Origin of the sequence: Ruegeria sp. EL01 (assembly GCF_900313035.1) — a bacterium.
In the GTDB taxonomy this organism is placed as follows: Bacteria; Pseudomonadota; Alphaproteobacteria; order Rhodobacterales; family Rhodobacteraceae; genus Ruegeria.
The window spans coordinates 224922-270213 of the sequence record NZ_OMPS01000044.1; the positions used below are offsets into that span (position 1 = coordinate 224922).

Below are 45292 nucleotides of genomic sequence, written 5' to 3' on the forward strand. Positions count from 1 at the left end.
GCAAAAGAGCTGGGTTATGTGCCCAACAAGATCGCCGGAGCCTTGGCTTCGAGCCGTGTGAATCTGGTGGCGGTCATTATTCCGTCGCTGTCGAACATGGTGTTCCCCGAGGTTCTGACCGGCATCAATCAGGTTTTGGAAGATACCGAGTTGCAACCTGTGGTCGGCGTTACGGATTATCTGCCCGAGAAAGAAGAAAAAGTGTTGTATGAGATGCTCTCGTGGCGGCCATCGGGCGTTATAATCGCTGGGCTGGAACACACTGATGCGGCACGGGCAATGCTGGATTCCGCTGGGATTCCGGTGGTCGAGATTATGGATGCCGACGGCAAACCTGTGGACGCAATGGTGGGTATTTCTCACCGCCGCGCCGGGCGCGAAATGGCGCAGGCGATCCTGAAAGCCGGGTATCAGCATATCGGGTTCATGGGCACCAAGATGCCGCTGGATCACCGCGCGCGCAAACGGTTCGAAGGCTTCACCGAAGTGCTGGGTAAGCATGGGATTGAGATTGAGGATCGCGAGTTCTACTCTGGCGGCTCCGCGCTGGCCAAGGGTCGCGAGATGACGCAAACTATGCTGGAACGCTCACCCGAATTGGATTTTCTGTATTATTCCAATGATATGATTGGCGCTGGCGGGTTGCTGTACCTGCTGGAACAAGGCATCGACATTCCCGGTCAGATCGGATTGGCCGGGTTCAACAACGTGGAATTGCTGCAAGGCCTGCCGCGCAAACTGGCCACAATGGATGCCTGCCGTCTGGAGATCGGGCGCAAGGCCGCCGAAATCATCTCGGCCCGGCTGGATGACCCGGAGTCCGAGATTGAAACGCGTGTCACCCTCACGCCCAAGATCAGCTTTGGTGAAACGCTAAAACGGCGTTGGTGACTTTGGCCCTACAACAGATCGACAACCAAACGGCCCGTGCCGTTTTTATGGATCGTCATGCGCTGGCTGAACCCCCTTCGGGGAATGCCAAGGGCGCAGACCTGCTTGAACTGATCCGGCGGCTTGGCTTTGTTCAGTTGGACAGTATCAACACCGTTGCCCGCGCCCATGACATGATCCTGTTTTCGCGCAGGCCGAGTTATCGCAGCAAGAATCTCAAACACCTGTACGAACGTGACAAGGCGTTGTTCGAACATTGGACGCACGACGCTGCCGTCATCCCAATGGACTACTATTTGCATTGGCATTTGCGCTTTCAGCGCGACGCAGATCTGTTGAAATCACGGTGGAAAAACTGGCGGCGCGACGGGTTTGAACAACAATTCGAAACCGTACTGCAGCATATCCGCGATCACGGGCCCGTCTCCTCGTCCGACGTGGGCAAGGATGAAAAGAAAGGGTCGGGCGGATGGTGGGACTGGCATCCATCAAAAACTGCATTGGAGTTCCTGTGGCGCTCAGGTGCGCTGACCGTCGTTGGGCGCGAAGGATTTCAGAAACGCTATGACCTGACCGAGCGTGTGATCGAGGCGCATCTTCGTCCGGGCCACACGCCCTGCGACGCTGACGAAACCGTGGACTGGCTTTGCAATGCTGCGCTGGACCGGCTTGGGTTTGCCACATCTGGCGAGCTGGCGGCGTTTTGGGACACGGTCAGTTCCGCCGAAGCCAAAGCGTGGTGCGAGAAGGCTTTGCAGGACGGCATCGTTGAAGAGATCGAAGTCGCCTGCACGGATGGACGGTTGCGCAAGGTCATGGCCCGTCCGGGCTTGCTTGACGAGACGACGTCGCTGCCACCGCCTTCTGGTCGGATCAGGGTTCTCAGCCCCTTTGATCCAATGTTGCGCGATCGCAAACGGGCCGAACGACTGTTTGGGTTCCACTACCGGATCGAGGTCTTCGTCCCCGAACCCAAACGGACCTATGGCTACTACGTCTTCCCGCTGCTGGAAGGTGACAAACTGATCGGGCGGATCGACATGAAGGCGCATCGGGATTGCGGTGAGCTGCGTGTACGGGCCGTCTGGCCGGAACGCCGCGTGCGTTGGTCAGAAGCGCGCAGCCGAAGATTGCACGCTGAATTGGAGCGGGTTCGATGCTTTGCCAATCTGGACCGGGTCGAGTTTACCACAGACTGGCTGAAAGACCCTAAATAGGGTCTATTCGGCGGCAGACAGGGTCAGACGGATATTCTCCAACCCGTCGATTCCGCCTTCAATCACATCCCCGGCCACAACCGGACCTACACCAGCTGGCGTACCGGTCAGGATCAAATCTCCCGGCCGTAGATGATAAAAGCCCGAGAGATGGCTGATGATTTCGTCGATTTTCCAGATCAACTCGGCCAGAGTCGCATCCTGCCGGATCTCTCCGTTGACGCTCAGATGGATGCGTTTGTCATCATCCGGCGACCAGGCAGTTGACCGGGTCAACGGGGCAAAAACAGCGCTGTTTTCGACATCCTTGCCCAAATCCCAGGGCCGTTGCTTGTTACGCTCACGAATTTGCAGATCGCGCCGGGTCATATCCAACGCGCAGCCATATGCATAGATCGCATCCCAGGCCTCGGTGCTGGTGGCGCGAAACACCGGTTTTCCGATCGCCACGGCCAGTTCCATCTCATGGTGGAAATTCTCGGTTCCGGGCGGGAAAGGAACTGTTATTCCAGACAAAACCGCATTGGCGGCAGATTTCGTAAAGTAAAACGGGACCTCTCGATCAACCTCATGTCCCATCTCGGCCGCATGGGCTGCGTAGTTTCGCCCGACACAGAAAATTCGCCCAATCGGATACGCGCCAACCTCACCGTCAACAGGGATGGTTATCAGCTCCGGCAGAGAGAACAGGTTATCTTGCATTGGGTTCCCTTTTGATCGCGAAACACGCAGCGTGATAGGCGCATTTGCACTGGCAAGTCGTTGGAACACGCCAGTTTCTGCCAACACCCATAGATTGTTTCGGCATGAAATTGCTCAATTTTCTTCAACAGCCCGGCGACCGTTCCCAGCCGCATTCCGTTGCGCCTTTATAGTTGCGATAAACCGATAAGCCCAATTGGATTCGGAAAAAGGGTCGCCGGACACGTGAGGTAGCAAAAAGAAGAGTGTCCCAGCCGCACAGAATCCTTGGGTTCTGCAACTTGGTTTGCGCATAAATTGCGCGGAACTAATGTTCGTTGAAGTGATTGAAGACGCATTGTGCCTATTGCCAAAGCGGAAAGGCACAACACCACGGTAACACCAACCGCCTTGGAAAATTACCAGGGCAAAACAGCACTATGAACCTGACTCGAAGATACCTCTTGCTGGCACCAACAGAAGTCGGCAATAGGCTACGACCGCTTCGAAGCGCATAGGCACAAGGTCCATCCCCCTGGATCCTTCGGGCCGTTCGGTGAACCGTATTTTCGGTTCTGCAAATGCTTCGGAGCGTGGACCTGGATTAAAATCCAGTCCGGGTCTGGCCGCCCCGCCGGAGAGTTCCCCCTACCATCTCCGGCGGGGTGCCAAAATCGGGTCATCGACCTAAGGGCCGCATCAGGTCTCCAGATCTTTCAACTCACTCAAAAGATCCAGCAGCAATTCATGCTTTTCAGGACCCAGTTGAGTGCGAATACGCTCGGCCTGTGCAACGCTGACGGCAAGGTTAGCGCGAATAATTTCTACACCCTTCTTGCTGATCTCGACGATCTGGCGACGCCGGTCGACCGGGTGGCTGCGGCGGACGATCAGGTCTTTTTGTTCAAGGTTTTGCAGGATGCGCGTCAGGCTGGGCAACAACAAACAGGCCCTTTCTGCGATATGGGTCGGTTCCTGCGGCCCTTCTTCGTTGAGAACACGCAAGACGCGCCACTGCTGTTCGGTGACACCTGCATCAACCAGCAATGTGCGAATGGGACCCATGACCTTTTCCCGTGCCCGCAGCAAAGCAATAGGCAAAGATCTCGACGTAAGTGGAAGTTCGTCAGCCATACGGAATCTTGGCCGAAATCCAGAAGGTTCGCAAGCAATCCAGCGGAATTGAAAGTTTTGGGAAACGGAATTGACCTGGCCTGTTGAATACCTATCACTGATCTCAAAGACATACGCACCCCGGGCCCGCCCGTCTGGTGCCGCACGGGAGGATCAGAATGAAATGGGATGAGTTCGCCGGATGGGGCAAAAAAGTCGCGGATTGGACGCAAGACTACCATCAGAATGTTGGCGACAAACCGGTGCGGGCGCGAACCGAACCGGGGGATGTTCTGAATGCGCTGCCAGCTACGCCGCCGGAAAACGCGCAGCCCATGGAAGACATCTTTCGTGACTTTGAACAAATTGTGATGCCGGGGATCACCCATTGGCAGCACCCCCGGTTCTTTGCCTATTTCAACGCAAACGCATCGGCCCCGTCCGTCTTGGCCGAGTTCCTGACCAGCGCAATCGCGCCGCAATGCATGTTGTGGCAGACCTCGCCCGCCGCAACGGAAATGGAAACCCGCATGATGGACTGGCTGCGTCAGGCGCTGGATCTGCCGGAAGGGTTTGCCGGTGTCATTCAGGATTCAGCCTCATCAGCCACATTGACCGCCGTACTGACAATGCGGGAAAAGGCGCTGGACTGGCAGGGCAATCAACAAGGCCTGTTCGGGAAAAAGCCGCTGAGGGTCTATTGCTCATCCGAGGTCCATACGTCGATCGACCGGGCCATTTGGGTTGCCGGGATTGGTCAGGACAACCTTGTACGCGTTCCAATCAAAGGGGATTGGCGCGGTATGGATCCGGAAGCATTGGACAACGCGATTCAGTCCGATTTGGACTCTGGTTTTCATCCTGCAGGTGTCATCCTGTGCGTTGGCGGCACCGGGACAGGGGCGACAGACCCGGTGGATCGCTGTCTGGAAATTGCGCAAAAACACGGGCTGTATACGCATGTGGATGCGGCATGGGCGGGATCTGCGATGATCTGCCCTGAGTATCGGCACTATTGGCCCGGCATCGATCAGGCGGACAGCATCGTCTTCAATCCTCATAAATGGTTGGGCGTGCAATTCGATTGCTGCGCGCATTTCCTAAAAAACCCCGATGATCTGGTGCAAACACTGGCGATCAGCCCCGAATACCTGAAAACGCACGGCAAGGATGGGATCATCAACTACTCGGAGTGGACTGTGGCCCTGGGTCGTCGGTTCCGCGCACTGAAACTGTGGTTTGTGATCCGTGCCTATGGCCTTGAAGGTCTGCGGGATCGGCTGCGAAATCACGTCAACTGGTCCAGGGATCTGCATGACCGGCTGGCCGCCGAGCCGGATTTCGAAATCGTCACCCCTCCGATGTGGTCCTTGTGGACCTTTCGTTTTGTGCCGACAGAAAACCCCCATTTGTACAACTTGGAAGATCTGAACCTGCGCCTGGTGAACGCCATCAATGATGATGGGCGCATTTATCTGACGCAAACGCGCGTGGGTGGCACGTTTGTCATTCGTTTTCAGGCGGGACAGTTCGAAACCACCGAAGAGGACGTGAAGATGGCGTTTGATGTCATCACCGAAATCGCCCGATCTCTGACAGATTAAGACCGGAAAAACAGAATGGCTGCCCAGACAAACACGTTCAAGCAGGCTCTAACACAGGGAAAAAGGCAGATCGGCTGCTGGATGAGTTTTGCCGAACCCGTCACTGCCGAGATTATGGGAACTGCGGGTTTCGACTGGTTGGTGATCGATGGTGAGCATGCACCGAATGACATCCGATCGATCCGAGATCAACTAATGGCGCTGGCCAACAGCGCATCACACCCGGTTGTGCGCATACCCGTGGGTGAACCCTGGTTGATAAAAATGGTTCTGGATGCTGGCGCGCAGACCATTTTGGTACCTATTGTGGAAAGCGGCGAACAGGCGCAGGAATTGGTGCGCGCCTGTCGCTATCCGCCAGACGGGGTGCGCGGTGTTGGGGCATCGGCGTCACGGGCGACGATGTATGGGACCGCAAGTGACTATATCCAAACGGCGGATCAGGAAATTTGCTTGCTGGTTCAGGTCGAAAACCGCGCCGGAATGGCGGCGCTGGACGAAATCCTGCAGGTGGAGGGCGTCGATGGCGTGTTTATCGGGCCCGCCGATCTGTCCACGGACATGGGATTTCAGGGCGACAGTAAGGCCCCTGCAGTGCGCGAAGTGATTGCCGACGCTCTGTCCCGTATCAAAGCCGCAGGCAAGGCGCCCGGGATTCTGGGCACCACCGAGGAAGCAACGCAGGTCTATTTGGAAATGGGCGCGCAGTTTCTGGCTGTGGGGATCGACGTCATGCTGCTGACACAGGGATCACGGGCACTGGCTGCACAATGGAAGGAAAAATAGCGCGTCAGCCACGCATAACCGCAGCGGCCTGCGCATAACCGCCCGAGGCCCCGTCAACGAAATGCACATGATCGTCGCGCGTGGCCGCCGGGACAAAGCAGGTCATCATCGCTTCGTCCTGTGCGTGCAGGCCATAGCGGATCTTGCCGCGCCCGCGCGCCTCTTCCAGCAGATGTTCAATCTGCGAGAGCGTGCCCTGGTCGCAATCCAAGGTCATCTTCAACCCGTCATCGAATTTTCGGAAATCAGCGTTGCTGCTGACCATACGCTTGTAATGTTCGGGCTCGAACTGCCCCAATCGCTTTCCGGTTTTGAACAGAAGCCCGATCAGCAGGTTTTGCATCAACAGAAGCGACTTTTGCAGAAACATATTCCGCCCATTGCGGGACACGTGCGCATCAATGTCCACACCCGGAGGCGGCCAGTTGATTGGCGGGCCATTGACAGGGACCGGATGCCCGCCACGCTCTAACCCTTCGGATGCTGACAACACAGATTTCACCAAATCCGAAAAATCGCTTTCGGTGGCAGCCGGTGTGGGCTGCACAACAACCGAGACGATCCTACCATGTTGCGCCGGGCTGTTGGACCATCGGCACGACAATCCCGTCAAGTCAGGCATTGCGCCCGGATCAGCCGGAGGAACCTCATGACTGCCTGCTTTCATCTGCGCGTCGGCCCAGGCCAAACCTCCGCCAGAAAACATGGCATAATCCACACCTGTCGACGGCGCATAGCGCGCCACGCGCAGATCTTTTCCCACCTGCCGGATTTCGGCCACGGACACCAAAGCGGCGCGCAGGGGCATCGAAAACTCTTCCTCCGACCAGCGCCGCAAGGCCGCCAGAGTGGTACGCGCAGTTTCAGCAGCGCTGGGCGGAATCGCAAAACCTGCACCATCACCGCCAAAGACATAAGGAAATAGCTTACCGCCCATCGCGTTGATCATCGCCGAGATCACTGCCGCCCCAACCATGTTCACCGTCTTGTATCGGCCCCGTTCAATTTCACCTGTTGAATCAACGATGTCCGCCACCCCAAGCACCCAGTCATCAGGTGCCGGAGTAAACTGCGCCGGGTCCGCCAATCGGGTGAAATCGCGCAGCAAGGGCAGGTTTTCGTAAAACGCAGAATGAAGGTCTTTCATTGTCCCCTCAGGTTCGGGTGTAGGCAAAGGATAGCTCGAATGTGATCGCTGTCCGCCCTCTGCAACATTGTACACGTGCTTGTGCGTTTTGCCATGGCGTGCCAAGCATTCCTTTCAGAACCTTAGGAAGGGGTTGTTCATGCAGGCAGGGTTGGTGGTTTTGTGCCTGGCCTACGTCCTCAGCCAGTTCTTTCGCGCTTTTCTGGCGGTTCTCAGTCTGGATCTGGAACACGATATTGGTGCCTCGCCGGAAGATCTGGCCTTTGCCTCGGGCCTTTGGTTTCTGGTCTTCGCAGCAATGCAGATCCCGGTGGGCTGGGCGCTGGATCGCGTTGGGCCGCGACTGACAGCCGCTGTATTGTTGCTGGTTGGCGGCGCAGGTGGCGCGGGGTTATTCGCCATTGCCACATCGCCGCTGCATATCAGTGTCGCCATGGGATTGATTGGCGTCGGCTGCTCTCCGGTTTTGATGGCGTCGTATTTTATCTTCGCACGCGAATATCCACCGGCAAGGTTCGCTACGCTGGCGGCCGTTATGCTGGGCGTTGGATCGGTAGGCAATCTGGTGGCGTCCTATCCAACAGCGTTGGCGGTCGAGCTGATGGGCTGGCGCGCGACGATGGCCGGGCTGGCCGTGGTGTCCGCCGCCATCGCCGCCGGTATCTGGCTGAGCGTACACGACCCCGCCAAGGTTGAGACGGACCACAAGGGATCGCTGCTGGATCTGCTGAAAGAGCCCGCCCTTTGGCTGATCCTACCGCTGATGTTGGTCGCTTACGCACCCTCAGCCGCGTTGCGCGGCCTATGGGCGGGGCCATATCTGAGCGATGTATTTGGGCTTGGCACAACCCAGATCGGGACAGCGACATTGGTGATGGGGGCGGCAATGATTGCTGGCACCTTTGTCTACGGACCACTGGATCGGATGTTTGGCACGCGAAAATGGGTGTTGCTTGGGGGCAATGCGCTGTGTGCCGCCGCTTTGGGTCTGCTGTGCCTGTGGATTGACAGTGGCATTTGGATTTCGGTTCTGCTGTTGGCCTTGATCGGATTCTTGGGGGCCAGCTTTCCGCTGATCATGGCCCATGGTCGTGCCTTTGTGCCACCGCATCTTGTGGGGCGCGGGGTCACTTTGTTGAACCTTTTTGGTATTGGGGGTGTAGGCATATCACAGTTCGTCACCGGGCGCATTCATGCTGCCACTGTCGAAACGGGCTCAACCGCACCTTACACGGCTATTTTTGGCTTTTTTGCTGTAACCCTTGCCATCGGTTGCGTGATCTATCTATTCAGCCAGGACAGCGTGGACTGAATTTGACCGGATCTTTCGAAAAGGAGAGTGCTGTGCAGGAAATCGAGGTCATTGCACCCAACCTGAAGCACAGCCTTTCAGGGGTGACCACAACAGTTATTCGTCTGCTGCCGATCCAGAAAAAGATGATCGGGATTGTGGCAACGGGCCCCGGTCTACCGGAAGATCTGCCGCACATTCGGCTGCTCAAGGTTCCGTTCCTGTCGAACCGCACAACGCGGGTTTGGCATGCGCGTCGCAACACCGAAATGCTGATGGGTCTATTCCTGAGAACGGTTCTGCGACGAAACCTGAAACTTTTGTTCACCTCTGCCGCGCAACGTGATCATTCCGGATTTACCAAATGGCTGATCTCAAAAATGGACGCGCTGATTGCCACAACCCCTCAGGCGGCCTCTTTCCTGAAACATCCGTCGACGGTCATCATGCATGGCGTGAACACGGAACTGTTTCATCCAGCCGATGACAAGCAGGCGTTGCGGCAGAAGCTTGGTCTGCCTGATGGGGTTTTGATTGGGTGTTTCGGGCGTGTCCGGCCGCAAAAGGGGGTCGATCTTCTGGTTGACGCGGCGATCGATGTGCTGCCGTCGTTCCGCGATGCCAGTATCGTATTCACTGGCCGCGCCACCAAAGAATTCGAAGCCTTTCAGCAAGAACAAGAACAAAAGCTAAAAGACGCAGGCCTTGCCGATCGTGTGCGGTTTCTGGGCGAGCGGCCCTGGGAAGAGATCGTCGAAACATACCGGGCGCTGGATGTGTTTGTCGCCCCTGCCCGCCACGAGGGGTTTGGTCTGACCCCGCTTGAGGCGATGGCATCCGGTGTTCCTGCAATTGCCTGCCACGGGGTTGGTGCCTTCAGCGCGCAGATCGAAGATGGCGTCACCGGGCGTTTGGTTGAAAAAGACAACGCCCCGGAATTGGCCGCAGCGCTCAGGCAAATGCTGGATGATCCGGCGAAATTGGCTGCTGCCGGACAGGCCGCGCGGGCGGGGGTTGAGCAGAAATTTAGAATCGAAGGCGAGGCCGAAGCCATCGTTGGGGTCTACAGATCACTGCTGGGCACTGGTTAAGGCTGATCCAACCGTATCAATTCGACGTCAAACGTCGAATTCGGCCTCGAAAGCCCTTTTTTCTTTTCTGCATCGCGGCTATGAACGCGCGTCCTTAACACTGGAGACATGAAATGGGCTATCGCGTCGTCGTCGTCGGCGCCACGGGTAACGTGGGCCGCGAAATGCTGAACATTCTGGCTGAACGCCAGTTCCCTGTTGACGAACTTGCCGTGCTGGCAAGCCGCCGTTCGCTGGGCACAGAGGTCAGCTTTGGCGATAAGACACTCACCACACAGGATCTGGATACGTTCGATTTCACCGGTTGGGATATCGCGCTATTTGCTGTTGGATCTGCTGCGACCAAAGACTATGCGCCGAAAGCGGCGGCTGCGGGCTGCGTGGTGATCGATAACTCGTCGCTCTATCGCTATGATCCAGACATCCCGCTGATCGTGCCCGAGTGTAACCCGCAGGCGATCCACGATTACGCCAAGAAGAACATCATCGCCAACCCCAACTGCTCGACCGCGCAGATGGTGGTGGCGCTGAAGCCTTTGCATGACCGCGCCAAGATCAAACGCGTTGTCGTCTCGACCTATCAATCCGTTTCGGGTGCTGGCAAAGACGGTATGGATGAGCTGTGGGATCAGACCAAAGCAGTTTACAACCCCACGACCGAAGTTCCGCCGAAAAAATTCCAAAAACAAATCGCTTTCAACGTCATTCCGCAGATCGACGTCTTCATGGAAGACGGCACGACCAAGGAAGAGTGGAAGATGGTGGTCGAGACCAAAAAGATTGTCGATCCATCGATCAAGGTCACCGCAACATGTGTCCGCGTCCCGGTTTTTGTCGGCCACTCTGAGGCCGTGAACATCGAGTTCGAAGAGTTCCTGGACGAAGACGAAGCCCGCGACATCCTGCGCGAGGCACCGGGTGTCATGGTGATCGACAAGCGCGAAGACGGTGGCTACGTCTCACCCATCGAATGCGTTGGCGATTTCGCCACGTTCATCAGCCGCATCCGTCAGGATTCAACGATTGAGAACGGCCTGAATCTTTGGTGCGTCAGCGACAACCTACGCAAGGGCGCCGCACTGAACGCAGTACAAATCGCCGAGCTGCTGGGCCGTGAGGTCTTAAAAAAGGGCTGATCGGTGGCCTAAGTAGTATACAGAGAACCCTGCCGTTCCATCGGCAGGGTTAGATGGCTATAGGTCCGCTATGCAGGACAAGTTTGACTTGCACCGCAAATGCGCCGATGTCCACTTCAGGGTAGCCACTCAACAAAGGTTGTTATCGCTCTGACCTGGGCCAGGTCGTTCTGAAACTTACATTTCTTTGATTTCAGCTTTCGGAATGTATCCTTTTTTCGCCACATTCAGGGTCTAGAAAACTTTCAAAATTCGTAGTGTCGCCTTGATGAAGGCCCCAATTGTGCTTCTGAACAGCACCATTGTTTATTGGACAACGGGGATGAGACGCTTTGAGCAACGGGAAAATGTGGTAATTGCCAGCCTTCAGTATCAGTGATGGTAACTCAACAATATTCACCGATACGACACCCGGTGGTGGTCTCGTAATTGATTTCGCGACGTTGGATAACAGCTTTAGCGTTCAAATCAATGGTGTCGAATTGTTCGTTGGTGGCCCCCCGGGGGCACCAAATGAGCTTGAGTTTCAGGCACCTGCAACTGCTGGTCAAACAGTTCGATTTGCCGATGGTGACCGGTACGAATTCAATACACCTGCCATCTGGCAGCTTGGCAACACGAACGGTGAACCCGTGGTCCGTTTGGTGATAAATCCAGACGGGACGATCACGTTGTCCGGCGTGAAAACGAGTAATGGATCGCTCGAACCATTGGAGCTTTTTAACGGGCTATCCGTAAACACAGCAGCGATTGATGCCGCTTGGAATGAGAATGGTACAAATACGATCGTCGTGGATCAGATTGCGACTGGACCCACGAACGCGAGCGGTGATTTTGTTGACGTGCCGTGCTTTTCATCGGGAACTCTGATTGAGACCTTGCAGGGACCCGTACCCGTTGAGCATCTGAAAGCGACGGATCAGGTTCTTACATATGACTGTGGCTATAAACCAATTCGTTGGATTGGGTCGCGCAGTTTAGATCATTCCCAACTTCAAGCTAATCCAAAACTCAAGCCTATTTTGATACGGGCAAAGTCATTGGGAGTGGGATACCCAAAGCACGATTTGATTGTATCGCCACAGCACCGTGTTCTGGTGTCTTCACGGATTGCCATGCGGATGTTTGGGTCCAGTGACGTATTGATTCCAGCGCACAAACTGCTTCCGGTGGCTGGTATTGATGTACTTTATAATACGACGGATGGAGTGGTTTATTGGCATATACTGTTTGATGGTCACCAGATCATCTGGTCCAATGGAGCTCCATCAGAAAGCTTGTTTACCGGGCCAGAAGCACTGAAAGCGGTTTCTGCCGAAATGCGTGAAGAAATACAAACGTTGTTCCCAGAGATGTGCGAACCTGATTTCAAGCCAATATCGGCCCGTCACATACCGCAAAAGGGCAAGTGGATGAAAAAGCTGGTTCAGCGACACCAGGCGAATAACATGCCGTTGTATTGCGAAACTGTAAGCGCGTCTTCGCGTGCCAGAGCCTTGTAATAAAGCACTTTGGTTTCGTTATGGATTTGGCAGAGTCGAAGAAGCAGTCATTCATTTGAAATGCAGCGTTGGTTAGTTTGGGGTCATACCTGACATTCCACACTTCGCAGAAAGCCGCCTCCGATCACCCTTGCCCTTCAACCAGCGTCTTGAGGTTCGTCAAACCGCGCTCATAGTCGCCGCCAACCCAGTTATCCATCATCAGTCCCATCCAGCGGGACATCGGATTTAGGCCCAGATCGGAATCAAATCCCCAGGTGATCTGCGTCTGATCACCTTCGGGCTGCAGCGCGAAAGTTGCAGTGGCAGTGCCCATGGGACCGAAATCCAGCGCTGTTTTGACGGACTGGTTTTCCACGCTCTCAGTAATGACCTGCGTTCCGGTGCCGACCTGAGGGTTTTCCGAGCTCCAGCTAAGCGCATTGCCAACCCCGGTTTCCGGCCCCGAATAGGACAGCTTGGTTTCCGGATCGCGGGTCAGCCAGGGGGACCATTTCTCGGTCTCCTGCATGGAGTTCACGTACGGAAAGATCACCTCGGGCGGTGCATCGATGGTGATGTTGCGCGAAACCTCGGCCTTGCCAGGTAGCAGATAGGACACCCCGACCAGCACCAGAACAATAACAAGCAGAGAGATGAAAAGTCGTTTTATCAATCTCATAACAGGATCCGATTCTACTACAGCTCGCGGGATCATAACAAAAAATGACGCGAAATCAGAGGTCTGATCCGCGTCATTCGAGCCCGGGCATGTTTGCGCCTAATCAGACAACAACAAACTTCTTGTCCTGCGGGTCATAGCATTGCAACCCGCCCTCGCCGATATCGGTCCAGAGCCCGTGCAGGCTAAGCGCACCGTCTTCGACCGCCGAAGATACAAACGGAAAGCTCATCAGGTTTTCCAGCGAAGCGACGACTGCCTGACGTTCGAGCTGCCTGGCTTGTTCGACGCTGTCTTCTACATCGGCGACCAGATCATATTTCGGTTTCAGGATATCCATCCAGCGGCCAACAAAGCTTTCCTTGGCTTCCAACTGTGGCGCCTGACCCTTGCACATGTCGATGCAGCCCTGAACACCACCGCATTGGGAATGGCCCAGCACGATCAGATGCGCGACCTTCAGCGCGGTGACCGCATATTCGATTGCCGCACTGGTCCCATGGTGATCGCCATCCGGCGCATAAGGCGGGACCAGATTGGCAATGTTGCGGTGGATGAAGAACTCACCCTGGTCGGCGCCGAAGATCGACGTGACATGCACCCGGCTGTCGCAACAGGAAATCACCATTGCACGGGGGCGCTGCCCTTCATCCGCCAGACGGCGGTACCAGACCTGATTTTCGGAATATGTGGTGGCCTTCCAGCCATGATACCGTTTCACCAGGTAAGTCGGCAGAGGTTTGGCGAAGTCCATTGCAGTGTCCCTGTTTTTGTCGCTGACGGATGCTGTAAACCGAATTCAACGAAAATTCGAGCCATTATCCGGCTTCACTGCAAGGTTTTGCAAAGGAAATCATCGCCAATATCGAACCCGCGCCGTGGGGGCGTAAAAACTAGGGTGAATGTGGTGGATAAGATTATCACACTTGAACACAAGGAATCCGTGCGCGTCGATCCGGATCGACTGAGCGGTCTGTACCGGCAGCTGGGCGACAAGAACGCGTTGGACGTGCTGTGTCGAACGGTGGAAGAACTGGCGGTGCGGTTGTCGAATTGCGAACGCTTCTGGCGACAACGTGACTGGGCCGGGCTGCGCAAATGCGCCAAGTCGCTGGTCGCAATATCCGAACAGATCGGATTGATGGCGCTCGCCCGGGTTGCCGGCGATGTAGCCCACTCGGTTGACGCAGGCGACGTGGTGGCAACAGGCGCGACACTGGGCCGATTGATCCGGGTGGGCGAACGATCGCTAACGGCCATCTGGGATCAACAAGACCTTTCCGTCTGACGGGGGTTGCAGGCGGATCACGGGTGATTAGTCTGGGCGCGGATTGAACCAACCGAGACGCCCATGACACTGTCCTTTATCCCGCCCTCAGACTCTTCGCTACCGCTGCACGTGATCGCGCAACCTGATCTGGAAGGCTGGTTACAGGATCAGCCCGAGCTGGTGCAATCATGGATCGCAGCAAACGGGTTTACCGGCGCTATGGGCCAGGTTCTGCTGGTGCCTGGCGCAAATGGCGCAGCCGAGATGGCCGTTGCAGGGTACGGATCCAAAGCCAAGAGAGCACGTAAACGCTTCCCTCTGGCTGCAGCGGCCGAAGCGCTGCCAGAGGGCGCTTATCGAATTGCGTCCGGTATACCAGCAGACCAGTTGGAAACAGAATGTCTAGGATGGCTGATGATCGGCTATGCCTTTGATCGCTATGCCAAACAATCTGCCAGCACAGCGGGTTTGGTTGCCCCGGATGGCATTGATGCCAAACGGATCGAGATACTCGCCAATGCCGAAGCGTTGACACGTGATCTGGTCAATACGCCTGCTTCCGATATGGGACCTGACCATTTGCAAGCGGCGGTCGAAGCTTTGGCCGACGAGTTTGGCGCGACCTGCAATGTGATCCTTGACCAAGCGCTGCTGGACCAGAAGTTCCCAATGATCCATGCGGTGGGGCGTTCGGCGACGCAGGTGCCGCGCCTTATCGACATGAGCTGGGGCGCAAACGGACCGAAGCTGACGCTGGTGGGGAAAGGCGTGTGCTTTGACACAGGCGGTCTGAACCTGAAACCGGGTGCGTCGATGGGCCTAATGAAAAAGGACATGGGCGGAGCAGCCAATGTTCTGGGGTTGGCCCATATGATCATGGCGTTGGAGCTGCCCGTGCAATTGCGGGTACTAATCCCTGCAGTCGAAAACTCTGTCGCAGGAGATGCATTCCGCCCGGGGGATATCCTGACCTCGCGCAAGGGCCTGACGGTCGAGATCAACAACACCGATGCCGAAGGACGCTTGGTATTGGCGGATGCACTGGCCCTGGCTGATGAAGGAAATCCGGATCTGGTGATCTCGATGGCGACACTGACAGGCGCAGCGCGTGTTGCAGTCGGCCCCGATCTGGCACCGTTCTATACCGATGACGACGCGATGGCCGGGGCGTTGTCCCAGGCGGCAAAACCGGCCGCTGATCCGGTTTGGCGCATGCCGTTTCACGATCCTTACGAGGCGATGATCGAACCCAGAATTGCCGATCTGGACAATGCGCCATCGGGCGGGTTTGCTGGCTCGATCACCGCTGCACTGTTTTTGCGCCGATTTGTCGGAGACAGCCGCTATATGCATTTCGACATCTATGCGTGGCAGCCCAGCAAAGCCCCGGGGCGTAGCAAAGGCGGGTTGGGCCAAGGCCCACGCGCGATACTGACCGCATTGCCTGAGATTTTGGCCCTGTGAGCCGTCAACGCATCATACACCCGGTCGTCGACTTGTTGCGGGCACCCGACGGACCACGTGATCGCCAGTTGTTGTATGGTGATACCGTCCAAGTGGTTGAGGATACAAACGGATGGAGCAGGGTCACGTCGGACAAAGACAGTTATCCCGGCTGGGTTGCCTCAGAATATCTGGGACCGACGCTGTCAGAGACCCATTGTATCACCGTACCCGCGACGCATGCTTACAATCAGGCGGACATGAAGAGCCGCGATCTGACGTCCCTGAGTTATGGCAGTAAAGTAAAGATGTTGTCGACACAGAACGGTTTTTTGGAAACCGAATTGGGCTTCATTCCCGCCGTTCACTGCGCACCGATTGCGGAAAAAGCAACCGATCCCGTGGCTGTTGCCGAGCTGTTTCTAGGTTCGCCCTACCTGTGGGGAGGCAACAGCCGGTTCGGGCTGGATTGTTCCGGGCTGGTGCAGGTTGGCTTACTGGCCTGTGGCATTGCCTGCCCCGGTGACAGCGGTGAACAAGAACGTGAATTGGGCGCGTCGGTACCAGATGGAACGCCCGCAAAACGCGGTGATCTATTGTTCTGGAAAGGGCATGTCGCCTGGGTGTCCGGGCCCAACTCGCTGCTTCACGCCAACGCCCATCATATGGCGGTCGCATTCGAGCCGATGGATCAGGCCATTGCCAGAATTCAGGCACAAGGCGACGGCCCGGTAACCGCGCATAAACGGCTTTAGTCCGTACTGACAGACCGGATCAATTTACGCTCTAACACCCGCAGAACGGTCCGCAGATCATGCCCGCGTTTCAGGATGCGGCCATCCATCCCGACAACGGAATACATTCCCTGCTTGGATCGCAGGCGCGGGTCTTTCTCGACCCGGTAAATCGGATGTTCCGCCGTGCGCCGAAAGATCGAGAAAATTGCCATGTCGCGCAGGTTTGAAATACCATAGTCCCGCCATTCTCCGGCGGCGACCATGCGGCCATATACCGATAAAATCTGAGACATCTCTCGCCGGTCAAAGGCCACCGGCATCTGGGCCGGGCTTGCAGAGAACCGGCTAGGAGGCTGCATATTCATACCACCAGCCTTGCCGGAAAATGCGATTGAATCAAGCCTGATGGGCCAGGTCGCAGTATTTCGATTGAAGGTGTTACCGACGACCAACCTGACGACAAATCAGGATCACGGGCAGCAAGCCGACTGCCAGAATGACCAGCGACGGCACAGCAGCCCCTTCAAGACGTTCGTCAGAGGCCAGCCGGTAGGCCTGTACCGCCAGCGTATCAAAGTTGAACGGGCGCATGATCAATGTCGCGGGCAGCTCTTTCATCACATCGACAAATACGATCAACAGGGCTGTTAGCAACGAAGGGGTCAGGATGGGCAAATGCACCCGTCGCAACGTGCCCAGTGGTGATTGCCCCAATGATCGCGCAGCCGCATCCATATTCGCGTGAATCGTGCTTTGTCCGCCTTCATAAGCGCTGAGCGCGGCCGCGAGAAATCGCACCATATAGGCCGCGACCAACAGCCAGATCGATCCGGTGACCAGCAATCCGGTCGACACATCAAACGTGCTGCGCATCCAGGCATCCAGCGCGTTGTCGAACCCGGCAAAGGGAACGATCAGGCCCACCGCAATGACGCCGCCTGGCACGGCATAGCCCAAGCGCGCAATATAGGCGGCCGCCGATGATACACGCCCTGGTCTGAGGCGTTGAAAAAACCCGATGCAGATGGCCGCAGAAACTGTAGCGACAGCGGCAGTACCCGCCAGAATCAAAGAGTTCTGGATGAAGCCCAGATAGCGTCGCGACAGGAGGTTCTGTTCTGAATGCAGGCCCATTTCGACCAGCACGATCACCGGCAGAATAAACCCGAGCAGAACCGGTATAGCACAGAGCGTAAATGCCCCGACCGCGTGCCAACCCGTCAGTTGAGCCGCCGGCTGCGCCACGTGTTGTTTACCCGCGTGATAGTATTTTGCCTTGCCGCGCTGGCTGCGCTCAGTAACGGCCATGACCAATGCAAATGCCAACAGCCCCAGCGCCAGCTGCGCCGCCGCCGCGCGATCCGCCATTGAAAACCAGCTGGTGTAGATCCCGGTGGCAAAGGTCTGAACACCGAAATAGGACACCGTGCCGAAATCGGCGATGGTTTCCATCACCGCCAACAGCACGCCCCCTGCAATCGCCGGACGCGCCATGGGAAGCGAGATGCGTTTGAAGGCCAGCCATGGGTTGTTGCCCAGCGCCCGCGCGGCCAGAAACGCCGTAGCGCTTTGTTGCAGGAACGCAGCGCGGGCCAGCAGGTAGACATATGGGTAGAGGACAAGGATCAGCATCACGGCCGCGCCCTCGGTCGAGCGGATCTCGGGGAACCAATAGTCGCGCGGGCCCCATCCGGTGATGTCTCGCAAGGTCGACTGAACGATGCCGGGGTGATCCAGAATAAAGGTATAGGCATAGGCCAGAACGTAAGCCGGAAAGGCCAGTGGCAGGATCAAAACAATTTCAAGAAACCGGACCCCAGGGAAACGCGTCATCGTCACCAGCCAAGCGGCACCGGTTCCGATACAGAAAGTCCCCACCGCCACCAATGCCACAAGGATCAGCGTGGTCACGGTATAGCGGGGCAACACGGTTTGCATCAGATGCGAGATTGTGTCTGTTCCACCCGTCAAAGCCGCCAGAACCACGGCCACCATGGGCAACAGGCAAACGGCAGCCACACCATAGGATACCCCAGCCAAAAGCCGAGTGCCCCGTGCGCCGCGATTGCGTGATCCGTTTTCTGAGTATTCGATCTGGGCCATTCGTCCTGTTTGCATTGGCGCGCCTCATGCGCCTTGCCTTAATCGACCAATTTCGTCGGAATTTCCAGCGCCAATGCGCCTCAGGTCGGGTCGCGAGGTCGCAGCAATGACAGGTTCTCAAAGACAACCTTCCAGTGCAAAATGTCGTAAGATGCACGCAGACCAGTGGGCCAAAACGGGTCTTGCCGTATCAATTGATCGATCGCTGCCAGATCGCTATCACCCACCAGCCAGATGCCGCCAGCGCCTGCCCCGGTGTTATCGAACAGCGGCCCTGCGGCGGCGATTTTGTCTTCATTCGCCTGTAAGAAGTTCAGGTGCTCAGCCATGTGGGCGCGACGAATATCAGCATCAGCGTGGGGATTGTCTTTGAAAAGGATAATATGTGTCATGCGTGTCCTCCGGTTGCATGTAGGCACATTGAGCCCGCAGAGATGCTGATTGAATGCGGAAGTTGTCCATCTTAACCTGCAAAAATGCCGGACATGAATTGGGACGACCTTCGATATCTGATTGCGCTACACCGCCGGGGCAGCTTTGCCGCCGCCTCGGCAGAGTTGGGCCAGGATGAAACAACGGTCGCGCGCCGGGTTCGCAGGCTGGAACATGCACTGTCAGCCCAGCTGTTGTTTCGAGATACGGCAGGAAAACAACGACTTACCGAGCTTGCCGAAAGGCTGGTTGCCCGTGCCATGCATATGGAAACCGAAACCCGCCACATGACCGAGCTGGTTGGTATGGATCAACGCAGCCTAGCCGGGACTGTTCGGGTAACGGCTGTTCCTGTTGTCGTTGACCGGATATTGGTGCCCGCTTTTCCCGGGTTTCAGCAACGCTATCCTGACATCACCCTAGAACTGGTGCCGGAAGGCAGAAACCTAAGCCTTACCCGCCGCGAGGCGGATCTTGCATTGCGATTGGGTCCGCCCAAAACAGGCGGGTCTGATACCCTTGCGCAGCGCATCGGCTGGCTGGAGTTTGGCCTCTACAGATCGTCGATCACATCAACACCGGGCAAACCGCCGCAATGGATCCTGTACGACACAGCACATGCCTATCTGGAGCAGGCGAAATGGATGAGCGCGCAATCTGACCCGCATTCGACAACCACTCTACGCGTGGCGGATCTGAATACCGCTATCGAAGCCGTCGCCCATGATTTGGGGCAGAGTCTGTTGCCAGTTGCAGCCGGCCAAAACGATGTCCGATTGCACCAGATTAAGACGCCGCCCACAGCAGATACCCCAAGACGCCCGGTTTGGTTGCTGTCCCACAAGGACCAAAGCCATCTGCAGGCGATTCAGGCGGTGAAGGGCTGGCTGTCGAACCTCAGCTGGGGCGCATCAGGTCAAATGCAGGATCATTCGTAAACACGCTGATCCTCGATCACGAGACCGTCTTTGGGAAGGCTGCCCGGGGCCACGACCTCGACCGCGCCTTTAAGTTTCAGCACTTCGGCCACCGATTTGGCATAGGCTATGTCATCCCCGCCCGGGCTTTCAATCTGGACCGTCATCGTATCCATTTCGCCCTGACGGGCCGCAATGACTCGGGCTTTGACGATCTCGTCATGCTTGCCGACCAGCGCAGCAACCTGTTCCGGGCGCACAAACATGCCCTTGATCTTGGTGGTCTGATCGGCACGCCCCATCCAGCCTTTGATGCGCATATTGGTGCGCCCACAGGGTGATTGGCCGGGCAGCATCGCCGACAGGTCACCGGTCGCAAACCTGATCAATGGGTAATCAGGGTTGAGCGATGTCACGACAACCTCACCAACCTCACCCGGCGCTACCGGGATTCCGGTTCCGGGGGTCACGATCTCGATGATAACATGCTCATCAATGATCATCCCCTCCATCGCGGCGCTTTCATAGGCGATGTTGCCCAGATCAGCTGTGGCGTAACATTGCAGGCACGAGATCCCCCGGTCGGCATAGTCCTGACGCAGGGATGGGAACAGTGCGCCACCGCCAACGGCCGCTTTGGAGAAGTTCAGGGCCACGCCCATGTCATCGGCCTTGTCCAAAATCACCTTCAGGTAATCTGGCGTTCCTGCATAAGCCGTGCAGCCAATGTCGCGCGCAGCCGTCACCTGCAACTCGGTCTGTCCGGTTCCTGCTGGTAAAACAGACGCGCCAACCGCACGGGCGCCGCTTTCAAAGATCATGCCGGCCGGCGTCAGGTGATAGCCAAAGCAGTTCTGGACGATATCCGCCGGCCCAACACCCGCAGCGTGCAGAAAACGCCCCATCCGCCACCAGTCATGATCAGTGCTGCCCGGTTCATAGATCGGTCCGGGCGATTGAAACACATGGTGAAAATTCCGCGCCGGTTTCACTGTAAACCCGCCAAAGGGCGGGCGTTCGGCCTGTGCACGGCTTAGGTCTGACTTGCGCAAGACAGGCAATACAGGAAGATTGTCCGCCGATTCCACGGCATTGAGGTCTGTATCAGCAAGATGCACTGCAAAAGCCGGGGCCGAGGTTACTCGCTTAAGCTGCTCGCGCAGCGCCACGGCCTGATCAGAGGCGCGTTCGTCCGCCGAGCGCGTTTCGAGAGCGTCGAAATAAGTCATCGCCATATCCTCCATTCCCTCACAACCACCTTTTGCGGCGACGATAAGACCGCACGTCACGAAAGCTTTTGCGGCCTTCGTCGGACACCCCAAGATAGAATTCCTTCACATCCGGATTTTCGCGCAGTTCGGCAGCCGGGCCATCCATCACCACGCGCCCGGATTCCAGGATATATCCATAATGGGCAAATCGCAGCGCGACGTTGGTGTTCTGTTCGGCCAGCAGGAAGGACACGCCCTCTTTTTCATTCAGATCTTTGACGATGCTGAAAATCTCTTCGACCAGTTGCGGCGCCAAACCCATCGAGGGTTCGTCCAGCAGAATGGTTTCGGGTCGTGACATCAGCGCACGGCCCATCGCCACCATTTGTTGCTCACCGCCCGAGGTATAGCCCGCCTGAGAGCGGCGCCGTTCTTTGAGGCGGGGGAAATACGTATAAACCAGTTCCAGATCCTGCTGGATCGCAGCGTTGCCGTCCTTGCGCGTATAGGCACCGGTCAGCAGGTTTTCTTCAACTGTCAGATGCTCGAAACAGTGGCGGCCCTCCATCACCTGGATCACGCCTTTTTCCACCAGATCGGCCGGGTCGCTTTCATGCACGCTGGTCCCGCGATACTTGATCGAGCCTTTGGTGACTTCGCCACGTTCGGAATGCAGCAGGTTCGACACCGCTTTCAGCGTCGTTGTCTTGCCCGCGCCATTGCCACCCAGCAGCGCGGTGATACCGCCCTTGGGCACATTCAGGCTGACGCCTTTCAGCACAAGGATCACGTGGTTGTAGATCACCTCGATATTGTTGACTTCCAGCAGGGTTTCCGCCTGCACGTCAGTGGTGTGTGCCGCATCCAGCATCAGCGCATATCCTCGTGCCTGTGTCGGGTTCGGGGCGGCAGTCAGCCGCCGCCCCGTATGGTTTGGCGCTTTAGTTGCAGCGCGATTCGATCTTGTTTTCCGCCGCATATGCTGCGGAATCTTCATCGATCAGGCCACCAATCACGTCGCCATCTGTTGCTTTAAAGTCCGAAATCAGCGTCCAGGTCTTGTTCGCTGCATCCCACTGGGTCACACCCACCAGAGCGTCACCACCGTGGTTTTCACATGAGACCGAGAAGGTCGGACCGAAGTTGGGCAGGCCCAGTTCAGCCATCTTAGCTTCGGACATCTCAAGCGCTTCCATACCGTCACGCATTTCTGCGGGGGTAATATCGGCATTGCCGGAAATTTCCTGTGCTTTCTTGATGGCTTCAGCGGCCAGAACAGCAGCATAAAGACCACGGTTATACAGAACCGTGCCAACCTGATCGCCCGCGCCAGCGGCTTTGCCAGCATCGACCACGTGCTTTTGCAGATCGTCAAAGACCGGGAAATCTGTGCCGACATTGTGGAACGTCAACGCCTTGTAGCCATTGGCCGCTTCACCCGCTGGCAGCACGTCGTTTTCCGAACCTGACCACCAGATACCGATGAAATTTTCCATCGGGAAACGGATGTTGGCAGCTTCCTGCACGGCAACCTGGTTCATTACGCCCCAGCCCCACATCAGGACATAATCCGGCTTGTCACGACGGATTTGCAGCCACTGGGATTTCTGTTCCTGACCCGGATGGTCGACCGGCAGGGCTACCAGTTCGAACCCGTGCTTCTTGGACAGCTCTTCCAGCGTGCGGATGGGTTCCTTGCCGTAGGCCGAGTTGTGGTAGACCAGCGCGATTTTCTTACCGCTCAGATCTCCTCCGTTTTCCTCAAGCAGATAGTTCACTGCGCCCGAGGCTCCGTCCCAGTAGTTGGCCGGATAGTTGAACGTATGGCTGAACACATCGCCGTTCTTGGCCGAGGTCCGGCCATACCCCATCGTGTGCAGCGGGATTCCGTCTGCGGTCACCTTTGGGATCAGCTGGTAGGTTATCCCGGTCGACAGCGGTTGATACACCAACGCGCCTTCGCCTTTAGTTGCCTCATAGCATTCCACACCTTTTTCGGTGTTATAGCCGGTCTCGCATTCGACCATACGGATCGGGACACCGCCAATACCACCGTCGCGCTCGTTCAGCAGGGTGAAATAGTCGTTATAGCCATCCGAGAACGGGATACCGCCAGCCGCATAAGGCCCGGTGCGATAGCTGAGATCGGGGATCACAAGATCCGCGACAGCGGGTCCTGCGGCCATCAGGGCGCTCAGCGCCATGGTTGCCAGTTTAGTCTTCATCGGGTGTCTCCTCCCTTGATTGATCCGATGTTGTCTTCGGGCTTGCCGCCCGTCTTTTTGATTGGGCCTGCCCCGCTAGTGGGGGAACGGCCAGAGTCTGAGTTTCTCTTTCGCGACGCGCCACAGCTGCGCCAGCCCGTGCGGCTCGAGGATCAGGAACATGACGATCAGGGCGCCGACGATCACAAGCTGCAGGTGCGCCACGATATCCGTGGGCCAGCCCAGAACATCGACACCGACAACTTTCAGGACCACCGGCAGCAGCACAAGAAACGCAGCCCCGGCAAAGGATCCAAAGATCGACCCCAGCCCGCCAATGATCACCATGAACAGCACCAGGAACGATTTCTGGATGCCAAACACCTCACCCACCTCGACCGCGCCAAGGTAAACGGCAAAGAACAACGCACCGGCAATCCCGACAAAGAACGAACTGACAGCAAAGGCGGTGAGTTTTGCCTTCAGCGGGTTCACCCCGATGATCTCGGCCGCGATATCCATGTCGCGGATGGCCATCCAGGTGCGCCCGGTTGTGCCACGGGTCAGGTTGCGTGCAAGGACCGCACATAAGGCCAGAAAAATCAGGCAGAACAAATAGGTCGCCCAGGCCGGAGCATTCGGGCCGGTGATGATAATGCCAAACACATCCCGCTCGGGCGCGTTGATCTGGCCCGAGGCAGAGTAGTTGTAGAACCACGGCACCCGGTTGAAGAGCCAGACCAGAAAGAACTGCGCCGCCAGTGTGGCCACCGCCAGATAAAAGCCCTTGATCCGCAAGGACGGCAAACCAAACAGCACGCCAACGACGGCCGTTATCCCCCCGGCCAGCAGCACATGGATGAACATGCTGACATCCGGAAAGGCTGTCATCAGCTTATAGCAGGCATAGGCCCCTACAGCCATGAACCCGCCAGTACCAAGGCTGACCTGCCCGCAATACCCAACCAGAATATTCAGCCCGATCGCCGCGATGGCATAGATCAGAAACGGCAACAGCAGCGCATTGGCCCAATAGTCGTTGATGATGAACGGGATGATACCAAAGGCCACCGCCAGCACGACATAATACCGATACCGATCGAACTTGATCGGGAAAGTCTGGCTGTCATCTGTATAGGAGGTTTTGAAATCCCCGGCCTCACGATAGAACATGTCTTACTTTCCCCATTCTTCCTGCGCCCGGTTCCGGGTCGCGGCATCCAGCTGTTTCGACCCTTTGGCGTAACCGCTTGCCTCGGTGACACGCACCAGTTTCATGTAGGCCATGACGCCCGTCACCAACCCGGCAAAGGCCAGAACCGCAGCGATCACCAACTGGCTGTCGCTGAGATCATCCGTCGTCAGAGCGATGTACCCAAAAGCCCAGAACCCCGCCCAAGCAATCACGTTGATGACGGCGATCATGTTGGTCATGCTGCGGCCCCACGACTTCTGACGTTCAACCAGTGTACAACCGCAGCCATTGCTGCGTAGAAGAACAATGAATCCATCGCTCGCATGTACCCGATGTACAGAAGCATTCTCATCTCCCACTCGGTGTCGCCGATTATTGCCATGCCCGAACCAGACATGCTGACTTCGAAACATTCGCCAAGCGTTCGTGCAAACCCGTACACCAGCAAGGCGATGGGTAGCGATTTGAAGATGGGTTCCAGCTTATCCATTTAGACTCTCTCGATAATTTTCTCACCAAAGAGACCTTGCGGCCGGAACACCAGAAATATCAACGCCAAAACATAGGCGAACCAATTCTCGGTCGCGCCGCCCACCAACGGACCGATGGCAAACTCGAACAGCTTCTCGCCCACTCCAATGATCAGCCCACCAACGATGGCGCCGGGGATCGAGGTGAACCCACCCAGCATCAGAACCGGCAGCGCCTTGAGCGCGATCAGCGACAGCGAGAACTGAACGCCTGACTTGGTGCCCCACATGATGCCCGCGACCAACGCCACGAAACCGGCAACCGACCAGACCATGATCCAGATGAAGTTCAGCGAGATGCCCACTGACAGCGCCGCCTGATGGTCATCCGCCACAGCGCGCATCGCCCGGCCCTGCTTGGTATACTGGCTGAACATCACCAGCGCGGCCACCAGTAGCGCGGCAATCACAGTCGCCACGACATCGAGATTGTCGATGAAGAAGCCGTACCCAAAGATGTTAAACGTCGTCTCGTCCAGCCACAGGTTGATGCCCTGCGGCAGACCGACATCCAGCGTTTTGATCTCGGACCCCCACATCAGATCAGCCACGCCTTCGAGGAAATACGCCAGGCCGATCGTCGCCATGAACAGGATGATCGGTTCCTGCCCGACCAGATGGCGCATGACAAATCGCTGCACCGCCCAGGCCAGAACGACCATTACACCCATGGTCAAAAGGATCGCCACCAGCGCCGGCACGTTCCATCCGAAATAGTGGATATGGGTCCCAAAGGTCGCGTTGATCAGATGCGCAAACGGCACCTGACCGTTCATGATTCCAACCAACGTCATCGCCGCAAACAGGGCCATAACCCCTTGCGCATAATTGAAAATCCCCGAGGCCTTGTAGATCAGCACAAACCCCAGCGCGACCAGAGCATACAGCACCCCGGCCATCAGACCGTTGAGGATGACCTCCATCGCAAAAACGAGTTGTTCAGGCATTATTCGCACTCCTCCGGCCACAGCAGGCAAGCCTGTTTGGTCTTGTCGATTTTCGTCATAGATATCTGTAGAACGCCGAGATCGGGTCTTTCGTATCCGCGCAGTTCACCATACCAACCGGTCACTTTGATGAACTCGTCTTTGAACGGGCGAACCGCCCATCCAGTCGACTCATCGCGATACTTTTGCAATAAACCTTTGCCACCGCGCACCGCCCGATAGCCTCGGTAAGAGCTAGTTTCATCCAAGAATTGTCGAGCCCAAAGCTCCTCGAAACTTCTCATACCTCTGGAATCCAAGGCGACCAACTTGCATTCGGTCGTCATGGGCGAAGCAATAAGAACGGGCGTTATGCCGTTCGCCAACCAGAACGTATATAGCTCAGTATCTTGGACGGAGTTCCTTCCTAAGGTGTATTTCAAGACATCGCGTAACTGCTGGTATTGTGGGCCCTCAAGCTTCTGAAGACGCGCGCGAATTGAGGTGTGTCCATGCTCAATTTGTGGTGCGCAAACTTCTTCGATTGCAGACTGATACGAGTTGAACTGAGCGTAGGTTTCAGAACTACTTGTGCTGGGCAAAACCATCAATGACAACGCCGCCGCAAGTCGCTTCAATAGAAGCGATTTCGGAAGCTGGCGCACCTTAGTCATGCGACACACCCAGATAAGCGTCGATGACTTCCTGATTGTTGCGCACCTCGTCCGGCGTGCCGTCGCCGATCTTGCGCCCGTAATCCATCACAACTACGCGGTCGCTCAGGTCCATCACCACGCCCATGTCGTGTTCGATCAGGGCGATGGTGGTGCCGAATTCGTCATTCACATCCAGGACAAATCGGCTCATGTCCTCTTTCTCTTCTACATTCATGCCCGCCATCGGCTCATCCAGCAGCAAAAGCTTGGGTTCAGCCGCCAGGGCGCGCGCCAGTTCGACGCGCTTTTTCAGGCCGTAAGGCAGACGTGACACCGGCGTCTTGCGGATGTGCTGGATTTCCAGAAAGTCGATGATCTTTTCAACGGCTTCGCGGTTCTCGGTCTCTTCCGCTTCGGCCTTACCTTTCCACATCGCCTGCTGAAAAATGTTGGTCTTCATGTAGTTCAAGCGCCCGGTCATGACGTTGTCCAGAACACTCATGCCTTCGAACAAGGCGATGTTCTGGAACGTCCGGGCAATGCCCTGGCGCGCGACCTCATAGGGACGCATTTGCGGGCGTGGGGCCCCGTGGAACCAGACCTCACCCTCTTGCGGGACATAAAACCCCGAAATCACATTCAGCATCGAGGACTTGCCGGCCCCGTTTGGACCAATAATGGCACGAATCTCGCCTTCGCGAATGTCGAACGAGATATCCTTGATCGCCACCACGCCGCCGAACCGCAGGGTGATGTTCTTCATCTCCATCACCACACCGCCGATCTTGCGGCCATCCTCGGTGACATATCCATCAACTGCATCAAGCATGTGTGGCTCCTTGAACTACACGAAAACGGGACGGGGGGCGGGGCGATGACCGCAGGTCGAGCGGCGTACGTTCGACCCTCATTCCGCCGCGACCTTGTGCTGTGTTGCCGCGACAACCGGCGCATCAACGATTTCAAGCGTTGCGCTGATCGAACCCTTGCGGCCGTCCTCATACGTAACTTCTGTGGTGGTCGAGACGGAGTTCGAACCGTCATACAAAGCCGCGATGATATCCGCGTACTTATCTTCGACAAATCCACGGCGCACTTTACGGGTGCGGGTGATTTCACCATCATCCGCGTCCAGCTCTTTATGCAGCACCACAAAGCGATGCACCTGACAGCCCGACAACATTTCGTCGGCAGCGACGGATTTGTTCACCTCTTCCACGTGGGACTTTATCGTCTCTAACACACGGGGATTGGCGGTCAGTTCCTGATAAGACGCATAGGCAATGTTGTTGCGTTCCGCCCAATTGCCGACCGCGGTCAGGTCAATATTGATGAAAGCGACACAGCGATCTTTGCCGTTTCCAAACAGCACAACTTCCAGAATATCGGGATAGAACTTCAGCTTGTTCTCGACATATTTCGGCGCGAACATCGAACCATCGGCCATTTTGCCAACATCCTTGGCCCGGTCGATGATGCGCAGATGGCCCGATCCCTCTTCTATGAAACCGGCATCACCCGTCGCGACCCAACCCTCAGCATCCTTGGTCGAAGCCGTGGAATCAGGGTTCTTGAAATACTCCACGAACACACCCGGCGAGCGGTAGTAGATCTCGCCTGTGTCATCGATCTTCAGCTCGACATCCGGCGCTGGCACGCCGACCGTGTCGGCCCGCACTTCGCCATCCGGCTGGACAGTGATGAATACTGTGGCTTCGGTCTGGCCATAAAGTTGTTTCAGGTTGATGCCCAAAGACCGGTAGAAATCAAAGATTTCCGGCCCGATGGCTTCACCCGCCGTATAACCGACGCGAAAACGCCCGTAACCTAAAGTATCTTTGAGCGGCCCATAGACCAGCATATTACCCAGCGCGTATTTCAGGCGATCACCGAAGCCAACCGGCTTGCCATCCAGCAAAAGTCCACCAACTTTCTTGGCGTGCGCCATGAAATGGTGGAACATCCGCTGCTTCAGCTTGCCCGCGTCTTCCATGCGGATCGTCACGTTGGTCAGCTGAGTTTCGAACACGCGGGGCGGGGCAAAGAAATAAGTCGGCCCGATCTCACGCAGATCGGTCATCATGGTTTCCGCACTCTCGGGGCAGTTCACGCAGAACCCACACCAGTAAGCCTGACCGATAGAGAAGATGAAATCGCCGACCCACGCCATCGGTAGATAAGACAGGATGTCTTCGTCTCGCTTGAGATGATCGAAATCCGCCGAGTTCTTGGCGCTTTCTATCACATTGCGGTTCGACAGCACCACGCCCTTGGGCTTGCCTGTTGTGCCCGAGGTATAAAGCATGACGCAGGTATCGTCATAGGTGATCGCAGAAACGCGCTTATCCAGTTCCGCATCAAAGCGGGCGTGACCTGCATTGCCCTCAGCCATGATGTCATCAAGCGCATTCATCTGAGCGTGGTCGTATTTCCGCATCCCGCGCTTATCGGTGTATAGGATGTGTTTGATCTGGCTCAGGTTTTCCTGAATTTCGATGACTTTATCGACCTGCTCCTGATCACCGCAAACGACGTACTTCGCGCCGCAATGCTCCATCACATAGGCCATCTCTTCGGCCACGGCATCCTGATAGAGCGGCACCGGAACCGCGCCCACCATCTGTGCAGCCACCATCGACCAGTAGTGCGCCGGGCGGTTGCGCCCGATCACGGCGATATGGTCACCCTTCTCGACGCCAATTTCCAGAAAACCCAAAGCAATCGATCGAACCTCGGCAGATGTCTCAGCCCAGCTCCAGCACTGCCAGATCCCGAATTCCTTTTCACGGTACGCCGGGGCATCCCTGAACTGTGCCGCATTGCGATGTAGCAGCGCCGGAAGAGAGTGCATCCCTTCAGCGCCCAACTGCGTCTGAGCCAATCTTTCTCTCCTCCCCATCCGGACCTGCGGTGGGCCGGAAACGGCGGACCCGGAACACAGCCCGGACGCCAGTGCCCCGATTAGGGACAGCTGCACCATCAGCGTCAACTTTTTCCTGATGTTTTCTCAATTCTTACGAATTGTAACAAGCATGGAGAGGCGGTCTTTCGGGTTCAATAGAACGTACAACTCGCAAAACTCTGGGACTATGCGAAACATCGGTCTGCCTTGGGCGTGATGCCACGCGTCGGCAGTAGGGTTGATGAAGTCGAAAAAAGGTCATCGATACCAGGCGGATCGAATGTCTCGTTCGAGCCCGAACTCCCAGAGCTGCATGTTGGCCGAACCGCAGCTTCAATACCGCTCGGCCAATTATTGTGGTCGTTAGGCGGCTTTCATCTGGATCAACTGAATCAGGTTGCCACAGGTGTCATCAAAAACAGCCATGTGTACTGCGCCCGCATCCATTGGTTCGGTGGTGAACTCCACGCCTCGGTCGGTCAGCTTCTTCCACTCGGCATCGAGATCTTGCACCTGAAATGAATGGGCGGCGATACCATCGGCAACGATTGCCTCCTTAAACGGTTTCGTGGCCGGGTGGTCGCTTGGTTCAAGCAGCAACTCTGTCCCGTCCGGGTCTTCTCCAGAAACAACCGTCAGCCAACGGTTGGCGCCCAATGGAATATTGTGTTTTACCTTGAAGCCGAGCACTTCCGTATAGAATTTTTCGGCCTTGTCTTGGTCGTCAACAAAGACGCTTGTGACATAGATTTTCATGTCTTGGTTCCTTTCGGTTTGTACTTCGTGAGCCATGATGCCGCCACGATGTCGTCTTCGCTGACGCTCAAAGAATGCGCCTTTGTTCGCCCTTTCCATTTGATCTCAATCAGCCCTGCTTTTTCTAAAACAGCGAGATGCTGGGAGACCGTCTGTCGGGACAAAGCAATTCCATCCTCTGCAACCGAAGCCGCGCACACCTCGAACAACGATTGAGCTGGCCTTTTGCTCAAATGGTCGATGATGCGACGACGGGTGCTGTCTGAAAGAGCCTTGAAAATTAAGTCGAGTTGGTCGTCTATCATGCGCTCTATATGCAGTAAGATTACAGCATGTCAAGTGCAGTAGTTTTGCTGCATAACTGCCCGGCGCCGAAAAGCGGACGTCACTGGCTAGCATACAAACGGCAGCAAAGTCTAAGGTTTGTGGCTGCTGTCAGCGTGAGCTGCAGCGGCGATAAATCTGACAAGGAGGAAAGCGCGGGCGGCTTTCGCTGCTATGGGGATAGTGGCTCGAGGCTTGGTTGGCGGATGCCATGACGCTTGAGGCTGACGACACCGATCCGTGCCGGCCAGCTGATCTTTCTGGGCCCATGCCGCGGGATCGTCATTTTGCTGTTGCCATTGGCCTGCTGCAACGTGGGTTTCGGTGGAGTGGCCGCAACGACTGGTCCGGTGCCTGCTGATGGTGGAACCAGGTGTGAGGGCTGGATCATGCGGCATCCTCCCAGGGTGGCGCGCGGGATCGCGGGGTCTGACCGCGGGTGAAGGTCTCGATGACCACCATGGCGCCGCCGCATTTCGGGCAAGGCTGAAGCTGGTCGTCTTCGTCAGCGCCGGTGAGCGGAGGTTCGTGGGCCATTTGATCCGGCTTTGGTTCGCTGTCGAGCAAGCGCCTGATCATTGCGATCCTGTCACGACGGATGCCGTTGGCGAGGAAGCCCGCATGGCGGATGCGGTGGAAGCCCGACGGCAGGACGTGGATCAGGAAGCGGCGGATGAACTCCGCCGTTGGCAGGCGCATGACCTTCATGCGATCGCCTTTCTTGATCCGGTAGTCCTTCCACCGGAAGGCCACGGTGTCGGCATCTGCGCTGACGAGGCGGTGGTTCGAGATCGCGACGCGGTGGATGTAGCGGCTGAGGTAGGCCAGTACGGCTTCGGGGCCGCCGAAGGATGGCTTGGCATAGACGACCCAGTCGGATTTGCGCAGCGGCGCGAGAAGGGCCTGGAAGGTATCCGGGTTGGCCAACTCCGACAGATCGCCGAAGAAGCGCAGCTTCCCCGCCTGGTGCAACCTCGCCAACCCTTCGAGGAACAGACGCCGGAACAGCCGAGACAGAACCTTCACCGGAAGAAAGAACCCCGGGCGGCAGCCGATCCATCGCGTGCCATCTGGTGACATTCCTCCGCCTGGCACGATCACGTGCACATGCGGGTGGTGCGTCATCGCCGAGCCCCAGGTATGGAGCACCGATGTCATGCCGATGCGGGCGCCCAGATGCTTTGGGTCGGCCGCGATGGTCAGAAGGGTCCGGGCCGATGCCGTGAACAAGAGACCGTAGACCGCCGCCTTGTTCTGGTACGCGATGTCGGTGATCTGCGACGGCAAGGTGAAGACCACGTGGAAGTATTCCACCGGCAGCAAGTCCTCCATGCGCGCCTGCATCCAGTCCTGTGCCGCGCTGCCTTGGCACTTCGGGCAATGCCGGTTCCGGCACGAGTTGTAGGCGATGTGTTGGTGTCCGCACTTGGTGCAGGCCGCAACGTGCCCGCCGAGTGCAGCGGTGCGGCAGGTCTCGATCGCGGACATCACCTTCAACTGCGGCAGGTTCAGATGCCGGGAATGCGCGCGGCGATAGGCAGGACCATGGGCGCGGAAGATATCCGCGACCTCCAGTCTGGGGTAGGACATTGGACCGGGGTCAGCCGGACCCAGCCTCCCGCCTCACCAGCAGATCAAGCGGGCTGGTCACATCCCGGATCGTCTTGGTCGCCACCTTTGTATAAACTGTAGTGGTTTCCAGCTTGGCGTGACCCAGCAGCACCTGGATCACCCGGATATCCGTCCCGCCCTCCAGGAGGTGCGTCGCGAAGCTGTGACGTAGCGTGTGGGGCGAGACCTTCTTCCTGATCTCGGCGAAGTCGCAGGCGACGCCAAACGCGCGGTTGAACTGCCGGGTCGAGATCGGGTTGACCCGGTTGCGACCGGGAAAGAGCCAGCCTGCGGGCCGGGCTTCACGGTAATAATCACGCAGGAGCTCCAACAGGCTTGGCGACAACATCACATGGCGATCCTTGCGGCCCTTACCCTGGTCGACCCGGATCAGCATCCGGTCGCTGTCGATATCGCCGACCTTGAGGTGCGTGACTTCACTCGCCCTCAACCCGCCGCCATAGGCCACGCTGAAGGCAGCTCGGTACCGCAAACCCGGCCCGGGTGCCGTTTCGAGGATACGCGCAACCTCCTCGGCGCTCAGCACAACGGGGATCTTCTTGGCCGCCCGCTGGTAGCGCATATGCCGCTTCATCTCCGGGCGCGGGCATGTCGTCGCAAAGAAGAAGCTCAGCACCGTCAGCCGGTTGTTGAACGTGGGCGCTCCCACACTCCGCTCCTTCATGTCAAGTTGGAACGCCCTGAGCTCTTCCGGTGTCGCTGTGTCCGGCGAGTGCCCGAGAAACCGCGTGAAGTCGCGCATCGCCCGCAGGTACATCGTCTGCGTCTTGGGCTGCAGCCCCTTGATCCGCATGTCTTCGAGAAAACGCTGGCGCAGCGCAGGCACATACTGGTCCGTCATCGGAACCTCCTGTCATCAGATTGAGAAGGTCCCAATCGTCAGACAGGCGCGCCCATCTACAAAATCGTAGCGTCCATTTAGTGTGCATCACTCGCCACAAGCGCCAATACCGCGAGAGCGGTTTCGTCCTTGTTGCGCATAGCAGTCCTTGCGTTGACAAAAATGCTGCGGCTTGCACGAATGGCAGCAATGCGAATACCGCTGTGCGGCGCCGGAGGGAGCGGCGAGAGTCCGGTATGGTGAAGATTTTTCGATGCGGGCCGGGGTGCGACGGTGCGGATTGGCGCTCGGGCGGCCCGCGTTGGAAAATCTCCCAAGGTGGAAGCCGCGGGGGGCTGTCGATGTCTATGGGGATTGTTTGCGGGCGATCGAATGGACCGTTGTTTCTGCGGATCGGTTTGTGCCTTGGTGAGCGGCATTCGGAGGTTTCACCTTGCGTGTTGTAGCTTTGAGTGGGCCCCATGTCGCGAGCATCGCTGCCTTTTCGGATCGCGGCATCAACTCAGCACGTCCTGACCGATCCGGTACAGCTTGGTGCTGCCGGTATGTGCGCACTGTGGGGGACGGGCATTCGGTCATGCGGCCTGCTCCCGTGGCGGCGCGCGCGACATTGGTTTTTGCCCGCGCCGGAAGATTTCGACAACGCGCATGTTGCCGCCGCAGCAAGGGCATGGTTCGCGTAAGGAGAGCGGGGCAAGCTCGGTTCGTTCCTGCGCTTCCAGTTCGGGTAAGCGCTGCCCGAGTAGGCCGCGGATGCGGGCGATCTTTGCCTTCCGTGTTGCGCTGGCCAGAAGGCCGTAATGGCGAATGCGATGGAAGCCATCGGGTAGGACGTGCATGAGAAAGCGGCGGATGAACTCAGGCGTGGCGAGACTCATGATCTTCTGCCGGTCACCACGCTTGATCCTGTAGTCTTTCCAGCAGAATGCGACGGTGTTGGCATCCGCACTGACCAATCGATGGTTCGAGATGGCCACACGATAGGTATACCGGCTGAGATAAGCCAGTACCGCCTCCGGCCCGCCGAAAGGCGGTTTGGCGTAGACCACCCATTCGGTCCTACGGAACGGGGCGAGCCATTTGGTGAAGGCGGCGGTGTCGGTCAGTTCTTCGTGATCACCGAAGAAGGTAAGGGCACCCTCCTGGTGCAGCGCCAATAGTCCTTCAATGAACAGGCGTCGGAACAAGCGCGACAGCACCCGGACGGGTAGGAAGAACCCTGGCCGGCAGGAAACCCACCTTGTGCCGTCTGGCGACAGTCCGCCGCCGGGCACGATCATGTGGATGTGCGGATGATGGGTGAGTGCCGCGCCCCAGGTGTGCAGCACGCTGGTCATGCCGACGCGGGCACCAAGGCGCTTCGGGTCAGCGGCGAGGGCCGCCACGGTCTCGGCCGAGGCGCGGAACAGCAGACCGTAGACGGCCCGCTTGTTCCAGTAGGCGATCCGGGCGATCTCCGCCGGCAGGGTGAAGACCACGTGGAAATACTCCACGGGCAACAGATCCTCGGCGCGGGCGGCCATCCAGTCGCGTGCCGTCGGCCCTTGGCATTTGGGACAGTGCCGATTTTTGCAGGAATTATACGCAATGTGACGGTGATCGCATTTGGTGCAGGCAGCCACATGCCCGCCGAGCGCCTCGGTCCGGCAGGCTTCTATTGCCGACATCACCTTGAGTTGGGAGAGGCTGACATGCCCAGCATTGGCCCGCCGCCACGCGGGGCCATACCTTCGGAATATGTCAGCAATCTCCAGCTTTAGACGGGGCAAGACCCCGGTGAATCACTCCAGGCTTCGCCGCAAGGTCTGATCCTGCAGATTGGCCAACATCTCGTAGGGGCTGACGGTGTCCTTGATCGTCTTGGTGGCGACATGGGTGTATTGCGCCGTGGTCGTCAGTTTGGCGTGGCCCAGCAAGACCTGAATGACCCGGACATCCGTGTTCGCCTCAAGCAGGTGGGTCGCAAAGCTGTGCCGAAGCGTGTGCAGCGTGGCGGGCTTGCTGATCCCGGCCATGTGTTTTGCCGAGGTGAACGCGCGATTCAACTGACGAGACGAGATCGGGTTGATCTTGGGTTTACCCGGGAACAGCCAGCCCTCTGGTCGCGCCTCTTTCCAGTACTCCCGCAGCAGGCCCAGCAATCCCGGCGACAGCATGACCTTGCGATCCTTGCCGCCCTTGCCCTGATCGACATGGATCAGCATCCGATTGCTGTCGATGTCGCTGATCTTGAGGTTGCAGACCTCCGAAGCACGCAGCCCTGCGCCGTAAGAAATACTGAGCGCGGCCCGATACTTCAGCCCCGGTCCTGGCGTCGCCATCAACAGGTCGGAAACCTCCTGTACGCTGAACACCATCGGCAGCTTCTTGGGCTGGGTCTTGAACTGCATGAACCGCTTCATGTCCTCACGACCGCAGGTGATGCCGAAAAAGAACCGCAAGGCCACGATCCGCGTGTTGAAAGTCGAGGGCGTTACCCCGGTATCGGTCATGTGCAGTTGATAGGCGCGCAATTCCTCAGGCGTAGCTGTATCCGGCGGATGCCCGAGAAACGTAACGAAATCCTTGATTGCTCTGATGTGCGACTTCTGAGCTTTGTCGCCCATCCCCCGGATGCGCATGTCCTCCATCATCCGCGCACGCAGCGGGCTCATCTTCTCCTCTGTCATCGGAACCTCCTGTCATCAGATTGAGAAACCTCAATCGTCAGACAGGTCAGCGAGACCGCAAAATGCGGGCCTCATGGGATGCGCGCAACATCAGCCAAATGCGCCATTGCCGCGCGAGCGGCTTAGTCCATGGGCTCGGAGCCGTCATTCGAGATTGATGAGAAGGCACCCAACCCCGACAATTTATCCACGGCCCTTCGCCGACGTTCAGCTGATCAATTTACTGGCCATGTAAATTCTAAAACGGTCATACGGATGTTTGACCTGGCTGTTTGTGCCACCTGTCTACTTTCCAGTTTGCGCATGCGGGCACAGAGGCTTCGTCGTTGCCAACGACACTTATTTTGGGAACCGCCACAGAGGAATTGGCCTGATCTGAACCCAAATTATCCAAAGGCGCGCGATTGGCGAGTGACAGCTTTTCAGATTTATAATCGGCTCACTAGGAAACCTGCGATCATCAAATCAAGATGCGCACCACCCCCATTTTTAAACACTGTGACGTCCTGTGCACTTTGGCGGCTCGGGTGTATTCCGTTAACAAGTTCATAGAGATCTCCCTTCACCGCATCTGCAGTGATCAGCCCTTGCGCGATTGGGATTTTCAATTCGCCAATATGGTCAATTGTCGTATCCCGGCTGTCCACAAACAGAGAGCCCATTGAAATCAAAGTATCGTCAGCCTCACGCATGTCAGCTTTGAACGCGCCAATCAGGTCGACATGTGTGCCGGGCCTAACCCATTCGCCTTTGAGGATAGGCGCGCGGGCCATCGTCGCTGTCGAGACGATGTCAGCGGTGGCTGTGGCTTCAGCCAGATTCGGTGCCACAAAGACCTCAATGTCGTGCTTAGCAAACTCATGGACCAAAGCCGCTGACGCCTCGCTCCGGCGAGACCAGATACCGATACGCTTCAGCGAAGGCATGACGGCGCTGTAGGCTTTGACCAGGCTGCGCGCGACCGTGCCTGCGCCTACGATCAGAAGTGTCTCACTGTCCGGCCGAGCAAGAAGGGTCGCACCTAGGACGGAGTCTGCGGCGGTTTTAATCTCGGTAACAAGTTTGCTTTCGATAATAGCTATGAGTTGGCCATGATCTGGCTCGAACACCAGCATGGCCCCCTGGACCGTGGGGAGGCCAGCCTCTGAATTCTTGTCAAACACGGTGACCGATTTCATGCCATAGCCAAGCTCCGGGATATAGGCCCCGCGACTAAGCAGTGTTTCATCGGCGGGACCAAGAAAGACGTCGTCAACTTGCGCGCGCGGCAGCGTATGACCCTCCCGCAGGGCGACAACGGCGTCGGGCCAGGCAAAGCGGGAGGCCACATCGTTGTAGGTGATGGTTTTTGGTATCATGATCCAATTCCTTAGATGTTTTCGAGCCAGCTCGCAGCGGCAGATACTCCGTCGATCTCGGCAGATTGACCGGTAATGCGGGCGGCGATCAAATCTGCACAGCCCGCCGCCATTACCCAACCCAGCTGACCGTGCCCTGCATTGACCCAAAGATTTTCGAATGCGCGGATGCGCCCAAGATAGGGTGGGCCCGCAGGTGTGCTGGGGCGCAAACCGGTCCAGTATTCAGCGCTGTCCGCATCCACGGCGTCGCCAAAAGTACGGGCGACATAGTCACGCAACATGTCGGTGCGATCCGCAGGCAGCGACATGTCGTGCCCCGCGAACTCTGCGAGTGCCGTGACACGCAATTGACCGCTATAGGAGGCAACGGCCATCAACTCGGTTTCGTCCACCAACGGCAACGTCGGAATGCGGGCTTCGTCCTGAATGGACCAGGTCCCCGAATACCCCTTCACAGGATAAATGTTCGGGGTGAACCCCAGCGGTCGCGTCAGCTTCGGAGTTTCCACGCCAGTCGCCAAAAGGACGGCTTCGCAGGAGATCGTGCCTTTGTCGGTCTCTACCGCTTCAATCTTACCGTTGCTTTGCGTGAACCCAGTTACGCTCGTTTCGAATTGAAAGGTCACGCCAAAGCGCTTGGACAACGCTTCGGCCACACGCACGGCGAAGTCGCGGCAATTGCCGACCGAGTCTGTCGTGCAAAAGAGCCCACCGGCGAATTGATCGGCGCAACCAGCGAGGCTGGGCTCTTTCGCGATCAGAGCCTTGCGATCAAGAACCTGAATGTCGCTACCAGCGGTCTGTTTCAACGCGCCAGTGTAGGCTGCAAATTCGGTCTCGTCGCGAAACAAATAGAGCCCGCCGTCATGGCGCAGCTCTGACGTTAGACCCAGATCCGCCTCTATGTCTTTGCTAAGCTCCCGGCTAAACCGGCTGAGCCGTTGAAGTTTCTCGGTGTTGGAAAGATGGGCCTTGTGGCTGCAGTGCCCCAGGAAGGCTATTCCCCATCGCCACAGCGCGGGGTCCATCAGTCGCGTTACCTTGATCCCGGGTTCGCGGCCCAATAAAGCGCGTGCGATGGACCAGATCGCACCAGGACCCGCCCATGCCTTGGCGTGACCAACCGCCAGAATTCCGGCATTTCCAAAGCTGCAAACTTGCGCAGGCTTAAGCGCCCGGTCAACGATAAGTACCAATTTGCCCTGTTTTGCCAAAGCATAGGCTGCCAGCACGCCTACAATCCCCGCGCCAATCACGACGATTGGTGGTTTGGAAACCATCACGCATCCTCCCGAGAGCTAAAGCCTTCCAACACTATGGCTGGAACAGTCTTGTCAACCGACAGAACAGAGCAGACTGCGGCCACATTGTGTAGAGACTTTTCCCGATCCAAGCGCGCCTTTTCGAGGTTCTTCCCAAATTCCAGAGAAGTTCGCAATACAAGGTCTTGGTCATACTTTGCGATCAAATCTCTTTTCTTCATGGTGCGCTTTTCAACAATCCTTGCTGAAGCCTGCCAGATTGGCTGGACTGCGCAGCTAGTCGTCGTTGGTCAATCAAATGACCAATTCGAGTCACTTCGCGAGAAAACCCTCTATCGCATCCACCACGGCTTTGGATTTCCGATTGTTTTGCACGTCCGGATGGGGAGATGCGAATTGGCCAGAGTCATTGTCAAAGTACTGGCCATTGGCATCGGCGAATTCCTCGGACAAGGCTGCTCGCGCAAGCACGTCTGCACCTTGAGAAACATCGCCACCYGCAACMCCRAAGGCTTGTTTCACCATCTTGCTGCCGAGCATAGAACCCGGATTRACCGCAATGATGGCCGGGCCTTCACCATCCGAAGAYAARGCCATCTGGGATGACCAMATGGTCAGCGCCAGCTTGCTTTGGGCATAGGCAGCGCCCGCCGACAGGGTGGACTTGCCAAGTAGTGCGTCGATCTGTACGGGGGATTGTGCCGCCGAGGAAAGGTTTACGACCCGAGCACCGTCCGCTGCGCTAAGTAGGTTCCAAAGGCGCTTGGTGAGAAGGTAGGGTGCGAAGGTATTGACGGAAAATCGGGTATCCAAGCCATCCACTGTGCGCGTTTCAGGGGTTTCGTAGACACCTGCGTTGTTGATCAGCACATCTAGGCTGTGATGATTGGCGACCACGGCTTGCGCCAAGTTTTCTACCTCTTCCAGGCGCGAGAGATCAGCAACATAGCTGTGAACAGGTTCGACTCGTCCTGAACGTGTCAAATCCATCTGTACCGCATTCAGTTTGTCGGGATTACGTCCATGCAACAATAGTGTATGCCCAAGTGAAGCCAAAGCGCGGGCAGTTGCCAACCCGATGCCGTCGGTCGCGCCAGTGATGAGGATGGTTTTTGTCATCTGGTACTCTCCGTTAAATGGTGAGGTTCGGCAGCACGTCTTCGGCCAGCCGCTTCAGCGTGGTTGCGATATCGGCCTGATTGAATCGCAAGTTGAGCGCGACATGATTGACGCCGATGCCCTCAAGCGATTTCAGATAGGCCACGAGATCATGCGCATTCAATCGCAGGCCCAGATGAATGGGTTGCGGTGCATGATGATCCTCAACCAGATCGACGTATAGCGGCTGCATCACCGGCTGTTCGTCTCGGCCAGCGTCCACGGTGCGCGCGCGCCAGTCCGAGATGATCTTTGCCTGCGTGGCCGTATCGCGCGGATAGAGCATCCAGCCATCGCCGTTTCGTGCGATCCAGTCCGGGGATTGCTGGCTGCCTCCGGTAACCAACATAGGAAGCCGCGCACCAAATGGTTTGGGCAGCATGTCGATTGAGCCGTCAAGCGCGCCATGGTCGCCCCGATGAGCCGGGCGATCCTTGGCCATTGCGCGGATATAAGCAAAGGCGTCGCGGAACCTTTCACCACGATCATCAAAAGACATGTCGAGCGCCGGATACTCGTCGGGCCGGTCGCCTGATGCGACCCCTAGCAACATGCGGCCACCGGACAGCACATCCACGCTAGCAGCCGCCTTGGCCACATGTGCAGGGTGGCGCAGCGGTAGCACCGCGCTGGCCAGTCCCAAAGCAATCGACTGGGTTTGACCGGCCAACATCCCGAGATACACCCACGGATCAAAGATCTGACCTGCATCGCCAAAACTCGGCACGTTGAACGGGACGTCGCGCAACCAAACGGCGGCAAAGCCCAGGTCTTCCGCCTGCTTTATGCGGTCGAGTTGATTGTGCATGGTTGGGATGGCACTGTTGGCATAGGTCTCCAGCGGCGCGACCAAGCCGACCGTCAGCTTGTCTTTCTGAAACACGGAATTGTAGGCCCGATTGATAATCGGGAAGGTCTCTTGTTGCGTTGTGTCGAGCATAAGGTTTCTCCTGCGCGAACCGGTCAATACCGAACGAGTGTGCGGCTCTCGATGCTTTTGCGGATCACATGAAGGCTGTCATCCTCGACCAGATCAATCGCGCTGTGTGCGATGGAGGGGAGCCCCTTGTTGTCGTAGATGTTGAAGAATGCCACCTCATCCGGCGTCATCTTGGATTGATAGACCCATTCATGCGCGTCGTTTGCAGCAAGCCCCATGATGTGACCAAGACGATCCGGGTAAACCAGGTCGATCAGGATCCAATCCTCGTCCGCCACGCTTGACGGACGCACAAACCCCAACGGTGCGCTGTTGATCGGCGTCTCAACGGGCCGCCAGACATTGATGAACCCGTAATGTCCTGCGCTCCATTCCGCTGCTTTGTCAGATCCCAGAATGTCGACCAGGCGTTGTTGCGCACCTTGCGCACTGTAATCACTATGTACATTGCGGGCGGGTTTTCGGTCAGAGTTTGGATCGTCTACCCGCACGGTGTGATCGAACACGATAACCTCTTTTGCCTCCACTTCCCGTTTGAGAAGTTCAGCCAATTCGCGATCATAGTCGGTTTTCCAGTGTTGATCTGCGGTAAACTCTGCTACCTTCGTCGGCTCTTGGACAAAGCTGACGCAATCCGTGGCGAACATCACCGCAGTATGACCGTTGCGCACATCCCAGACGTTGATATCTGTCGCAACAAGCTCAGGTGAAATCAGCATTCCGCCCACACCTCCGGCATCAATATGAAATGCCTGCCGTGTGTCGCGGTGAACATGGTAATTGACGGTTCCAGTCCGTGGCATCTGCACTATCCTGTGAGTTGATGTTTGCGCATCAGGCCGGTTGTCAGCCTGACGCTGCTGTGTTCGTGTTCACTTCACATCCTGAATGCCGATCACCAGATCGTTCCAGGCGCGCTGGTTTTCCATGTCGAACTGCGCACCGTTGTCATCGGCATATTGGAACCGCTTTTGCGCCGGTGTCTTGCTCATCGACTGATAGAGCCAATAAGCCTCTTCCTTCAGCGCTTCGGTAATCGGCAGATCGATTGACGCATATACGGTTCGCTTGCAGGCCTCGATGGACTCGGCAGGGAACTGGGCGATCCGTTCAGCGAGGGCTTTGACGTGATCCGCAATCTTGTCCGCATCAAGCGCTTTGTTGATCGTGCCGTAGGCTTCGGCCTTGTCAGCATCAAAATCCTCGGCGCTGAGAACAATCTCAAGTGCGCGACCCAGTCCGACCTGACGGGCCATGCGTGACGCGCCCCCACCACAGGGCAGGATGCCCATGCCGACTTCCATCTGCATGAACTTGGCCTTACCGCGTGCCGCAAATCGCATATCACAAGCCAAGGCAAACTCATGGCCTCCGCCACGCGCAAAGCCCTCGATCTGAGCGATGGTCGCCTGGGGCAGCTTGCTGATCCGATCCAGTGTCGCTTGTAGATCCATCACCTCGATCTCAGCGCGATCCACCGCTGTGGTCGACATGTCCTTCAAGAAATTGGTATCAGCGTGCGCCACGAAGATCTCAGGATGCGCAGATTTGAACACGACGACCTTAATATCGCGGTCCTGCTCCAGACCATCAGCCAGCTTGCTCAAGTCCTCCAGCATGGGCAAACCCTGAATGTTGACCGGGGGATAGTCGAAGGTCACCCATGCAATTCCGTCTTGGGTAGATACGTTGAATGTTGTGAAGCCGTCGTAGGCCATGAATGATCTCCTGTTTATGATTGAAACAAACATAGCTTCTATATTTTCTGATGAAACAGCATATAAGTGAGTTCAGTATTCGCATTTTGGATATAATCATGGACCTTGAAAGTGTTCGCCTTTTTGTTCGGGCGGCGGAGAAGCTGAACATTAGCGAGGCAGGTCGCAGCCTCGAGTTAGCCCCTGCGGTTGCCAGTACGAGACTTGCCAAACTTGAGAAAAACCTCGGGTCTGATTTGTTGCACCGTTCGACACGCAAGGTCAGTCTTTCCACCGAGGGGGCCGAGTTTCTGCCTTTTGCCAGAGAACTTCTCGCACAGGAAAAAGCGGCACGCGCAGCCCTCGGACTGGAAAGCTCCGAAGCCAGCGGCACATTGCGGTTCACAGCCCCCAGCAGTTTCGCACAGATGTATATCGCGCCAATACTGCCGGAGTTTCTGGACACCCATCCGAACGTAAAGCTCGATTTGCACCTCTCCGACACTAAGGTCGGACTGATTGAGGGCAGTTTTGATCTGTCATTGCGCAATTCTGCCTTGGAGGACTCCAGCCTCAAGGCCCGCAAGCTGGCAGATGATCGCCGCATTCTTTGCGCGTCACCAGATTACCTCCAACGTCACGGTACACCGCAACAGCCAATTGACCTGGAAGATCATGCGCTGATCGGGTTTCAGGACCAATCTGCGCGCAACCTGAGAACTGTGGACGGAAAGACAGGCGTCTTTGACCCGCAATCGGCGAGCTGTCGGCTGGTTCTCAACAACGGGCTGAGCCAAAAAGCAGCGACAGTGGCAGGGGCTGGTATCTCCATGAACTCAATGTGGAGCGTTCACGATGAAGTCCGCAAAGGCTCACTTGTCAGAGTGTTGCCGGAGTTCGATGTCGATGATCAATCTGTGTTGTGGCTGGTTTATCCAAAATCCAACGTGCTGACCGCTAAAGTCCGGGTGTTTATTGATTATCTGATCGAGAAGATTGGCAAATCGCCTGTGTGGGCGTCGGACTGATTTTTTGCAGGAGTTGGATGTGGCAGGGTCAGCATGGAGTTCCATTACAGCCCTTGGATCAAACGAAGCTAAATAGTGCTTTGTCCGCGTCTCGATTGTCGAATCTGAGCGCAGCGAGAGGTCGGTTTGAAATCTGACGATCTGAGCACGGATGAAGGTCCGCTTTAGTGAATCTCGCCGCACCTCCGAAGAGATGTCGCCGCACCTGCGAACAGATGCTGCATCAGCAATAGCGGTGTGAGCACGAGGCGGCTTTGTCCGCGGTGTTCGTTTTCATCACCCGGAGGAACATGGTCTGCAATCGATCGAAAGCTGCCGAATGCATCCGCAGCGCCTACGCTGAGCGGCAATGTCGTCTGTGGGTGGCTCCTGCATTGCAAGAACTTTTTGGTGATGTTTGGGGGTATTTTTCGTCAGTACCTTCGTCTGTCCGGCCTGTTTGCGTGGCGGCATTGTCGCCACTGGCCTTGATGAATTCCGCGAGCGAGGTTCCAATCGGCTCATCGACCTCTGAGGGCCGCTGCCATTGCCGGAGTGTCCTTGCTCTTGGTTGACTTAATTCCGCATCATCACTTCAACGTCTTGCATCTCGTGGACAGTCGACGCGCTTAGAACGCAGGCTGCCGGTACTCCTGTTTTTTCGTGAGCATCGCCCAGATGGCCCGCGCGGCCTTGTTGGCCATGGCAGTTGTTGCCAGTCGGAACGGTTTGTCTGCGATGATCTTTGCTGTCCACAAATCGACCTTCTCTGGCGAACGTTTCGCCATCACAGCACGCGATGTCATACCTACGACCAACAACTTGCGAATGTAGCGATCACCCTGCTTCGTGATCTTGCCCAGACGTTCCTTGCCACCGCTGGATTTGTTGAGTGGGGTCAGTCCGAGCCAAGCCGCAAGATCGCGTCCGGTCCGGAACTGATGCGCGTCACCGATTGTGGCGACAATTGTTGAGGCTGTGATCGGACCGATTCCAGGCATGCGCATCAATCTGCGCGTGTGAATCCCGGAGACAAAATGGCCACTGAATCGGTTGGATGATCTGACCGTCGCGGAGCAAAATTCCGCAGTCTGACACCTGAGGCGAACGAGCTGAGGGTGAGGAGATGTATTCAGTGGAACTTTATAACCGGGTGCGGCGTGCGTGCCATGTTGACGGGATGAGTAATAGCGCTGCTGCGCGGCTATTTGGCATTGATCGCAAGACCGTTGCGAAGATTCTGAAGCACTCGGTTCCGCCGGGTTACCGGCGTGAAGGGCCGCCAGTTCGCCCCAAGCTTGATCCGTTCATCGCAATCATCGACCAGATCCTCGCGGACGATATGAGCCGGATCAAGAAGCAGCGTCACACGGCGAAGCGTATCCATGAGCGCCTGCGGGATGAACATGGTTTCACGGGCGGGATCACCATTGTCACGGATTATGTGCGGGAGAAGAAGCGTCGGACCCGAGAGGTGTTTGTGCCGCTGTCACATGCGCCGGGCCATGCCCAGGTGGACTTTGGCGAGACACTTGGCGTGATCGGCGGCGTTGAATGCAAACTGCATTATTTTGCGATGGCCCTGCCGCACTCAGACGCATTCTTCATCAAAGCGTATCCGGCTGAGACGACCGAGGCTTTTTGCGACGGGCACAATTCCGCGTTTGCATTCTTTGGCGGCGTGCCCCTGTCGATCCTCTATGACAACACCACAATCGCCGTTGCGAAAATTTGCGGCGGCGGAAAGCGGGAACGGACCAGAACCTTTGCCGAGTTGCAGTCGCATTACCTGTTTGATGACAAGTTTGGCCGACCAGGAAAGGGGAATGACAAAGGAACCGTTGAAGGTGTGATCGGCTACGGGCGCCGTAACTTTCTTGTTCCCGCGCCCCGGCTCGACAGCTTCGATGCCCTGAACCTCTTGCTCGAAGAGCAATGCCTGAAGCGTCAGGACGACACCCTGCGTGGCCATGCCGAGCCCATCGGCGACCGCCTGATG

46 protein-coding genes (1 of these 46 running past the window's edge) are annotated in these 45292 nt (G+C 57.0%); 14 read left to right on the plus strand and 32 right to left on the minus strand.

Annotated features, from left to right (window positions below):
- Together D9K61_RS19255 and D9K61_RS19260 are read left to right on the plus strand one after the other, a co-directional pair.
- Positions 1 to 891 carry the 3' portion of a LacI family DNA-binding transcriptional regulator gene (locus D9K61_RS19255; RefSeq protein ID WP_120634868.1) on the plus strand. The gene continues 138 nt to the left of window position 1, outside the view, so the window shows 891 of its 1029 coding nt (coding positions 139-1029); the start codon falls outside the window, past its left edge; the stop codon is at positions 889 to 891.
- 2 nt (positions 892 to 893) lie between these two features.
- On the plus strand, positions 894 to 2108 hold the full coding sequence (locus D9K61_RS19260) for a winged helix-turn-helix domain-containing protein (RefSeq protein WP_120634869.1): 1215 nt from the start codon (positions 894 to 896) through the stop codon (positions 2106 to 2108).
- Between the two features lie 3 nt (positions 2109 to 2111).
- On the opposite strand, the gene D9K61_RS19265 is transcribed toward D9K61_RS19260, so the two are convergent.
- Positions 2112 to 2810 carry a fumarylacetoacetate hydrolase family protein gene (locus D9K61_RS19265; RefSeq protein ID WP_120634870.1) on the minus strand — a complete coding sequence of 233 codons (699 nt, stop codon included), beginning with the start codon at positions 2808 to 2810 and terminating at the stop codon, positions 2112 to 2114.
- Between the two features lie 678 nt (positions 2811 to 3488).
- The gene (gene hpaR / locus D9K61_RS19270; RefSeq protein ID WP_120634809.1) at positions 3489 to 3923 is read right to left on the minus strand and encodes a homoprotocatechuate degradation operon regulator HpaR; all 435 of its coding nucleotides are present in this window, start codon (positions 3921 to 3923) and stop codon (positions 3489 to 3491) included.
- 158 nt (positions 3924 to 4081) lie between these two features.
- Between hpaR and D9K61_RS19275 the strand changes: the two genes are divergently transcribed.
- Together D9K61_RS19275 and D9K61_RS19280 are read left to right on the plus strand one after the other, a co-directional pair.
- Positions 4082 to 5506: a pyridoxal-dependent decarboxylase gene (locus D9K61_RS19275; protein WP_120634810.1), complete on the plus strand. Its 1425-nt coding sequence runs from the start codon at positions 4082 to 4084 to the stop codon at positions 5504 to 5506.
- A 15-nt stretch (positions 5507 to 5521) separates the two neighbouring features.
- Entirely contained in the window at positions 5522 to 6292 is a 771-nt protein-coding gene (locus tag D9K61_RS19280; protein WP_120634811.1) for an HpcH/HpaI aldolase/citrate lyase family protein, read from the plus strand.
- Between the two features lie 4 nt (positions 6293 to 6296).
- Here the strand turns inward: D9K61_RS19280 and D9K61_RS19285 are convergent, their stop codons facing one another.
- Positions 6297 to 7439 carry a DUF3095 domain-containing protein gene (locus D9K61_RS19285; RefSeq protein WP_120634812.1) on the minus strand — a complete coding sequence of 381 codons (1143 nt, stop codon included), beginning with the start codon at positions 7437 to 7439 and terminating at the stop codon, positions 6297 to 6299.
- 139 nt (positions 7440 to 7578) lie between these two features.
- On the opposite strand from D9K61_RS19285, the gene D9K61_RS19290 reads away from it, so the two are divergent.
- The 4 genes from D9K61_RS19290 to D9K61_RS27625 all read left to right on the plus strand — a co-directional run bounded on the left by D9K61_RS19290 (position 7579) and on the right by D9K61_RS27625 (position 12459).
- The gene (locus tag D9K61_RS19290) at positions 7579 to 8751 is read left to right on the plus strand and encodes an MFS transporter (protein WP_120634813.1); all 1173 of its coding nucleotides are present in this window, start codon (positions 7579 to 7581) and stop codon (positions 8749 to 8751) included.
- Positions 8752 to 8783: 32 nt separating this feature from the next.
- On the plus strand, positions 8784 to 9821 hold the full coding sequence (locus tag D9K61_RS19295) for a glycosyltransferase family 4 protein (protein ID WP_120634871.1): 1038 nt from the start codon (positions 8784 to 8786) through the stop codon (positions 9819 to 9821).
- 113 nt (positions 9822 to 9934) lie between these two features.
- On the plus strand, positions 9935 to 10957 hold the full coding sequence (locus tag D9K61_RS19300; protein ID WP_120634814.1) for an aspartate-semialdehyde dehydrogenase: 1023 nt from the start codon (positions 9935 to 9937) through the stop codon (positions 10955 to 10957).
- A 356-nt stretch (positions 10958 to 11313) separates the two neighbouring features.
- Positions 11314 to 12459, plus strand: coding sequence for a Hint domain-containing protein (locus tag D9K61_RS27625; RefSeq protein WP_254055826.1), 1146 nt, complete (start codon positions 11314 to 11316; stop codon positions 12457 to 12459).
- Positions 12460 to 12583: 124 nt separating this feature from the next.
- On the opposite strand, the gene D9K61_RS19310 is transcribed toward D9K61_RS27625, so the two are convergent.
- Both D9K61_RS19310 and D9K61_RS19315 read right to left on the minus strand, forming a co-directional pair.
- Positions 12584 to 13120, minus strand: coding sequence for an SRPBCC family protein (locus D9K61_RS19310; protein WP_120634815.1), 537 nt, complete (start codon positions 13118 to 13120; stop codon positions 12584 to 12586).
- A gap of 103 nt (positions 13121 to 13223) precedes the next feature.
- Positions 13224 to 13874 carry a carbonic anhydrase gene (locus D9K61_RS19315; protein WP_120634816.1) on the minus strand — a complete coding sequence of 217 codons (651 nt, stop codon included), beginning with the start codon at positions 13872 to 13874 and terminating at the stop codon, positions 13224 to 13226.
- A gap of 144 nt (positions 13875 to 14018) precedes the next feature.
- On the opposite strand from D9K61_RS19315, the gene D9K61_RS19320 reads away from it, so the two are divergent.
- The 3 genes from D9K61_RS19320 (at position 14019) to D9K61_RS19330 (ending at position 16588) form a co-directional block, all read left to right on the plus strand.
- Entirely contained in the window at positions 14019 to 14408 is a 390-nt protein-coding gene (locus D9K61_RS19320) for a hypothetical protein (protein WP_120634817.1), read from the plus strand.
- A gap of 63 nt (positions 14409 to 14471) precedes the next feature.
- Positions 14472 to 15854: a M17 family metallopeptidase gene (locus tag D9K61_RS19325; protein ID WP_120634818.1), complete on the plus strand. Its 1383-nt coding sequence runs from the start codon at positions 14472 to 14474 to the stop codon at positions 15852 to 15854.
- The gene (locus D9K61_RS19330; RefSeq protein WP_120634819.1) at positions 15851 to 16588 is read left to right on the plus strand and encodes a C40 family peptidase; all 738 of its coding nucleotides are present in this window, start codon (positions 15851 to 15853) and stop codon (positions 16586 to 16588) included. The genes D9K61_RS19325 and D9K61_RS19330 overlap by 4 nt, the downstream gene beginning before the upstream one ends.
- On the opposite strand, the gene D9K61_RS19335 is transcribed toward D9K61_RS19330, so the two are convergent.
- From D9K61_RS19335 to D9K61_RS19345, 3 genes are all read right to left on the minus strand, one after another.
- Positions 16585 to 16935 (minus strand): DUF2794 domain-containing protein, encoded by a 351-nt coding sequence (locus tag D9K61_RS19335; RefSeq protein WP_120634873.1) that lies wholly within the window; start codon positions 16933 to 16935, stop codon positions 16585 to 16587. The two genes, D9K61_RS19330 and D9K61_RS19335, sit on opposite strands and share 4 nt — an antisense overlap.
- Before the next feature lie 73 nt (positions 16936 to 17008).
- On the minus strand, positions 17009 to 18673 hold the full coding sequence (locus tag D9K61_RS19340) for an iron ABC transporter permease (protein WP_120634874.1): 1665 nt from the start codon (positions 18671 to 18673) through the stop codon (positions 17009 to 17011).
- Between the two features lie 80 nt (positions 18674 to 18753).
- Positions 18754 to 19065: a YciI family protein gene (locus D9K61_RS19345; RefSeq protein ID WP_120634820.1), complete on the minus strand. Its 312-nt coding sequence runs from the start codon at positions 19063 to 19065 to the stop codon at positions 18754 to 18756.
- An 84-nt stretch (positions 19066 to 19149) separates the two neighbouring features.
- Here D9K61_RS19345 and D9K61_RS19350 point away from each other — a divergent pair, with 84 nt between their 5' ends.
- On the plus strand, positions 19150 to 20043 hold the full coding sequence (locus D9K61_RS19350) for a LysR family transcriptional regulator (RefSeq protein WP_120634821.1): 894 nt from the start codon (positions 19150 to 19152) through the stop codon (positions 20041 to 20043).
- Here D9K61_RS19350 and D9K61_RS19355 read toward each other — a convergent pair.
- The 23 genes from D9K61_RS19355 to D9K61_RS19465 all read right to left on the minus strand — a co-directional run bounded on the left by D9K61_RS19355 (position 20034) and on the right by D9K61_RS19465 (position 42307).
- Positions 20034 to 21251, minus strand: coding sequence for a phenylacetate--CoA ligase family protein (locus D9K61_RS19355; protein ID WP_120634875.1), 1218 nt, complete (start codon positions 21249 to 21251; stop codon positions 20034 to 20036). The two genes, D9K61_RS19350 and D9K61_RS19355, sit on opposite strands and share 10 nt — an antisense overlap.
- A gap of 19 nt (positions 21252 to 21270) precedes the next feature.
- Positions 21271 to 22104 (minus strand): ABC transporter ATP-binding protein, encoded by an 834-nt coding sequence (locus D9K61_RS19360; RefSeq protein ID WP_120634822.1) that lies wholly within the window; start codon positions 22102 to 22104, stop codon positions 21271 to 21273.
- Between the two features lie 70 nt (positions 22105 to 22174).
- On the minus strand, positions 22175 to 23458 hold the full coding sequence (locus tag D9K61_RS19365) for an ABC transporter substrate-binding protein (protein ID WP_120634823.1): 1284 nt from the start codon (positions 23456 to 23458) through the stop codon (positions 22175 to 22177).
- Positions 23459 to 23533: 75 nt separating this feature from the next.
- The gene (locus D9K61_RS19370; protein ID WP_120634824.1) at positions 23534 to 24610 is read right to left on the minus strand and encodes a branched-chain amino acid ABC transporter permease; all 1077 of its coding nucleotides are present in this window, start codon (positions 24608 to 24610) and stop codon (positions 23534 to 23536) included.
- A gap of 3 nt (positions 24611 to 24613) precedes the next feature.
- Positions 24614 to 24871 (minus strand): hypothetical protein, encoded by a 258-nt coding sequence (locus D9K61_RS19375; protein WP_120634825.1) that lies wholly within the window; start codon positions 24869 to 24871, stop codon positions 24614 to 24616.
- Positions 24868 to 25122 carry a hypothetical protein gene (locus D9K61_RS19380; RefSeq protein WP_120634826.1) on the minus strand — a complete coding sequence of 85 codons (255 nt, stop codon included), beginning with the start codon at positions 25120 to 25122 and terminating at the stop codon, positions 24868 to 24870. The genes D9K61_RS19375 and D9K61_RS19380 overlap by 4 nt, the downstream gene beginning before the upstream one ends.
- A complete protein-coding gene (locus D9K61_RS19385) occupies positions 25123 to 26109 on the minus strand; it encodes a branched-chain amino acid ABC transporter permease (protein ID WP_120634827.1) in 987 nt (328 codons plus the stop codon).
- The gene (locus tag D9K61_RS19390) at positions 26109 to 26762 is read right to left on the minus strand and encodes a hypothetical protein (RefSeq protein ID WP_120634828.1); all 654 of its coding nucleotides are present in this window, start codon (positions 26760 to 26762) and stop codon (positions 26109 to 26111) included. The genes D9K61_RS19385 and D9K61_RS19390 overlap by 1 nt, the downstream gene beginning before the upstream one ends.
- Positions 26755 to 27573 (minus strand): ABC transporter ATP-binding protein, encoded by an 819-nt coding sequence (locus D9K61_RS19395; RefSeq protein ID WP_120634829.1) that lies wholly within the window; start codon positions 27571 to 27573, stop codon positions 26755 to 26757. Before D9K61_RS19395 ends, D9K61_RS19390 begins: the two co-directional genes overlap by 8 nt.
- A gap of 78 nt (positions 27574 to 27651) precedes the next feature.
- A complete protein-coding gene (locus tag D9K61_RS19400; protein WP_174235117.1) occupies positions 27652 to 29595 on the minus strand; it encodes an AMP-binding protein in 1944 nt (647 codons plus the stop codon).
- Positions 29596 to 30009: 414 nt separating this feature from the next.
- The gene (locus tag D9K61_RS19405; RefSeq protein ID WP_120634830.1) at positions 30010 to 30402 is read right to left on the minus strand and encodes a VOC family protein; all 393 of its coding nucleotides are present in this window, start codon (positions 30400 to 30402) and stop codon (positions 30010 to 30012) included.
- The gene (locus tag D9K61_RS19410; protein ID WP_120634831.1) at positions 30399 to 30707 is read right to left on the minus strand and encodes a helix-turn-helix transcriptional regulator; all 309 of its coding nucleotides are present in this window, start codon (positions 30705 to 30707) and stop codon (positions 30399 to 30401) included. The genes D9K61_RS19405 and D9K61_RS19410 overlap by 4 nt, the downstream gene beginning before the upstream one ends.
- A 191-nt stretch (positions 30708 to 30898) precedes the next feature.
- Positions 30899 to 31117 carry a hypothetical protein gene (locus tag D9K61_RS27040; RefSeq protein WP_162946747.1) on the minus strand — a complete coding sequence of 73 codons (219 nt, stop codon included), beginning with the start codon at positions 31115 to 31117 and terminating at the stop codon, positions 30899 to 30901.
- A complete protein-coding gene (locus D9K61_RS19415; protein WP_120634832.1) occupies positions 31114 to 32316 on the minus strand; it encodes an IS91 family transposase in 1203 nt (400 codons plus the stop codon). Before D9K61_RS19415 ends, D9K61_RS27040 begins: the two co-directional genes overlap by 4 nt.
- 10 nt (positions 32317 to 32326) lie before the next feature.
- The gene (locus D9K61_RS19420) at positions 32327 to 33199 is read right to left on the minus strand and encodes a site-specific integrase (RefSeq protein ID WP_120634833.1); all 873 of its coding nucleotides are present in this window, start codon (positions 33197 to 33199) and stop codon (positions 32327 to 32329) included.
- A 575-nt stretch (positions 33200 to 33774) separates the two neighbouring features.
- Positions 33775 to 34968, minus strand: coding sequence for an IS91 family transposase (locus D9K61_RS19425; RefSeq protein ID WP_120634834.1), 1194 nt, complete (start codon positions 34966 to 34968; stop codon positions 33775 to 33777).
- A 12-nt stretch (positions 34969 to 34980) separates the two neighbouring features.
- Positions 34981 to 35868 (minus strand): site-specific integrase, encoded by an 888-nt coding sequence (locus D9K61_RS19430; protein ID WP_120634835.1) that lies wholly within the window; start codon positions 35866 to 35868, stop codon positions 34981 to 34983.
- 428 nt (positions 35869 to 36296) lie between these two features.
- Positions 36297 to 37226, minus strand: a complete 930-nt coding sequence (locus D9K61_RS19435) for an ornithine cyclodeaminase family protein (protein ID WP_120634836.1) — start codon at positions 37224 to 37226, stop codon at positions 36297 to 36299.
- Between the two features lie 11 nt (positions 37227 to 37237).
- On the minus strand, positions 37238 to 38509 hold the full coding sequence (locus D9K61_RS19440; protein WP_120634837.1) for an FAD-dependent oxidoreductase: 1272 nt from the start codon (positions 38507 to 38509) through the stop codon (positions 37238 to 37240).
- A gap of 294 nt (positions 38510 to 38803) precedes the next feature.
- On the minus strand, positions 38804 to 39610 hold the full coding sequence (locus D9K61_RS19450) for an SDR family NAD(P)-dependent oxidoreductase (RefSeq protein ID WP_120634839.1): 807 nt from the start codon (positions 39608 to 39610) through the stop codon (positions 38804 to 38806).
- A 13-nt stretch (positions 39611 to 39623) separates the two neighbouring features.
- Entirely contained in the window at positions 39624 to 40589 is a 966-nt protein-coding gene (locus tag D9K61_RS19455) for an LLM class oxidoreductase (protein ID WP_120634840.1), read from the minus strand.
- Between the two features lie 23 nt (positions 40590 to 40612).
- Positions 40613 to 41392 (minus strand): CmcJ/NvfI family oxidoreductase, encoded by a 780-nt coding sequence (locus tag D9K61_RS19460; protein WP_120634841.1) that lies wholly within the window; start codon positions 41390 to 41392, stop codon positions 40613 to 40615.
- Between the two features lie 69 nt (positions 41393 to 41461).
- Entirely contained in the window at positions 41462 to 42307 is an 846-nt protein-coding gene (locus D9K61_RS19465) for an enoyl-CoA hydratase/isomerase family protein (protein WP_120634842.1), read from the minus strand.
- Between the two features lie 98 nt (positions 42308 to 42405).
- Here D9K61_RS19465 and D9K61_RS19470 point away from each other — a divergent pair, with 98 nt between their 5' ends.
- A complete protein-coding gene (locus tag D9K61_RS19470) occupies positions 42406 to 43314 on the plus strand; it encodes a LysR family transcriptional regulator (RefSeq protein ID WP_120634877.1) in 909 nt (302 codons plus the stop codon).
- 608 nt (positions 43315 to 43922) lie between these two features.
- Here the strand turns inward: D9K61_RS19470 and D9K61_RS19475 are convergent.
- Positions 43923 to 44300, minus strand: coding sequence for a transposase (locus D9K61_RS19475; RefSeq protein ID WP_371688487.1), 378 nt, complete (start codon positions 44298 to 44300; stop codon positions 43923 to 43925).
- 119 nt (positions 44301 to 44419) lie between these two features.
- Here D9K61_RS19475 and istA point away from each other — a divergent pair.
- Positions 44420 to 45292, plus strand: an 873-nt coding sequence (gene istA / locus D9K61_RS19480; RefSeq protein WP_120634878.1) for an IS21 family transposase, incomplete at its 3' end; no start/stop codon positions are given.

Excerpts from the sequence above, each read along its gene's own strand:
- D9K61_RS19265 (WP_120634870.1), bottom strand. The coding sequence starts at position 2,810 with ATGCAAGATAACCTGTTCTCTCTGCCGGAGCTGATAACCATCCCTGTT.
- hpaR (WP_120634809.1), bottom strand. The coding sequence starts at position 3,923 with ATGGCTGACGAACTTCCACTTACGTCGAGATCTTTGCCTATTGCTTTG.
- D9K61_RS19275 (WP_120634810.1), top strand. The coding sequence starts at position 4,082 with ATGAAATGGGATGAGTTCGCCGGATGGGGCAAAAAAGTCGCGGATTGG.
- D9K61_RS19280 (WP_120634811.1), top strand. The coding sequence starts at position 5,522 with ATGGCTGCCCAGACAAACACGTTCAAGCAGGCTCTAACACAGGGAAAA.
- D9K61_RS19285 (WP_120634812.1), bottom strand. The coding sequence starts at position 7,439 with ATGAAAGACCTTCATTCTGCGTTTTACGAAAACCTGCCCTTGCTGCGC.
- D9K61_RS19290 (WP_120634813.1), top strand. The coding sequence starts at position 7,579 with ATGCAGGCAGGGTTGGTGGTTTTGTGCCTGGCCTACGTCCTCAGCCAG.
- D9K61_RS19300 (WP_120634814.1), top strand. The coding sequence starts at position 9,935 with ATGGGCTATCGCGTCGTCGTCGTCGGCGCCACGGGTAACGTGGGCCGC.
- D9K61_RS19310 (WP_120634815.1), bottom strand. The coding sequence starts at position 13,120 with ATGAGATTGATAAAACGACTTTTCATCTCTCTGCTTGTTATTGTTCTG.
- D9K61_RS19315 (WP_120634816.1), bottom strand. The coding sequence starts at position 13,874 with ATGGACTTCGCCAAACCTCTGCCGACTTACCTGGTGAAACGGTATCAT.
- D9K61_RS19325 (WP_120634818.1), top strand. The coding sequence starts at position 14,472 with ATGACACTGTCCTTTATCCCGCCCTCAGACTCTTCGCTACCGCTGCAC.
- D9K61_RS19335 (WP_120634873.1), bottom strand. The coding sequence starts at position 16,935 with ATGAATATGCAGCCTCCTAGCCGGTTCTCTGCAAGCCCGGCCCAGATG.
- D9K61_RS19340 (WP_120634874.1), bottom strand. The coding sequence starts at position 18,673 with ATGGCCCAGATCGAATACTCAGAAAACGGATCACGCAATCGCGGCGCA.
- D9K61_RS19345 (WP_120634820.1), bottom strand. The coding sequence starts at position 19,065 with ATGACACATATTATCCTTTTCAAAGACAATCCCCACGCTGATGCTGAT.
- D9K61_RS19350 (WP_120634821.1), top strand. The coding sequence starts at position 19,150 with ATGCCGGACATGAATTGGGACGACCTTCGATATCTGATTGCGCTACAC.
- D9K61_RS19355 (WP_120634875.1), bottom strand. The coding sequence starts at position 21,251 with ATGACTTATTTCGACGCTCTCGAAACGCGCTCGGCGGACGAACGCGCC.
- D9K61_RS19360 (WP_120634822.1), bottom strand. The coding sequence starts at position 22,104 with ATGCTGGATGCGGCACACACCACTGACGTGCAGGCGGAAACCCTGCTG.
- D9K61_RS19365 (WP_120634823.1), bottom strand. The coding sequence starts at position 23,458 with ATGAAGACTAAACTGGCAACCATGGCGCTGAGCGCCCTGATGGCCGCA.
- D9K61_RS19370 (WP_120634824.1), bottom strand. The coding sequence starts at position 24,610 with ATGTTCTATCGTGAGGCCGGGGATTTCAAAACCTCCTATACAGATGAC.
- D9K61_RS19375 (WP_120634825.1), bottom strand. The coding sequence starts at position 24,871 with ATGACCAACATGATCGCCGTCATCAACGTGATTGCTTGGGCGGGGTTC.
- D9K61_RS19380 (WP_120634826.1), bottom strand. The coding sequence starts at position 25,122 with ATGGATAAGCTGGAACCCATCTTCAAATCGCTACCCATCGCCTTGCTG.
- D9K61_RS19385 (WP_120634827.1), bottom strand. The coding sequence starts at position 26,109 with ATGCCTGAACAACTCGTTTTTGCGATGGAGGTCATCCTCAACGGTCTG.
- D9K61_RS19390 (WP_120634828.1), bottom strand. The coding sequence starts at position 26,762 with ATGACTAAGGTGCGCCAGCTTCCGAAATCGCTTCTATTGAAGCGACTT.
- D9K61_RS19395 (WP_120634829.1), bottom strand. The coding sequence starts at position 27,573 with ATGCTTGATGCAGTTGATGGATATGTCACCGAGGATGGCCGCAAGATC.
- D9K61_RS19400 (WP_174235117.1), bottom strand. The coding sequence starts at position 29,595 with ATGCACTCTCTTCCGGCGCTGCTACATCGCAATGCGGCACAGTTCAGG.
- D9K61_RS19405 (WP_120634830.1), bottom strand. The coding sequence starts at position 30,402 with ATGAAAATCTATGTCACAAGCGTCTTTGTTGACGACCAAGACAAGGCC.
- D9K61_RS19410 (WP_120634831.1), bottom strand. The coding sequence starts at position 30,707 with ATGATAGACGACCAACTCGACTTAATTTTCAAGGCTCTTTCAGACAGC.
- D9K61_RS27040 (WP_162946747.1), bottom strand. The coding sequence starts at position 31,117 with ATGATCCAGCCCTCACACCTGGTTCCACCATCAGCAGGCACCGGACCA.
- D9K61_RS19415 (WP_120634832.1), bottom strand. The coding sequence starts at position 32,316 with ATGTCCTACCCCAGACTGGAGGTCGCGGATATCTTCCGCGCCCATGGT.
- D9K61_RS19420 (WP_120634833.1), bottom strand. The coding sequence starts at position 33,199 with ATGACGGACCAGTATGTGCCTGCGCTGCGCCAGCGTTTTCTCGAAGAC.
- D9K61_RS19430 (WP_120634835.1), bottom strand. The coding sequence starts at position 35,868 with ATGACAGAGGAGAAGATGAGCCCGCTGCGTGCGCGGATGATGGAGGAC.
- D9K61_RS19435 (WP_120634836.1), bottom strand. The coding sequence starts at position 37,226 with ATGATACCAAAAACCATCACCTACAACGATGTGGCCTCCCGCTTTGCC.
- D9K61_RS19440 (WP_120634837.1), bottom strand. The coding sequence starts at position 38,509 with ATGGTTTCCAAACCACCAATCGTCGTGATTGGCGCGGGGATTGTAGGC.
- D9K61_RS19455 (WP_120634840.1), bottom strand. The coding sequence starts at position 40,589 with ATGCTCGACACAACGCAACAAGAGACCTTCCCGATTATCAATCGGGCC.
- D9K61_RS19460 (WP_120634841.1), bottom strand. The coding sequence starts at position 41,392 with ATGCCACGGACTGGAACCGTCAATTACCATGTTCACCGCGACACACGG.
- D9K61_RS19465 (WP_120634842.1), bottom strand. The coding sequence starts at position 42,307 with ATGGCCTACGACGGCTTCACAACATTCAACGTATCTACCCAAGACGGA.
- D9K61_RS19470 (WP_120634877.1), top strand. The coding sequence starts at position 42,406 with ATGGACCTTGAAAGTGTTCGCCTTTTTGTTCGGGCGGCGGAGAAGCTG.
- D9K61_RS19475 (WP_371688487.1), bottom strand. The coding sequence starts at position 44,300 with ATGCGCATGCCTGGAATCGGTCCGATCACAGCCTCAACAATTGTCGCC.